Annotated in this window: 52 protein-coding genes and 1 pseudogene; 19 read left to right on the forward strand and 34 right to left on the reverse strand. The window is 40.4% G+C overall.

Annotation, left to right across the window (positions count from 1 at the left end; all coding sequences use genetic code 11):
* The first annotated feature begins 198 nt into the window (after positions 1-198).
* Positions 199-1,515 (forward strand): ABC transporter ATP-binding protein, encoded by a 1,317-nt coding sequence (locus M595_RS17645; protein WP_023067780.1) that lies wholly within the window; start codon positions 199-201, stop codon positions 1,513-1,515.
* Between the two features lie 154 nt (positions 1,516-1,669).
* A complete protein-coding gene (locus M595_RS17650; RefSeq protein ID WP_023067748.1) occupies positions 1,670-1,843 on the forward strand; it encodes a CAB/ELIP/HLIP family chlorophyll-binding protein in 174 nt (57 codons plus the stop codon).
* A 248-nt stretch (positions 1,844-2,091) separates the two neighbouring features.
* Here M595_RS17650 and rpoD read toward each other — a convergent pair whose 3' ends face one another.
* The gene (gene rpoD, locus M595_RS17655; protein ID WP_023067764.1) at positions 2,092-3,267 is read right to left on the reverse strand and encodes an RNA polymerase sigma factor RpoD; all 1,176 of its coding nucleotides are present in this window, start codon (positions 3,265-3,267) and stop codon (positions 2,092-2,094) included.
* A gap of 315 nt (positions 3,268-3,582) precedes the next feature.
* Here rpoD and M595_RS17660 point away from each other — a divergent pair, with 315 nt between their 5' ends.
* Complete coding sequence (locus tag M595_RS17660) at positions 3,583-3,786, forward strand: hypothetical protein (protein WP_023067763.1); 204 nt, start codon at positions 3,583-3,585, stop codon at positions 3,784-3,786.
* Between the two features lie 351 nt (positions 3,787-4,137).
* Here the strand turns inward: M595_RS17660 and M595_RS17665 are convergent, their stop codons facing one another.
* Positions 4,138-5,022, reverse strand: coding sequence for an ABC transporter permease (locus M595_RS17665; RefSeq protein ID WP_023067743.1), 885 nt, complete (start codon positions 5,020-5,022; stop codon positions 4,138-4,140).
* Positions 5,023-5,233: 211 nt separating this feature from the next.
* Between M595_RS17665 and M595_RS17670 the strand changes: the two genes are divergently transcribed.
* Entirely contained in the window at positions 5,234-5,749 is a 516-nt protein-coding gene (locus M595_RS17670) for a type IV pilin-like G/H family protein (RefSeq protein WP_052001803.1), read from the forward strand.
* Here M595_RS17670 and M595_RS17675 read toward each other — a convergent pair.
* The 14 genes from M595_RS17675 to clpS all read right to left on the reverse strand — a co-directional run bounded on the left by M595_RS17675 (position 5,746) and on the right by clpS (position 16,792).
* Complete coding sequence (locus M595_RS17675) at positions 5,746-6,261, reverse strand: hypothetical protein (RefSeq protein ID WP_023067769.1); 516 nt, start codon at positions 6,259-6,261, stop codon at positions 5,746-5,748. The two genes, M595_RS17670 and M595_RS17675, sit on opposite strands and share 4 nt — an antisense overlap.
* 213 nt (positions 6,262-6,474) lie before the next feature.
* Complete coding sequence (locus M595_RS17680) at positions 6,475-6,804, reverse strand: heavy metal-binding domain-containing protein (protein WP_009785946.1); 330 nt, start codon at positions 6,802-6,804, stop codon at positions 6,475-6,477.
* A 92-nt stretch (positions 6,805-6,896) separates the two neighbouring features.
* A complete protein-coding gene (locus M595_RS17685; protein WP_023067737.1) occupies positions 6,897-7,511 on the reverse strand; it encodes a Coq4 family protein in 615 nt (204 codons plus the stop codon).
* Between the two features lie 731 nt (positions 7,512-8,242).
* Positions 8,243-8,473 carry a photosystem II protein, Psb35-related gene (locus M595_RS17690; RefSeq protein ID WP_023067733.1) on the reverse strand — a complete coding sequence of 77 codons (231 nt, stop codon included), beginning with the start codon at positions 8,471-8,473 and terminating at the stop codon, positions 8,243-8,245.
* A gap of 236 nt (positions 8,474-8,709) precedes the next feature.
* A complete protein-coding gene (locus M595_RS17695; RefSeq protein WP_203419104.1) occupies positions 8,710-9,789 on the reverse strand; it encodes a Gfo/Idh/MocA family protein in 1,080 nt (359 codons plus the stop codon).
* A 186-nt stretch (positions 9,790-9,975) separates the two neighbouring features.
* On the reverse strand, positions 9,976-10,326 hold the full coding sequence (locus tag M595_RS17700; protein ID WP_023067734.1) for a phenylpyruvate tautomerase MIF-related protein: 351 nt from the start codon (positions 10,324-10,326) through the stop codon (positions 9,976-9,978).
* Between the two features lie 57 nt (positions 10,327-10,383).
* Positions 10,384-10,863 (reverse strand): flavin reductase family protein, encoded by a 480-nt coding sequence (locus M595_RS17705; RefSeq protein ID WP_023067752.1) that lies wholly within the window; start codon positions 10,861-10,863, stop codon positions 10,384-10,386.
* A 139-nt stretch (positions 10,864-11,002) separates the two neighbouring features.
* The gene (locus M595_RS17710) at positions 11,003-12,145 is read right to left on the reverse strand and encodes a M14 family zinc carboxypeptidase (RefSeq protein WP_023067762.1); all 1,143 of its coding nucleotides are present in this window, start codon (positions 12,143-12,145) and stop codon (positions 11,003-11,005) included.
* Positions 12,146-12,568 carry a hypothetical protein gene (locus M595_RS17715; protein WP_023067758.1) on the reverse strand — a complete coding sequence of 141 codons (423 nt, stop codon included), beginning with the start codon at positions 12,566-12,568 and terminating at the stop codon, positions 12,146-12,148.
* A 40-nt stretch (positions 12,569-12,608) separates the two neighbouring features.
* Positions 12,609-13,013, reverse strand: a complete 405-nt coding sequence (locus M595_RS17720) for an NIL domain-containing protein (RefSeq protein WP_009785955.1) — start codon at positions 13,011-13,013, stop codon at positions 12,609-12,611.
* A 316-nt stretch (positions 13,014-13,329) separates the two neighbouring features.
* Positions 13,330-14,292 (reverse strand): lysylphosphatidylglycerol synthase transmembrane domain-containing protein, encoded by a 963-nt coding sequence (locus M595_RS17725; protein ID WP_040484298.1) that lies wholly within the window; start codon positions 14,290-14,292, stop codon positions 13,330-13,332.
* Between the two features lie 8 nt (positions 14,293-14,300).
* Positions 14,301-15,281, reverse strand: coding sequence for a glycosyltransferase family 2 protein (locus M595_RS17730; protein WP_023067749.1), 981 nt, complete (start codon positions 15,279-15,281; stop codon positions 14,301-14,303).
* A gap of 241 nt (positions 15,282-15,522) precedes the next feature.
* The gene (locus M595_RS17735) at positions 15,523-16,317 is read right to left on the reverse strand and encodes a CPBP family intramembrane glutamic endopeptidase (RefSeq protein ID WP_023067735.1); all 795 of its coding nucleotides are present in this window, start codon (positions 16,315-16,317) and stop codon (positions 15,523-15,525) included.
* A 193-nt stretch (positions 16,318-16,510) separates the two neighbouring features.
* Complete coding sequence (clpS, locus tag M595_RS17740; RefSeq protein WP_040484294.1) at positions 16,511-16,792, reverse strand: ATP-dependent Clp protease adapter ClpS; 282 nt, start codon at positions 16,790-16,792, stop codon at positions 16,511-16,513.
* Between the two features lie 277 nt (positions 16,793-17,069).
* Here clpS and M595_RS17745 point away from each other — a divergent pair, with 277 nt between their 5' ends.
* Positions 17,070-17,594, forward strand: a complete 525-nt coding sequence (locus M595_RS17745) for a DUF3172 domain-containing protein (protein ID WP_023067782.1) — start codon at positions 17,070-17,072, stop codon at positions 17,592-17,594.
* Here M595_RS17745 and M595_RS17750 read toward each other — a convergent pair.
* Positions 17,591-19,021, reverse strand: coding sequence for an AMIN domain-containing protein (locus tag M595_RS17750; RefSeq protein WP_023067775.1), 1,431 nt, complete (start codon positions 19,019-19,021; stop codon positions 17,591-17,593). The two genes, M595_RS17745 and M595_RS17750, sit on opposite strands and share 4 nt — an antisense overlap.
* A gap of 193 nt (positions 19,022-19,214) precedes the next feature.
* Here M595_RS17750 and M595_RS17755 point away from each other — a divergent pair, with 193 nt between their 5' ends.
* The 4 genes from M595_RS17755 (at position 19,215) to M595_RS17770 (ending at position 23,059) form a co-directional block, all read left to right on the forward strand.
* Positions 19,215-19,772 carry an NUDIX hydrolase gene (locus M595_RS17755; protein ID WP_023067784.1) on the forward strand — a complete coding sequence of 186 codons (558 nt, stop codon included), beginning with the start codon at positions 19,215-19,217 and terminating at the stop codon, positions 19,770-19,772.
* A gap of 86 nt (positions 19,773-19,858) precedes the next feature.
* Positions 19,859-20,689: an NAD-dependent epimerase/dehydratase family protein gene (locus M595_RS17760; protein WP_023067742.1), complete on the forward strand. Its 831-nt coding sequence runs from the start codon at positions 19,859-19,861 to the stop codon at positions 20,687-20,689.
* A gap of 36 nt (positions 20,690-20,725) precedes the next feature.
* On the forward strand, positions 20,726-22,231 hold the full coding sequence (locus tag M595_RS17765; protein ID WP_023067783.1) for a hydroxysqualene dehydroxylase: 1,506 nt from the start codon (positions 20,726-20,728) through the stop codon (positions 22,229-22,231).
* A 177-nt stretch (positions 22,232-22,408) separates the two neighbouring features.
* A complete protein-coding gene (locus M595_RS17770) occupies positions 22,409-23,059 on the forward strand; it encodes a Uma2 family endonuclease (RefSeq protein ID WP_023067779.1) in 651 nt (216 codons plus the stop codon).
* Between the two features lie 4 nt (positions 23,060-23,063).
* On the opposite strand, the gene M595_RS17775 is transcribed toward M595_RS17770, so the two are convergent.
* From M595_RS17775 to M595_RS17800, 6 genes are all read right to left on the reverse strand, one after another.
* Complete coding sequence (locus M595_RS17775; RefSeq protein WP_023067756.1) at positions 23,064-23,843, reverse strand: cobalt-precorrin-6A reductase; 780 nt, start codon at positions 23,841-23,843, stop codon at positions 23,064-23,066.
* Between the two features lie 118 nt (positions 23,844-23,961).
* Positions 23,962-24,384, reverse strand: coding sequence for a hypothetical protein (locus M595_RS17780; RefSeq protein WP_023067747.1), 423 nt, complete (start codon positions 24,382-24,384; stop codon positions 23,962-23,964).
* A 75-nt stretch (positions 24,385-24,459) separates the two neighbouring features.
* Positions 24,460-24,885: an HHL1-like protein gene (locus M595_RS17785; protein WP_023067774.1), complete on the reverse strand. Its 426-nt coding sequence runs from the start codon at positions 24,883-24,885 to the stop codon at positions 24,460-24,462.
* 72 nt (positions 24,886-24,957) lie between these two features.
* Complete coding sequence (locus M595_RS17790; RefSeq protein ID WP_023067746.1) at positions 24,958-25,599, reverse strand: Uma2 family endonuclease; 642 nt, start codon at positions 25,597-25,599, stop codon at positions 24,958-24,960.
* Between the two features lie 108 nt (positions 25,600-25,707).
* A complete protein-coding gene (locus M595_RS17795; RefSeq protein ID WP_083492842.1) occupies positions 25,708-27,744 on the reverse strand; it encodes a serine hydrolase domain-containing protein in 2,037 nt (678 codons plus the stop codon).
* Positions 27,745-27,950: 206 nt separating this feature from the next.
* The gene (locus M595_RS17800) at positions 27,951-29,087 is read right to left on the reverse strand and encodes a Tudor-knot domain-containing protein (protein ID WP_023067754.1); all 1,137 of its coding nucleotides are present in this window, start codon (positions 29,085-29,087) and stop codon (positions 27,951-27,953) included.
* Positions 29,088-29,475: 388 nt separating this feature from the next.
* On the opposite strand from M595_RS17800, the gene ilvA reads away from it, so the two are divergent.
* The 3 genes from ilvA to M595_RS17815 all read left to right on the forward strand — a co-directional run bounded on the left by ilvA (position 29,476) and on the right by M595_RS17815 (position 34,151).
* Entirely contained in the window at positions 29,476-30,987 is a 1,512-nt protein-coding gene (ilvA, locus tag M595_RS17805) for a threonine ammonia-lyase, biosynthetic (RefSeq protein ID WP_023067781.1), read from the forward strand.
* Between the two features lie 290 nt (positions 30,988-31,277).
* Entirely contained in the window at positions 31,278-32,621 is a 1,344-nt protein-coding gene (locus M595_RS17810; protein ID WP_338041656.1) for a TMEM143 family protein, read from the forward strand.
* A gap of 447 nt (positions 32,622-33,068) precedes the next feature.
* Positions 33,069-34,151, forward strand: coding sequence for a DUF3474 domain-containing protein (locus M595_RS17815; protein WP_023067766.1), 1,083 nt, complete (start codon positions 33,069-33,071; stop codon positions 34,149-34,151).
* A 297-nt stretch (positions 34,152-34,448) separates the two neighbouring features.
* On the opposite strand, the gene vapB is transcribed toward M595_RS17815, so the two are convergent.
* Positions 34,449-34,685, reverse strand: a complete 237-nt coding sequence (gene vapB, locus M595_RS17820) for a type II toxin-antitoxin system VapB family antitoxin (protein WP_023067738.1) — start codon at positions 34,683-34,685, stop codon at positions 34,449-34,451.
* A gap of 117 nt (positions 34,686-34,802) precedes the next feature.
* Here vapB and M595_RS17825 point away from each other — a divergent pair, with 117 nt between their 5' ends.
* Positions 34,803-36,734 (forward strand): GTPase family protein, encoded by a 1,932-nt coding sequence (locus M595_RS17825; RefSeq protein ID WP_023067777.1) that lies wholly within the window; start codon positions 34,803-34,805, stop codon positions 36,732-36,734.
* Between the two features lie 63 nt (positions 36,735-36,797).
* Here the strand turns inward: M595_RS17825 and M595_RS31570 are convergent, their stop codons facing one another.
* Together M595_RS31570 and M595_RS17835 are read right to left on the reverse strand one after the other, a co-directional pair.
* Positions 36,798-37,022, reverse strand: a complete 225-nt coding sequence (locus tag M595_RS31570; protein ID WP_023067750.1) for a hypothetical protein — start codon at positions 37,020-37,022, stop codon at positions 36,798-36,800.
* A gap of 201 nt (positions 37,023-37,223) precedes the next feature.
* A complete protein-coding gene (locus M595_RS17835; RefSeq protein WP_023067753.1) occupies positions 37,224-38,129 on the reverse strand; it encodes a vitamin K epoxide reductase family protein in 906 nt (301 codons plus the stop codon).
* A gap of 103 nt (positions 38,130-38,232) precedes the next feature.
* On the opposite strand from M595_RS17835, the gene M595_RS17840 reads away from it, so the two are divergent.
* Positions 38,233-38,466 (forward strand): DUF1049 domain-containing protein, encoded by a 234-nt coding sequence (locus tag M595_RS17840; protein ID WP_023067736.1) that lies wholly within the window; start codon positions 38,233-38,235, stop codon positions 38,464-38,466.
* A 60-nt stretch (positions 38,467-38,526) separates the two neighbouring features.
* Here the strand turns inward: M595_RS17840 and M595_RS17845 are convergent, their stop codons facing one another.
* Positions 38,527-39,177, reverse strand: coding sequence for a DUF938 domain-containing protein (locus M595_RS17845; protein ID WP_023067773.1), 651 nt, complete (start codon positions 39,175-39,177; stop codon positions 38,527-38,529).
* Positions 39,178-39,321: 144 nt separating this feature from the next.
* On the opposite strand from M595_RS17845, the gene M595_RS17850 reads away from it, so the two are divergent.
* Both M595_RS17850 and M595_RS17855 read left to right on the forward strand, forming a co-directional pair.
* Positions 39,322-39,609, forward strand: coding sequence for a hypothetical protein (locus tag M595_RS17850; RefSeq protein WP_040484296.1), 288 nt, complete (start codon positions 39,322-39,324; stop codon positions 39,607-39,609).
* Between the two features lie 155 nt (positions 39,610-39,764).
* Positions 39,765-39,992, forward strand: a complete 228-nt coding sequence (locus M595_RS17855; protein ID WP_009787983.1) for a ferredoxin family protein — start codon at positions 39,765-39,767, stop codon at positions 39,990-39,992.
* A gap of 55 nt (positions 39,993-40,047) precedes the next feature.
* Here M595_RS17855 and M595_RS17860 read toward each other — a convergent pair whose 3' ends face one another.
* Entirely contained in the window at positions 40,048-41,745 is a 1,698-nt protein-coding gene (locus M595_RS17860) for a CocE/NonD family hydrolase (RefSeq protein WP_238987093.1), read from the reverse strand.
* A 91-nt stretch (positions 41,746-41,836) separates the two neighbouring features.
* On the opposite strand from M595_RS17860, the gene M595_RS17865 reads away from it, so the two are divergent.
* On the forward strand, positions 41,837-42,655 hold the full coding sequence (locus M595_RS17865) for a calcium-binding protein (protein WP_023067744.1): 819 nt from the start codon (positions 41,837-41,839) through the stop codon (positions 42,653-42,655).
* Here the strand turns inward: M595_RS17865 and M595_RS17870 are convergent.
* Positions 42,652-43,125, reverse strand: a complete 474-nt coding sequence (locus M595_RS17870) for a cupin domain-containing protein (protein WP_023067755.1) — start codon at positions 43,123-43,125, stop codon at positions 42,652-42,654. The two genes, M595_RS17865 and M595_RS17870, sit on opposite strands and share 4 nt — an antisense overlap.
* 254 nt (positions 43,126-43,379) lie before the next feature.
* Here M595_RS17870 and M595_RS17875 point away from each other — a divergent pair, with 254 nt between their 5' ends.
* Together M595_RS17875 and M595_RS17880 are read left to right on the forward strand one after the other, a co-directional pair.
* Positions 43,380-43,850 carry a CHAT domain-containing protein gene (locus tag M595_RS17875; RefSeq protein WP_023067741.1) on the forward strand — a complete coding sequence of 157 codons (471 nt, stop codon included), beginning with the start codon at positions 43,380-43,382 and terminating at the stop codon, positions 43,848-43,850.
* Between the two features lie 262 nt (positions 43,851-44,112).
* Positions 44,113-44,739: a hypothetical protein gene (locus M595_RS17880; RefSeq protein WP_238987094.1), complete on the forward strand. Its 627-nt coding sequence runs from the start codon at positions 44,113-44,115 to the stop codon at positions 44,737-44,739.
* Between the two features lie 21 nt (positions 44,740-44,760).
* Here the strand turns inward: M595_RS17880 and M595_RS17885 are convergent, their stop codons facing one another.
* The 5 genes and pseudogenes from M595_RS17885 to bchL all read right to left on the reverse strand — a co-directional run bounded on the left by M595_RS17885 (position 44,761) and on the right by bchL (position 51,196).
* The gene (locus M595_RS17885) at positions 44,761-45,327 is read right to left on the reverse strand and encodes a Uma2 family endonuclease (RefSeq protein WP_023067776.1); all 567 of its coding nucleotides are present in this window, start codon (positions 45,325-45,327) and stop codon (positions 44,761-44,763) included.
* 12 nt (positions 45,328-45,339) lie between these two features.
* Positions 45,340-46,653 carry a YcjF family protein gene (locus tag M595_RS17890; protein WP_023067770.1) on the reverse strand — a complete coding sequence of 438 codons (1,314 nt, stop codon included), beginning with the start codon at positions 46,651-46,653 and terminating at the stop codon, positions 45,340-45,342.
* Between the two features lie 637 nt (positions 46,654-47,290).
* The gene (locus M595_RS17895) at positions 47,291-48,688 is read right to left on the reverse strand and encodes a ferredoxin:protochlorophyllide reductase (ATP-dependent) subunit N (RefSeq protein WP_023067757.1); all 1,398 of its coding nucleotides are present in this window, start codon (positions 48,686-48,688) and stop codon (positions 47,291-47,293) included.
* A 249-nt stretch (positions 48,689-48,937) separates the two neighbouring features.
* On the reverse strand, positions 48,938-50,290 hold the full coding sequence (locus M595_RS17900; RefSeq protein WP_023067732.1) for a DUF5331 domain-containing protein: 1,353 nt from the start codon (positions 50,288-50,290) through the stop codon (positions 48,938-48,940).
* Between the two features lie 34 nt (positions 50,291-50,324).
* Positions 50,325-51,196: pseudogene (gene bchL / locus M595_RS17905) on the reverse strand (ferredoxin:protochlorophyllide reductase (ATP-dependent) iron-sulfur ATP-binding protein).
* Between the last annotated feature and the right edge of the window lie 454 nt (positions 51,197-51,650).

A 51,650-nucleotide genomic window follows, 5' to 3' on the forward strand; every position in this document is an offset into this window, starting at 1 on the left:
TTATCTGATCACCAGTGAAAATCGTATTGTGCGTTTTGCGGTTGATGAAGTCAAGCTTCAAAATGAGGAGGCTACAGGCAATCGTTTATTTAAACTCAATACGGGAGAAAAAATTATTGGGGTTCGTGATCCGTTATTGCTTCATCATCCTTAGGAACTAATTATTGGGTTGAATTGGGTTAACTAAGTATAGAACTGATGGCTCAGGTTGTCTTAGAAAATATTTATCAAACGTTTTCGTCTTCTATTCGAGTTCAAGCAAACCGTTATCGTCTCGAATCGGATGATCATGAACAGGTTTCGACTTCTGAGGGGTTAATGTCTTCTGGGGCAGTTCTCCGACGGATTAACCTGACGATCAATGATGGCGAATTTATGGTATTAGTCGGGCCGTCTGGGTGTGGGAAAAGTACGTTATTACGGTTAATTGCCGGGTTAGAATCGCTCACGGGTGGCAATATTTGGATTGGGGAAACTTTGGTGAATGGTTTACCCCCAAAAGCCCGAGATATTGCGATGGTTTTTCAAAATTATGCTCTTTATCCCCATCTCAAGGTTTATGATAATTTGGCGTTTGGGTTGCGACGAATGGGGGAAAAGTTAGGGGAAAATCAAGACTTGATCTCGGAGAGTAATCAGGATTTTTCGGTGATGCTCAAACGCTTTGGGGAGGAAGCATTGGGGGTGATGACGCGATCGCTAAAACCCGGTTTGCGTTATCGTTCGGCGCAGGAAAAGGCAATCGCGGCGAGAGTTTTTGCGGTGGCGAGGTTATTACAGATTGAATCGCTTTTGGATCGATATCCTAAGCAACTTTCGGGAGGACAAAAGCAACGGGTGGCTTTGGGACGGGCGATGGCTCGTAATCCCCAGGTTTTTTTGATGGATGAACCTTTATCGAATTTGGATGCGAAATTACGGACAGAAACTCGCGCTCAAATTGTGGAGTTGCAACGTCAATTGGGAACAACGACGATTTATGTGACTCATGATCAAACGGAAGCGATGACGATGGGTTCTCGAATTGCGGTGATGAATCGCGGTCAAATCCAGCAGGTGGCGAAACCCCTAGAGTTATATAATCGTCCGGCGAATCAATTTGTTGCTGAATTTATTGGTTCTCCCCCAATGAATTTTTTAACGGTTCAGTTTTCAGCGCCGTTGTTGATTGTACATCCTTTGTTTCGTATGACTTTACCGGAGCAATGGGGTTTTAATCTTAAGGCTTATCAGGAGCAATCGTTAATTTTGGGCGTGCGACCCGAACATTTAAAAATCAGTTGCGCCGCTCCCAGAAATCTCCCGGTGAAGGTGGAACGAATGGAGAGTTTAGGACATGAAACTCTCTTATCGGTTCGTCCCTATTCCCGCGAGAACGGTGCTTTTTCTTTACTCCAATTACGGGTTCCGGGGGAGGTGTCGGTGAGTCTCGGGGAAAAGATTTGGATGGCGATCGCCATTGACCATATTCACTTATTTGATCCTCAGACAGAACTGGCGATTTTCCCTCGCTAGTTCCCCAGATAGAGAGACTAAACAGATGAGCCTGTTTAATCTGTTCCTTAGGACTTATATATCAGAAAATCGTCTCATTTCCCTTGCACTTTCTTTACAATTTAGTTACATTTATTTACAGAGAGCAATTAGTTTCAAGAAAGGAGATTGCAAAATGGAAACTCAAAATAGTATACCCCAAGGTCAAAATCGTCAACAATGGAACTGGGGCTTCACCGCTGGAGCAGAAACCTGGAATGGTCGCCTGGCGATGATCGGCTTTATCTCTGCCGTAATTATCGAACTGGCTTCCGGACAAGGTGTATTACACTTCTGGGGCTTGATGTAAGCTAGAGCAATGGATAATTTGCATAGAGAGTTGTGCAGTTGTCCATTACACTAGCCTAGATCTTAAGAGAGGCTTTAAGTTAGCTAGATTTAAAGCGTAGAGAGATTTTAACACGACTTGGGGGTTTTATGTAACTCTCAAGTTTTTTATTGACCCAGACTTGAGAATTTCCAGAAAAAATAAGGGCAAAGCGGAAAACTTCGTCCTGGCTTTGCCCATTCACGCCTTAGATAGCCTTAACGAAACTACTAGCGAATGTACTCTTTTAAGATGCTGTTGCGATTAGGATGGCGCAACTTCCGTAAAGCTTTCGCTTCAATTTGACGAATTCGTTCACGAGTAACATTGAAGATTTGACCAATTTCTTCAAGCGTCTTCATGCGACCATCGTCTAAACCGTAGCGCAACCGTAAAACATCACGTTCACGAGGACTCAGCGTATCTAAAACACTTTCGAGATCTTCACGCAGGAGGTTTTTAGAAACCTGATCTTCGGGGGTTTCACCATCCGACTCAATAAAATCACCCAGACGAGAATCTTCTTCTTTACCAATGGGTGTTTCTAGAGAGATGGGCAATTGAGCCGATTTAGCAATAAACCGCAACTTCTCAATCGTCATTTCCATCCGAGTGGCGATTTCCTCTTCCGTGGGTTTGCGACCCATTTCTTGGGAGAGTAATTTCGTTGTCTTTTTGATGCGAGAAATGGTTTCATACAAGTGAACCGGAAGCCGAATTGTCCGAGATTGATCGGCGATCGCTCGGGTAATGGCTTGACGAATCCACCAGGTTGCATAGGTACTGAACTTGTAACCTTTTTCGTGGTCAAACTTCTCAGCCGCCCGAATCAATCCAAGACTTCCTTCTTGAATCAAGTCTTGAAATGACAAGCCTCGGTTCATGTACTTTTTCGCTATCGAAACCACCAAACGCAGGTTTGACTGCACCATCTTATCCTTTGCTCGTCTACCTAAGAAAAGACGGCGACGAAACTCAGGCAATGCCATGTCAACAGCACTCGCCCATTCTCGGTCTTCGGGTTCACAATGGTTATGTTCGACGAGTTTTTCTCGGATGCGCTCTAACTCTAACAAATCTGCAATTCGACGAGCTAATTCAATTTCTTCATCAGCTCGTAACAATCGAATCCGACCTATTTCTTGGAGGTAGAGTCTAATCGAATCCTCCGTATAGTGTTTTTTCTTCGCCTGAGTCCGACGTCGTGACTTAGCAACTCCTTCGGACTTGCTTTCATCTTCTTCATCAGACTGAGATTCAACATAGTCTTCTTCTTGAGAGTCGTCATCTTCAATCAAAAGATCTAGCTCATTTCCCGGTTGGGTTCGGGTTGATTTTTGAAGAAGTTCGATCGGTTCCATCTCCGGCTGAATGGGGGTTGCGAGTCCGTTGTTCGTCTGGATCATGCCGCGTTCCTCATGCTCCTCAATGCAAGAATCAATCACTGTAAACAATTAGTAGTTTGTCTATTTCTAGACAGTTTAGCCAATTCTAACCGCAATTACGGTTTGATGAGAATGTTGCCAATATTTGAGTAAACTCGACTTCACTCAAATTTAGACATTCAGTATTAGACAACACCAATTGGTGTTCGGACAATTGCAGTTAGACCTTTTCGATTGTAGCCTCTCTCATTCAAATTGCACGGCCTCACTACAAGTTCAAGGTTTTTACTGGGATTAAAAGTTGGAAATTCCTCAGATTATGCTTGTTTGGTCTGAGTGTTACACACCTTTAGCATTTTTGGGCTAACCGCTTTCATTAAAGCGGTAGGGGTTGTAATTGCTCAATACCAACTGGCTTTTACCTTTGGTCTGACAAGACAATTTTTCAGATTTTTCCTTTCTCAGGAAATAGCTGAAGCCTCAATGGGCATTTTAGCTGTGATTATTGGTTTGGGAATGTTTGATGATCTTCGACTGTAGATTTTTCAGCCTCCTCCATCATGTTAACCCAACAGAGACAGTTTCTTCAGCTCACCCAGCCTATTGACTGAGGAATGTGAATTGATCTTCACAACTTTTAAAAGAAACCATTTGAACGTAAGTCCTTTTTTGTACGTTAACTCAAATCTCAAAAATTGGAGCCTACTCTAATGTTAAATCAAGTTAAGCTATTGACGCCATCTTCTCATAATTATTGAGCAAGTTGTTATATTGTTTTAATATTCAACTTGTAAATCTAAAGATCACAGAAAATATACATTTCTTTACAGGAAGTCTGCTAGCAATTAAGCTCTTATTCAGGGAAAACACCAACTCTAGACCGCATCACACCTAACGTTGATTTCTCAGTCGGGGGTTAACCCAATCATTCAATCCTTCTCCCACCAACGATAACCCCACAACCATCAATGTCAGGGCTAACCCCGGAAAAAAAGCAGTCCACCAAATCCCCGTGGGCAGTGCCTCCAACGCCAACCGTAAATCATGGCCCCATTCCGGTGTTTCTTCGGGGAGTCCCAACCCCAAAAATCCTAAACTCCCTAAAGTTAAAATCGCATCCGCTGCATTCAACGTAAATAAAACAGGTACACTTTGGATCACATTGAGAAACAGGTAACGCGATAATACCGTCCAAGTATTCGCCCCCATCGCCTGCGCCGCTTCAATAAACAACTCCGTTTTGACACTGGTTGTATGATTGCGAACCACCCGATAATATTGCGGTACATAAGCAATACTCAAAGCAATCGCCGCATTGAATATCCCTCGCCCCACCACAAACGCTAACGTAATCGACAGCAATAGTCCCGGTAAGGTATACACCGCATCCATCAAAAACATTAACCCTCGGTCTAGTTTCCCCCCGAGATAACCACTCACTAACCCCAGAGGTACCCCAATCACCAAACTTAACCCTGTGGCGAGTAACAGCACCTTCCACGCCGCAGCAGCGCCAAATAAAGTTCGAGAAAACACATCATAACCCTGACGATTGGTTCCAAACCAATAGTCTAGTCCTGGAGGTTCGTGAATCGGGTTTGACAAAAACTCTGTTGGACTTTGTATCCATCCCCAAGCCAAAAACACCGGAGACAACAACACAATTAAAATAAAAACCAATGTTATCCCCAAACCCACTAACATCATGCGAGTTGAGAGATTGGGTTGTTTCCAGAGGGTTAGAAATTCTAAAAAACGAGATTTAGCCGCCGTCATTGACTCTAAAACAGATGAGTTCGGATTAATTGTCTCACAAATTCATAAATTTGCAGAAGAACACCGATAGGTAATTAGAAGGGATGGGAGATGGGGAGACAGTGACCCGTTTACTGAACTCTAAAGATCTCAGAAATAAATGTTGAGGAAACTGTAGTGAAATTCAACTCCAGGCTAGAGCTTTTTGTTTAGACTTCTATTTTAACGAACAATGAACAGACTTAAACACCGCTTTGAGTTAATAGACTCAATATCTTCTGTGTGGAAAATATTTATTTTTTCTCCCTTGTTACTAACAGGATGTCAACTGAGTATTTCTATTCCTGAACTAGAAGAAATGTCTCCTTTTGAGAGTAGCAATCAAGCGTCTTTTGTGATGCAAACGATGACGGCCGGACAACAAGCCTATTATGAAGTCAATGGTCAGTTTGCCAGTTCTCTAGACAGTCTTTCTGTTGATCTAAATGTCGAAACGGGAGAATATAGTTATCAACTGGTCACTGTGGGAGACTCTGCTCAAACTGTTGTGATGACAGCCGCCGCCAAAACAGGCGAACTTCCCAGTTATGCAGGCGTGGTTACAGTCGGACAAACGGAAGGGGGAGTTATGGCGTTTGCGAACATCTGTAAAACTGATGAACCGTCAACTGTTCCTCCCCCGCTTTCAACGACACCTATTCCCGGTGAGGGGTTACAATGTCCTCCGGGTTCGAGTCCCGTACATTAAGCTAAAACAAAATCAACTTCATCTGCGCCATCTGTTTCGCCTTGGCCAGATGCGATTTTTTCGCCATTGACTTCAACTGCAAAAGGTGTGTCTTCTAAACCCGGCATATTGTAGTCGGTTTTATCGGGTGTATATCCGACACTCGCAATCATTTTACGGCCGGCATCCGTATATTGAAATGCCATCATTTGGTTTTTATCTTGCTTATTGTCTCGCGCCCAAATGACCATATATTGTCCACCTTGGTAGTCAAAAACTTTAGGTGAACGAGTGGGTACATAACGACCCGGATCACCAAAGCTAGCATCTAAAAATGATTGTACCGAATCATCTTGAACAACAGCATAACTAACTTGCTCAGGGGGAGTTTCGGCTTCATCAACATCTCCTTCACTTTCGTCTGGAGCTTCTTCTTTATTACGGTTTTTGAAGTAATCAACTGCCATTTTTGTTCCAACTGCACCGACGGTAGCAATACCTGCACCAGCAAGAATGTTGCGAAGTCTACTCATAGTCTTTTTCGAGGATGTACAATGATATTGTTGGGATTGATTTCAACCAACTCAAGAATTGTATCAAACTTTGCAGAAAAAATCGCTGTTTTCGTAGACGAGGGCTTTAACTAGAGAGGCTGTTTGCAGTTGTCGAGTGGAGTTTGGTTGTGAACAGTCTGAAATCACTTCCGATCAACTTTTTGTAGGGGTCAGGATTAAATAAATTTGGGCCTATGGATTATATTTGACTGCGGTTCCACTCGCCGCCACCATCAACATACTTCCACCGCCACTGGAGTTAATCGTTTCATAATCTAAATCGATCCCAATAATCGCATTTGCCCCTAATGCGACTGCCGCTTGTTGCATTTCTTTGATAGCGGTTTCTTTGGCTTCACGCAAGGATTTTTCATAACCGGCTGACCGTCCACCCACCACATCTCGAATACTGGCAAAAAAGTCTCGAAAAACATTAGCCCCTAAAATTGCTTCTCCGCTAACAATTCCACAATATTGGGTAATCTCTTTACCTTGGAGTGTGCTGGTTGTCGTTAAAATCATAAGTTTTTTTAAACACCCATTAAATCCTTGTCTTTATTTTAAATTTTGAAGGGGGAGATTGTCAATCGATTCAGGAGAAATGACAAAATGTTTCAACTTAATTTTTTAATTAATCCTAACTCTGCTTTAATTTCAGTTAAGGGTCTTTCCCAGTTTTCCTCGAAGCGATAATTCAATAAAAATTGGGCAAGATTTCCTAATTCTCGACCGCGACGAAGGTTCTGAAAAATTTGCGGAATTTGTTGAGGGGCTAAAATTGGATAAAGTAGTCGCGCTATTCTCAGCGAAAGTTTTAAACTAGGGCTGTAGTTTTGTTCCGCAGCAAACGCTAAAACTCCGATTTCTCCAGCATAACTGGTATCAAAGCCTAGCAATACATGAAAAATATCATGGGTGATGGAATACCGCAGTGAAAAAACATTATTTTCAGCAATTTTGCTGACATATTGACTAATTTCAAAAGGCTGAAGATGGTTAGATTTAATATGTTCAGCGTACTGATAGCCTAAAGTTTGAGGTGGAAGTTGAATCAGTTTTTCTAAGTCAATCTTGGGATGATAACCAACCACAGACTGCATTTTTGATTCAAATTTATGATTGAGTTTTACACCAAACGCTTCTGCTTTGAGAATGGCAACATCTCCTAAGTAATCTGTATTTTTGGCGATTTTAAGAACGTGAATAAACGGTTTAATTTTAATTCTCATTTTGCTCGTCTCCTGTGAATTATAAATTCAATTTAAGTCCAATCCAATTGTTTTCTATTTATTTTACTGTTGAGCTAGAGTAACTGTTTGATCAAATTTGTTTAACAGTCGTTCCGAGAGTTTTTACTGACCGTTAAAAATTTCGTCAGCAATAACAATTTTACTAAATCTCATTAATCAGGATATAATTTCCATCATTTAAGGTCTGAATTTATTGGCTATCATCAATAATGCCGCTCAAATTAGGATTAAATCCGGGAAAATCAGAAAGTTAAGCAGGTATCATTAACTTTAGATTCTCAAGGGTTGGAAATAATTTAGGTCAACATAAAAAGCAGCCTAATAATAGACTGCTAAAGGGAGAGATTTGAAACCGTTGTTGTTTCTAGGAGAGAAGAAACCTATTTCATACCACCGTGAATTAAAACAAGTTTAAAAAAATAATTGAAATTAAAGATTCAAAGCGAAAGAGTTTAAGGTAATTACCGAGCAAGTTTAATACTCTGAAAGTTCCTTTTAACAGGCGACAACAGATGTTTTGACTTGAGGTAAATCTATCTCCAACATAAGTGTACTTCACCCCGTTAGGCTGTGACCTCAGTCTAGATTTGCTGTGATATCCTTCATTCCACCCAATGAGAGATATCACAACCTAGTCTCTAAGACCTTTACTCTATCCTCAGCAGGCTGTAAATGCCGAGATGAGGGGCTACACTTTTGTTGTTGCATTTTTAGAATGTGTTGCTAGCGTAGGCATCTAAAGCATAAGCCGGAACACGTTCGTTATAGTCAATTTCTGCACCTGTTACAGACTGAGCAATTTGTTCAAAGGAATCATTGTCCCAGTTGCGTTGGTGAATGGGCTTGCTTTGTTCGCCTCGGAAGTAAGCCATTGTACCGATAACGGCAGCAGCAGCCCAACCTGCGATAAATAGACCCGCTAATGCGATTAAGTAAATCATGTATGTTAACTCCTTAACTTTTGTTAACTTATGTAAACTAATGTAACAGAGTTTTACCGAGACTGTCAACTCGACTTGGTAGAGAAAACCGAATAATGATGTCGGAAAACCGAAAGATGGCTATTTCTAGTAGACATAAACAACAAAGAGCGGGAACTCTGTCCCGCCCTTGATAAAAACCTTGAGATTACCCTATAGTATTGAAAGATGCTTCTGACTTCTAGTTGCTGCCTTCTTTAATTGACACGAACGGCCGAAGAATTCAAATGATACTCTAGTTCTTCTAAATTCCAAGCTTGACCTTCGAGGGCCATTTGCTCAATTAAACTTGCCAAGCGTAAAGCCTTGAGAGCCTGTTCACCGCCGACAGAGGGTTGATTCCCTCCCCGAACGCAGTGAACAAAATGTTCTAACTCCGCGTGTAAAGGTTCAATATTACTCGTGTGAACTTTCTCAATCAATCCATCCTGACGGTAAAGAACCTGACCATAGTCTGTTACATAATTTGCTGTCGTTTGACGATGAATCAGAATTTCATTATTAAGAAAATCAGCTTCAGTCAGAGAACTTTTACAATGAGCAACAATAGAACGCAACTTACGATGAGTCACTTTACTGGCAATTAATGTAGCAACAATCCCGTTAGCAAAGCCTAGTGTTGCCGTCACATAATCTAAATAACCCGAATCTGCCGCCCGACTCCCACTGGCTGTAAGTCGCACCACAGGAGAAGCGACCAACTCGAGCAACAAGTCGATATCGTGTATCATCAAATCTAAGACCACAGAGACATCGTTAGCGCGATTCGAGTAAGGACTCATCCGATGGGCTTCTAAAGCCAGTAATTCCTCGGTTTTAAGGACTTTACTCAACTCTTGAAACGCCGGGTTAAAGCGTTCGATGTGGCCTACTTGTAAAATCCGTTGATACTTAGCAGCAGCATTGACCAAAGATTCGGCTTCAGCAATACTCGCCGCAATCGGTTTCTCAATTAAAACATGAACCCCCGCTTGTAAACAGGTCATCCCCACAGAGTAATGTAAACGAGTGGGAACCGCGATACAAACGGCATCGACGTGTTCGAGTAAATCCTGATAATCTTCAAAAAAATGAACTCGATACTTGCTAGCAGTATCTAGCCCTCTTTCTACATTGATATCCGCAACACCCACCAACTGGACATCCTTGAGTAAACTCAGAACTCGGGTGTGATGTTGTCCCATATTACCAACCCCAATCACCCCAATTCGTAGGGGGTGTGGCTGGCTATGGTTTCCCCTACCCGTTAAATATCCCTCTGACATCCTATTGAGCATCCCTGGACTCTCCTCCACCACAGGCTATAGGCTTGTATCGCCTACTGAATAAGTCGTGCAAATCCATCCAGATACTATCACAGCCTCTTACTTTGTAAAGAATTTCTAAGCCCGATTGAAGTTCCTCAACAGTCGAAATTTTTGACATCAGAGAGAATTGAGGATTTTTTGTCTTGATTTCTCACCCTAGCCAAAGGTTGTTCCATTCCAGCCCCACAGGGTTCCGGGAGCATTCGCAAATTCAATATAGATGCGATTGACTGGAATATCCAAAGCTTTATTGATGGTTTGACAAAAATCGGCACTCATCGTCTTGGTTTTACTCTCTGGTAAGCCAATACTTTTAATTTCCATGTAACAAACGGGGTCTGTTGTCCCGGCGAAGGTCATGGGAATATTGGGTTCAAAAGCTGTCATCACATAGGATTCGGGTTTTCCTAAATGCTTGGCCAAGGACGCTGAGAGGCTTTTGAGTAGGGTTTCAACTTCCGACTTTTCGGGTGTTGAAACTGAGGTTTGAACTTTGATTAAAGGCATAGTTTAAGTTTTGAGAGGTAGAGAACTCATTTTTGAGGGGTTAGGAATGACTAATTTTTAACCGCCATAGTTCCAGCCTGTACTCTCTAGGGATAGGATTTCTCCGTCTCGATGTACGCCTGCGGCAATAACTTCGCCCACAAAAACGGTATGATCTCCTTGAGGTACGCTACCGACAACCCGACATTCTACATAACCCAAGGAGTCGGAGATGATTGGACAGCCTGTTTCTCCTTCGTAGAATTCTACGTCTTCAAATTTGTTACCGACTCGACGTTGAGGTTTGAAGAATTTTTGAGCCATTTCTTTTTGGCCATCTTCTAGAAAACTCAGAGAAAATACTCCACTGGCTTCTATCATGGCGTGGGATTTTGAGTCTTGTTTGACACAGTTGACGACTAGCGGTGGTTTGAAGGAGGCTTGCATCACCCAACTGGCGGTGAAACCGTTAACTTCTTCGCCGTCTTTGACTCCGCAAATGTACAGGGCGTGAGGAATTTTGCGGAGTATTGTGGTTTTGGCTTGTTCGTCTAGCAAGGGTTTGTCTGTTGTGAGTGGTTTTACACGATTTAGTTTACCAATCTTCTGTACCGCATCGCCGATATCTCTCAATGTTTGTCACCCATCGAAAAATACTGATGAGTAGATACAAGTATGAAGCTATTTTCATCTATCTTTAGGTTGAGACTTGTTCCATAACGGATAATACATAGTCACATTGATTGACGGTGTGATTGGTGGAAACATCAAAAATGACTCCGCTTGATTCGGCTTTGATGTCTATAATTTGCGGTAAGTTTTCGGTTTTGTTAAAGCTGAGAATTTGGTAAAGGGTTTCTCCTGTTTTGACTGAACTTCCAAGTTCAACTCGATTTTGAATCATTCCGCCTGTGGGTGCATAATATCGTTTAGCCTGGCTTTTTAGGGTTAATTTTAAAGGATGATTTGAAGTTGCAGGTAACGGAAATTCATCTAGGTTTAAGAGTTTCTTACAGGCTAGATAGTTTTTGATACCGCGAATTCCTTTCTCGACTGATTCGGGATTCATTTTCATTCCTGAACCGAGTTCTAATGTCCAGGATTCGATCTCAAATTTAACGGTTTTTCCCAGAGAGGATAATTGCTTTTCTAGGGCTAACCAGGGTTTGAGAAAGGCTTCATCGAAAGCATCTCCATCGTAGTTGTTCATTAAGATTCCATAATCTAATAAGAAGGCTTTTGCACTTTCTTCTCGACTCTGAAAACAGTATAAATAATCAATTGCTTGATTGGTAGAACTGTGTAGATCAATCACATAATCTGCATCCAAACAGAGAGATTGTAAAATCGTGCGATAAGATTCTGAATAAGACGTTTGACTTTGATTTTTTGTGGTTTGAATTAAAGTTTGAAACTGTTCTAAGATTTTTTGGCGATAGTTTGTCTGAATTTCTGGTAAACTTAAATTTTGTTGCGATCGCGCAAATTCGGCGATATCGACTTCTGTTTTTTCATAGTCCCAAAAAATACGATTCCAGTCTTTGCCATCATAACTATTGTAGCGGCCAGAGGAGAAATGATGGGCGCGTTGATTGACTCCGAGAGGATTACAAACGGGAACCAGCCAAATTTCACCCATGAGTTGAGTTTCATCTAATTTGATCAAATCTGCAATTAAATGATGAATAACGGCATTTCCGCTAATTTCAGCCCCATGTAAGTTTGACTGGATATAGGCTTTTTTTCCGGGTTTTGCGCCTTGAAACTTGTAAACTTGGAGAGATAAATAATCGCCAGAAGCGAGTTTGATCAGTGGAATTGTTGAAATTTTAGGTTGCATTTAATTTTCAATAAAATAATGAATTCCTAGTCCTAATCCTAAACCCAACAGAGAAGTAATTAACAGTATAAAAAAAGCAGACCAATTTTTAATTCCTAAAGTTTGCAGTTCCATCCTAACTAATGTAGTTGCAGAAAGAATTAACAGAATTTTAGCAAAAGTGTTTAAGTAGGTGGCAATCACAACAATCAGAAAAGAACCTAATAGTATAGAGATAAAAGTCCCAACATCCGTTTTAAACCACTTGACAATAGGCTTTTGCAACTGATTGATCGGAGTGGTAAATAATAAACACAAAATCACAATACTTGTAATAATGGCTCCCAATTCATAGAGATTTATTTCCGCTTCAAACAGCGTCCATCCAAAAGTGATATAAGTTAAAATCAAAAGAAACAAAGAAAACCAAGTCGCCTTTTTCACGTTTCAATTTCCATAATCTCATTGAGAAGATATTTGACGCTTAAAGATTTGTTGAAATTGCCTGTACTGGACAAGCAGAAATACATTGTTCACAAACAATACAGCGTGAGCGAGTAAAGGTTAAATAAAAGGTATCCGAATCAAGGGTTAAAGCTTCAGTCGGACAAACCCCTGTACACAAACCACAATCGACACAAATTTCTTCATCAATGAGAATTTCTCGTCGTTCTAACGAAACCTTAATATTTTTGGATTGCATCCAATCAATAGCCGCTTCAAGTTGATCAATATCTCCGGATAATTCTACAACAAGAGTGCCAATTTGATTCGGTGTAACTTGAGCGCGGATAATATTTGATGCTACATTAAAATCCTTCGCCAGTCGATAGGTGATCGGGACTTGAACGGAAGTTCGAGGAAATGTCAGCGTGACTCGTTTTTTCATCTGATCAATAGGGAAAACATTGCTATGATCATATCATTGACTCCGGAGATTTAGCAGTGGACTCTAGCTCTAATTGTTGGACTATAGAAGAAGCTAAAACATTGTGCTAGCATAGATGCAGCCCTTTCTAAGTGCCAAGCACTTCAGGTCTAATTATGCCTGAGTTTTGAGATCAAATATTCCATATTCAATTTGCCACAAAAGCTGTTGTTTCAGGAAACAGTTTCGCTAACTCGGTCAGGGGAGGATGCCAATAGTAGAATGCGGAGGTTAAAAGCCAAGCAATACGAAGATTTTTCATTACTAAATAACTACATTAATGTCTAAAAAAATTAGATTTAGATCCCTGACGTGCTAGAGTGAGATACTGTCCTAAAAAGGGAAGCCCACCCAGTGCAGGAAGGAAATAACGGGAGGTACAGAGTAAACCCAAAGCTGCGGCTGTTGTAGCATCAAAATAGGGTTGATAAAGTAAGACTAATGCAGTGTCGCGAGTTCCAACTCCAGCAAAGGTTAAGGGTAATAATCCGGCTAAAATTGCTAAGGGAGAAAGGGCTAAATTTACCCAAAATGGAGTCCAAGCATTTAAGGCAAGTATAAAAAACCAGATTTGCAATAAATGGAGAAACCAAATAAAAATAGAAGTTGCACTAATTTTCAACAGTTGACCTTTATCACTCCAAAAATAATCGTGCATCTCTCCCCAAGAAATTTGGAGGCTTTTGAGCTTTTCTCCCATTTTTTTGGATGCCATTTTTCGGCAAAACAAGAAAAAGGAATCAGCAAGTTGACGATATCCTAAAAGTAACACTCCAGCAATCAAGCCCAGACTAACACCGATGGTCATTGTCCAGAATAAGAGATCTTTCTCAGGATAAACGATTAACCCTAGAACACACCATAACAAGAGTGATAACAGATCGCAAGTCTTTTCAAAGACAACGAGAGATAAAGATAATGATCCCTTTAAATGTCCCCGTTGCTGCATGAAGTAAGCCTTGACAATATCCCCCATTTTCGAGGGTAAGATCATATTCAGTACAGAGGCCGCTAAAATTAAACGATTCGCCTCAGTAAATCTCAAACTTGTTCCCTGTGGCATGAGTTGTTGGAGTCGCCAAGCTGTGATCATAGTAATCGGAATTACCATTCCTAAACTAATCACCATCCATTGGCGATCGCAATTTTGAAAGATCTCAACTAAACCAACACGATCAATTTGGGAATAAAGAATAATCAAAATCCCCAAACTGATGACGATAGAAATAAGCCGCTTGATCACTGCAATTAATCCGTATTACTTAGATTTTGTTTAGATTTTGTAAACTTTTCAAACTCAGATCTTCGTAATCGTAACTGCACATCTTCTAAAATTTTTCGGTTAACTGCCATGACATCAGCCACTAAACCAAACATCCAAAGTTGGAAGCCAATGATGATTAAAATTGCCGCTAAAATCAAGCTCGGTGTTCTTGCTCGGGTCATATCTTCAAAGAATAACACGAGCCAACGCACACACAACAAAAATCCTAAAGTAAAAGGAATACTCCCAAAGACCGCAAAAAAACGTAACGGCCTGTAGGTCATAAAAATGCGTAAAATCGTGAAAATTGACTGTTTAATATAAGAGGGAATACTTTTAACTAAACGAGAAGGTCGTAAATCGGGATTAGTCCGAACCGGAACCGAAGTAATTGCAATTCCCTTTTGTCCAGCCTGAATAATTGTTTCTAGGGTATAAGTATATTCATTAAAAACATTAATTTGCATTGCCGCGTTGCGACTAAACGCCCGAAACCCGCTTGGTGCATCAGGAATATTAGTGCTACTGGCTACACGAACCACCCAACTTCCGAGTTGTTGCAAGAACTTTTTACTCGGGGAAAAATGTTTGATTTGGCGAATAGGTCTAGCCCCGACCACAATTTCTGCGTAACCGAGTAAGATTGGCTCAATTAAACGGGGAATATCTTCGGCACAATATTGATTATCGGCATCGGTATTAACAATAATATCAGCACCCGCTTTGAGACTGGCTTCTATTCCGACCATAAATGCTTTTGCCAAGCCTTGATTGTATTCAAAACTGACAATGTGATCAACCCCGCAAGTCCGAGCGACATCGACTGTGCGATCTAGGCTACCATCGTTAATGATTAGCCATTCTACGGTATCAATACCGGGAATTTGACGGGGAAGTTGGGCAAGGGCAATTTCCAGGGTTTCTTCTTCGTTGTAGCAAGGAATCTGGATAATGAGTTTAGGCATTCCTCAGTTTTAAAGAAGGATTGGGTATCGCAGTTGCGATCGCTAAGATACTTTTAACCCTTACTTTCACTTTTGTCTAGCTGCTCGACACCAATGTTCTCAAAAATGATTTGAGCAAAAGCTTCAGCCGAATTCTTCGGGTGAATTTGTAAAGCCTTGATCAAGGCTGTCAGAATTTGGGGATTGCTTTTGGTAGACGGGCGACATAAACAGCCTGCGTTCAGTAGCCCTTTTTGGTGACTTAGAACTTGATGGCGATCGCCAATTTTCTGATGATTGTGGCGATCGCACTTAAAAACACCAATCCCATCAAACCTGCTAACGGATTTTGATCAATCCCGACAACCCAATCGGGAACTCGCCCCGAATATTGTATTTTTCCGCCGACACTGATGATATAATACCCCCAAACCAATCCGCTATGAAGCCCAATCGGTAAACCCAGATTTCCCTGAGTAATGGTTGTTTTTTTAGACCGGGGACTGATCACAGATTTAGCCCAAACGAAGATTAATCCGAGTAAGATTAAACCGGGAAATTGTGGCCAGGTACGGAGAATTTCAGCCAGAGGTTTAATAAAGTGGGCGATCGCATAGATAATACTACATACCCAAGCTGCAATCCCATAGGAATAGTCTCGCTGAAGTTCATCTAGCAGCCATCCCCGGAAGAATAGTTCCTCGGCGAACCCAATCCCCAAAGCGATCGCCAGTCCTTCTAAGATTACTTGGGGAAATTGTGTAACATCAGGATACCACGCTAGCCATCCCAGTTGAGCTTCTAGGGCAAATAAACTGAGTAAACTCAAACAACCCCAACTCAGTCCCGCAATCAATAACCAAGTATTTTCAGGGTTTAGACGTAAGCCGTAGTGTTGGAGAAGTTTGGGTTGATGATCAATCCATTTTCCCCAGAAACGTACTAATACAATAAATTCTACATATAGTAATAGCAGAGTAATAATATTAACGGTATTGGGATCATCCCCAAATAAATAAATGGGAACTGCTAACGGTAGCCACAACCCCAACAACATGAGGATAAACAGAGTCAGTCTTAGGGGAGCCGCAAACGTAGGAATTCGACTAAAATTAAAGTTCAAAGGATGAGAGCAAAATAGCGCAAATTAAGTGAGTCTATATAAATCTATATATCTATATAAATAGAATCACCCGGATCGATTTTCGGGAGTTAAAATGTTTCCGGGTGTTAAATTTGAGGCTGATTGATTATTCATCTGGCTCGATGGTACTGGTCAAGCCATGATTTTTCAGCGTTTCACAGTAGAACTCTGCGTGTTCTTGAGCGCAAGTAATCACTAAAGCCAGACCATTGGTATGAGCTTCCATCATAATGCTGACGGCTTGGGGTTGAGTTAAACTCGGTACAGTCTGGAGCAAGACCTGTACCACATACTCCATTCCATTAAACTCATCATTATGAAGCAATACGCGGTAACGCGGTGCGAGCTTACGGACTGTTGAACGCTTCTCAAGTGTTTCCACAGACACGGCTCTATCTCCTTATCTTGGGTTCCTAGTTCAAACTTTGTGTTTCACTTTACATAGTTTAATGAATCCTGGCAATCCCGACAAGGTGTTTACAGTTATTCAGTGACGAGCGAGATGCTTACACTCCCGACGTCGGGAGTCCCTATTTAGGGGTTGACGCACAGTTGAGTCAGCACTTGTTAAAATGACGGTAGGAGAGTCAATGGAACGTTAAGCCCAAAAGATAAGACTTTGTATTTGTTGTTCTTGATCAATTTTTTTCTGCTTAATAGCTGATATGAAACGTAAAACCCGCACATCCCCGGCTCGATCAACTTTTAACTATACGGCTTTAGCCGTGATTGGTGGTGTATTAATATTAGGGATTGGGATTGGAATTGCGATTAGTTCAACAACGACCTTTAGTCCTGAAAACGTCGCCTCTAGCCAATTTATTGATCGCAGCGCACCGAGTACCGAAACTTGTATTAAATTTGGGGCGAGTGCGATGGTTACAGATATGCGGGTTTTTGTGACGTTGAACCCGTTTAATGTTTACATCTCCCAACCCCGAATGCAGCCCGGTTGTGTTTTGCGGACGAGTAACTGGACTATTCTCAAAAAAAATAATCTGATTTCTTCTGAACAAGAACGGGACTGTAAACAACGGATGAACACGTTTGGGTATACGGGTGAGTTGGAGAGTAGTCCTGAAATTAGCTGTATCTATCAAAATAATAGTGCTGAGAACTTGTTCCTGTCTCAACCTGGAGGAGGAGGAATGACTCCTGCACGTCCTAGAGCAGAATCTGATCGGTTCTAGTCTTCCCGAATATAGACAAATTGCGATTGACGTAAATCTTCGCTCAGGCGCACTTCAATCACTTGATCCGGTTGTAACGTTGTCGGTTGGGGAGAGGTGGCTAAACCAACAGCCGCACCCCCAAGCGCACCCACCAACAAACCAACACCTGTAAAGCCTGTCAGCAAAAATAGCCCTAACCCGCCAATTCCGGTATCACGAAGAACGTTTTTGGGTTCGGGATCTAATCGACCGGGAATCCAACCGGATTCGGCTTGAATGGGAATGCTACGCCCTTCTAAATTAATGGCTTCGACTTGAAATCGACTCCCTTTGGAACTGGTTTCAAAGTATCCGACAATCGGCGTATCGGGCGGAATGATATAGTTTCCTTCCTGATCAACAATTCCACCTTGCAAGATTAAAACATCTTGTCGTTCCGGTTTATCTTTTAAGCGCACTTCATTGGGATTGGGATAACGAAGCGTCAGTTGAGTTCCCGCCGGAAGCAGGACACTGGGAGGACGTTGATCGATGGTTCTCGAAGAAATCGTGCTTTGAGGTTGGGAAGTTCTGGGTAACGGTTGACCGAAGGGAATGGTGCCTTCTGCGGGTGGAAGTGGATTGGGTTGAGCTTGAGTGGTGATAGTTGGAGGCGGAGGGGGGGGTTGAAATAACGGGTCGGTGAAAAATTCAACTTGATTTGTCCCTCCCAACGGAATTCGCACCGCTTCTATATCCGATGAGGGTACGGGTTGGGGATTGGGAATAAAGGTTTGATCGACGGTTTGAGGGGAACGAAAGCCGGGAGGTGGAGAAGTTGGCGTTTGAGGTGTTTCTTGGGTTTCGGTGAGTTCTAAATCTGCGGCTGAGTCGGAAGTGGTTTGATCAACTTGATCAACGCTGTCAACTGTAGCGGGGGTTGTTGTGGCTTGGGCGGTGGGGAATGTCGGTGCAGGTTGAGGACGATCTATAATTGTTGGACGTAATACCCACAGGTTTTCGACTCCAATCGGACGAAAATCGATTTCTTGTTCATCCAAAACCACACCTGGAGCAAAATTAATCGTTATTTGAGCGAGTTCGGGTTCGCTTTGGGTAAAACTAACTTGGCTGATGACTCCAGACTCAAAGCGCTCGGTGAGGTTAATTCCAATTTCGGTGTTGGGTAAATCGACAACTAAACGCGGAGGTTCTGTCCCCACCGACAAACGAGGTCGCACCCCTTCGGGAAGCAATACTTCTACAATACCTGTACTGGGGTCAATTTTCCAGTCTTCTAAAATCGCACCATAAACAGGTAAACTCAGGGTTGAGCTAGAGACCATAGCGGCTAGGGCAATTGTGCCGGATGTTCTTATTAACAGGCTACCATACAACACAGATACAACAGATGCGAAGCTGGAGTTGATTTGCTGAATTTTCTGTTTTTGTTTTCGGGTTTGCATGGTTCCTGTGTAAGGGTTAAAGGTTGAGCGATTTTTGATGAGTCATTCTGAGCATTTCTTATCATGTTTGAGGGCAAAATGCAAGCCAATCAAGGGGGTTTTATTCCGGTTGTAAACACCCCGAACAAACAGTTATCAGTGACCCGTAACAAGTGAATAGTTATTAATGTCATCCCCAACCCAATATTTAACGATGAAAAAAATCGCTAAGTGGAAACAATTAGAGTCTAAGCTGATAATCAACCATCAATGGTGTCGAGTCAGACAGGATACGGTTGAGTTACCCAATGGAATTATTATTGATGATTTTTTTGTAAATGTTCGCCCGGATATTGCTCTAGTTTTACCGATAACTCCTCAGAATGAAATTGTTTTTGTTTGTCAATATCGCCATGGAGTGGGTGAGGTTTTATTAGAGTTACCTGCGGGGAGTTTTGATCCCACAAAAGAAAGTGCAGAATCTGCGGCTACTCGCGAACTGACTGAAGAAACGGGATATATTGCCGAATCTATGGTCAAGTTAACCACATTATATGATAATCCGGTTAAAGATACCAATTCAGTTCATTTATTTTTGGCTTATAATGTTAAACAGGTACAAGAACGGCAGTTGGATATTACAGAAGATATTGAAGTTGTTTTAGTTCCTGTTCATCAAGTGATGGAATTTATTAATCAAGGTAAGGTTTGTGTTGCCGGAACGGTAGCCGCCTTGTTTTTAGGGTTAAACAAGTTAGGAATTTTACAATAGAAAAATCGAGGTTACAAATTAGATTCTGAAAAATACTCTCAAGCTTGCTATCATTAATAAAGTCTTTTAAGCAAGTGCTACTCTGTATGAATGTTGCGATTATTGGCTGTGGTTATGTTGGGAGTTCAGTTTCTCGCTATTGGAGTCAGACGCTTGGGTTAACGGTAACGGCGACAACAACGACTCCGCAACGGGTGGAAAATTTAGAAAAAATTGCTAACCGAGTGATGGTCGTAAATGGGAATGATCCAGAGGCATTAAAGTCAGTTTTGCATGGTCAAAATACTGTTTTATTGAGTGTCGGTTCCAAGGGTAGAGATCCGCAAGCCTATCAACAAGCTTACCAGAAAACAGCCCAAACCTTAGCAACAGTTTTACCTCAAGTTCCCGAAGTTAAACAGTTAATTTATACCGGAAGTTTTGGCTTATACGGCGATCAAAATGGTGCGACTGTTGATGAAAGTTCGCCCGTAAAACCCAGCAGCAAAAATCACGAAATTCTGTACAAAGCCGAACAAATATTACTCGAATCAGCCTCGGAAAATCTCAAAGTTTGTATTCTGCGACTAGGTGGAATTTATGGGCCAGGTCGAGAAATTGTCAAGATTTTTAGTCGAATGTTCGGGACAACTCAACCGGGAAATGGACGTTATCCGACGGCTTGGATACATCTAGATGATATTGTCGGCGCAATTGAGTTTGTTCGTCAAAATCAGTTAGAAGGAATCTACAATCTAGTCGATAATTCTAATCTCACTCGACGAGAGTTGATTGATTTAATCTGTGAAAAACATGATGTTCCTAACGTTACTTGGGATGTCTCACAACCGAATAATCGACCTTACAATGTGCGAGTTTCTAATCAAAAAATTAAAGAGGCTGGATATCAGTTTATTCATTCGCAAACTCTTGTTTAACTTTATAGAATCTGATCTCTACAATACTGATAAAATATGTCTGAAATACAATCTCCAAAAGTTATCGTTGTCGGTGCGGGTTGGGCAGGTTTAGGCGCAACTTATCATCTCGCAAAACAAGGTTATGATGTAACTTTATTAGAGGCGAGTTCCCATGCAGGGGGTCTAGTTGCGGGTTGGAAAACTCCGGGTGGACGTTCAGTTGAAGCGGGAATACATGGGTTTTGGTATCCTTATAAAAACATCTTTTCTCTAGTCGATGAACTAGGCTTAAAACCGTTTACCCCTTGGACAAGATCCGCCCAATATTCTCCGGCTGGACTCGAAGTTGAATCACCGATTTTTCAAGATTTACCGTACCTTCCAACTCCACTCGGAACGTTTATTTATACTCAATTTCAACGCCTACCGTTAAGTGATCGTCTATCTGCTTTACCGCTGCTTTATGCAGTTGTTGATTTTGATAATTCCGATCAAGCTTGGCGACGATATGATTGTATTACAGCCCGCGAACTTTTTAAACAATATGGTGTTTCAGCACGACTTTATAATGATGCGTTTAACCCGATGTTATTAGTGGGATTATTTGCGCCAGGTGAACAATGTTCTGCTGCTGCTGCATTAGGAATGTTGTATTATTTTATTTTAGCACATCAACCAGATTTTGATGTTGTTTGGTGTCGGGGAACGGTTGGTGATCGTATTTTTTCACCTTGGATAAAACAGATTGAACAATTAGGGGGAAAAGTCTTAACAAATCAACGGGTTACTGACTTAAGAGTTGATGAATTGGGTCAAGCTAAAGCAGTGGTTTGTGGGGAAGAAATCTTTACCGCAGATGCGGTTATTTTTGCAGTGGGAATTACGGGAATGAAGAAAATATTAGCTGGAAGTTCGGCTTTACAAAATCGCCCAGAGTTCCGAAATCTTAATAATTTGAATGCGGTAGATGTGTTATCAACTCGACTTTGGTTTGACCGAAAAGTTAATATTCCTCGCGCTTCAAATGCTTGTTTTGGGTTCGATACGACAACAGGTTGGACGTTTTTTGATTTGAACGCCTTACATGATGAATTTAAAGACGAACCGGGAACTGTTGTCGAAGCGGATTTTTATCACGCCAATCAATTTTTACCCCTCAGCGACGATGAAATTATCAAAATTGTTCAAGGTTATCTTACGACTTGTATTCCTGCATTTGGAGAAGCAAAAATCATCGATAAAAGTGTAGTCAGGTTACGACAAGCGGTAACACATTTCTTCCCCGGAAGTTATCAATATTTACTCTCTGCTAAAACCAGTTTTAAGAATGTGTTTATGAGTGGAGATTGGGTAATTAATCGTCATGGATATTGGTCACAGGAAAAAGCCTATGTTACGGGTTTAGAAGCTGCAAATTTAATCATTGATCAGTTTAAATTGGGTGAGAAAGCATCTATTATTCCGGTTCAAGCTGACGAAGAACACATTCAAGTTTTGCGACAAATGAACAAATCTGTTCGACAGGTTAGCCAATCCTTTTTCCCGAATCTTTGGCTGTAATTATAGAGAAACCGGGTTTCTAATAGATAATCAAGTTAATAAAATAACAATCCGATTCCATCGAGATAAATTTTAGAGGATAAATTATGTTTGAACTCGCAGAACGATTAAACCGACTCCAAAAACTGATTGATAAGCCAGAATTACAGGCTCTTCCGATCTGATCAAATCTTAATTATGGATGGCGTGAACTGGCAAATTTATGAAGGATTGTTGGAAACTTTACAAGATAGTTCTGAATTTCGAGTGACGTATTTAGAAGGAACTTTAGAAATTATGTCGCCCAGTCGCCGCCACGAGTCAGAAAAAAAGCGAATTGCATTGTTGCTAGAAACCTATTTTATGGAAACGGAGGTTGACTTTTATCCTCTCGGTTCAACGACATTTCGAGAACAGTCTATTTCAAGAGGAATTGAACCCGATGAATGTTACTGTATTAACTCAGAAAAATCGGTTCCCGATATTGCGATTGAAGTCGTTATTACTAGCGGTGCGATCCCGCGCCACCTGCGGGCGCTAGCGCAAACTCGCGACTTGGCGGTTTCCGTCGAGAGCGAAGTTTGCAAGAGAGGGAATGCGCACCAAGAGAGCGGGGGAATCAATTCTTTAGAAATTTATCAGGGGTTAAAAGTTCCCGAAGTTTGGTTTTGGCAAAAGGGGAAATTTTCACTATATTCCCTGCGAGAGAATGGCTATGAGGAAATTTATCGCAGTCAATTTTTACCCGAGTTAGATTTTGAACTTTTAGCAAGTTATATTCGGTCATCTGCAAAACCAAAGGATATTTTGTTAGAGTTTCGTCAGAGACTCAAAAATAGTAAAATATAATAAACTACTCAAACTGATTGCAACAGAAATCAATCGCAGCATCTAAATCACTTGTTTGTTGAGGATAATTTAGCTGGGGACGGTCAATAATAATCAACGAAATTCCCAATTCTGACGCAACTTTTTGTTTAGTTTCTTCTCCACCCGCAACACCAGATGCTTTGGTTACAACTAATGAAATATTCCACTGTTTCCAAAGTGCTTTTTCAAGTTCTGGTGAAATTGGCGGACGCAATGCAATAATATGATTAGGCGTAAAACCTGCGTCTAATGCGGCTTTTAACGAAACTTCAGACGGAAGTATTCGTACAAATAGGGTCGAACGTTCTTGCCAACTTTTAAAAGGTGCTAAATTACGATATCCTAAAGTTAACATTACTCGTTGTTGGGTAAGATAATCTCCCGTTAATAGGGTTTTAAAGCTATCTAAATGAATAGTTTGAGAGTCTTTAGCTTGATAACAGGGTCGTTCGTAGCGCAAATAAGGAATATGATATTGTATAGAAGTAGCGATCGCTAACTTGGAGATTTCGACGGCGTAGGGATGAGACGCATCTAAAATAGCGGCGATGTTTTGCTGTTGAATAAATGAATAAATTTGAACGTTATCTAGTTTTCCCACCCAAATTTTCAGCGACGAAGATTCAGAATCATAAAGGTTTTTAGCGCTATCAGTCGTTACGCTAACTATACAGGGAATTTGGGCTGAAGTGATTATATTTGCTAAAGTTGCACTTTCACTGGTTCCTCCAATTAACCATATTTTTCGTTTAGAAGTTAACATTTATTCTGTGAGTTTATTTGAGTTCAATAAATTATATATCTAAGTTTTTTATAGATAAATTTCTGATAACTTCTTGACTGTAGATTGGATTAACACGGGCTAACCCAACCCTGATATTTTAAGCCGAAGTAGTTTCAGTAGAAGTTGATTTTTGGATATCCTGTTCAATGGCTTCTAAGGTTTGAATGACTAACCGTTTTGCTTCCAACTTCCAACCGATTTGTTGAATTTTTATGGCTGCATAACCCCCGACAACAGTAGCAATTAAATCTAATGGTTGTAGAAAGGAAATGCCAAAAAGTAAACCCAATCCAGCAATTCCCCAAAAGGGTAACGCAACAGTTTGACGCTGTTTTTCGATTAACTCACTAATTTTATCAGTGGGCATTTCTTCTAACAGCGCAGCTTTAACTTTTCGTTGTTCTTCTAAGGGAACAGATATCCCTATTTTGCGGCGCAATCTTTGAATTTTACGACCATCTGTGCTATAGTTAGTTAACTCATCTTCTGCCATTAATACAAGACGTTCTAACTGTCCCATTTTTAAATTCCTATTCTTTTATTTCTGATTTTGGACATAAAAAATGAGGTAGGAATTAACCCACCCCATCAGAAATTAACCTTTTTTTAAAAGGGATGAAACTCGATCTTTGATAGATGCGATTGCAGCTTGCAAACCGTTAGAACGAGATTTAGGGGGAACCGCTACTTGGATGGGTTCATCTTTAAATTCTTTGAGACGATAGCCAAATTCGAGTTGATTTTGGTGTTTCCGCAAACGAGGGAATAGTCGAAACGCACCTTGTAGCAAATCTTCCTGACTTCCGAAAATGGCTTGATTGATCTGACTCGAACGTTTGACGGCGACTACACCGACGGGATACCAGTTTTTCTGTCCCTGAACACGAATATAAATCTCATAGTCTGGAGTACCATCAGACTTCATTTTCTCATATTCCTTAGCCGCTTTGTTGCGTTCAACGGTGCGTTTGGAGGGTTTGGCTTGAGTTTGAGTTTTTCCGAATCCTTGTTTTGTCGCCATGGTTGTTAAACGTAAAATCTTATACTTTAAATAAAAGTTTACAACCTTTTCAGAAATTTGTCTTCTTTCCCCTCAAGCTTGAAACTGAGACAGCAGCCAAGCACTGACTTTACCGTGATTCATTTGGCGACTACGGCGTAATGCTTCTTCTAAGAGTGCAATTTCCAAATCTGCAAAAACTTGAGACTGTTCAATTCGATAACTTCCTCGGTTCTCAATTTTAAAGGCAATAATTTGAGCGGCTTTTACATCAATAATCCAATATTCTCTGACTCCCAAAGATTCATAAAGTAGACGTTTTTCTCCTTTATCATCAGACAGGGAAGAATAGGCAACTTCTATGACTAAATCCGGCGCAGGATAGGTATTAAGATCGATAATTGTTGCTTCCCAAGGCACAATTTCAGCTTTGGAACCGACATAAAAAGAAACATCCGGTTGTGCTTCTTCATAGCCAACTTTGCGATAAGTACAGTTATCGTGAACATCTAAGTCAATCTCTCGAAGTCCAGCATACAAATAGAGAAAGCCAATAACTGCTGCATGGTCACGAGAATGGGGATTTCCAAGGGGAGACATTTCTAACCTCATGCATCCATTAAAATAATAACCTTTAGCCTGTTTATAGTCTGATTTTTCGAGAGTTGAAAGGTATTCTTCCCAGGTAGCATTCATCCAGACATCGGTCAAAAATTGAGTTTTTAGCTGAGTCATAACAGCACAAGTGGAAGCAATTAATCTTATTATAACTGATGATGAATTTTTCTGTAAATATTAAGTAGAGATGTCCGACACACCTCTACAATTAATTTGGGTTGGAGACTAGAAGCTTATCGGTGACATTACATTCCAATACAAAAGTACAGGAATAAATAATAAAGCCGCCAAAGTTGTTAAGCTATAGTGCCATTTTCCGAAGTTTGACCACTCTTTAGTTTGGCAAACTTTGAGAGTAAAAAAGGGTAAACCTAGCGATAAAATAGCTGCAATTGCTGGGATAAATAACAAGGCTTTAATGATGATCGGTGTACCGTAAGCCAGTTTCCAGGGTGCAATTAACCAAAAGGCTAAACCAAAACCAACTAAAAAGATAATGTACAATAAACTTACCGCCATTGCTAATCCTGAAGCGGGTGAAAGTTTACCTTTAATTACGGTTCGGAGTCCCACTAAAACCGCCGATAAAAAGATTAACACACAAATTCCTGCCATCCAAAGTTGAAATACAATTGTTGCGGATGAAGAAACTTTTTTAAATGCACCAATTTTTGTTCCGATGGGATTAAAAAGGTAAGTAATTTTTCCCTGTTCATCTTCCCCAAACGCTGAATATCCATCACTATCGGCGCGTTTAAAGAGTAGGGGTTCAACGGGAATTAACTCTTTTGCTAAAACCTTTCCGGGAAAAAATAAACCCGGTGTTTCGATTCTCAAGCTGTTATTTTCATTCACCTTAACATGAACGTGTCCGAATGGTGCTGTTAGTTTGGCAAAGGTATCACGGGGATATTCAACATCTCGATAGGTTCCGGCAAAGCGTTCAATATCATCTCCTAAATCTATTTTTTCCGGGTTAACTGAGGCGTTGGAATTGGGGAAATAACGCTTCAAAAATTGTTCTACAATTTTTCCGGGTGCGACGGGAGAATATTTATTAAAGGCAATAAACAAACCGACATTTTCCTCTGGAATTAAACTTAAATTGCTGGAAGATCCAATCATATTTCCCGCGTGTCCAATTACCCGTAAATTATTAGTGACTCGTTCGTGAAAACCATAGCCAGTCCCCGGTAATTTGGGATGATGAGTAAACTGTTGCTGGTGCATCAACTCAACGGTTTCTGGCTCTAAAATTCGAGTATTTTCGTAGCGGCCATTTTGCAGGTGAGCAATCATAAAATGTGCCATATCGGTGGCTGTTGCGGACAAAGCTGCTGCTGGCGCGATATTAAGATACAAAAAAGGTAGGGGTTTAAATTCTCCCTTTTTGTATTGATAACTTACGGCTAAGTTAGGTGCTAAGTTTTCGGGTAAAGGTTGCTGAAAACTACTATTTGGCATCGATAGCGGTTGCAGAATATTTTGATCAATATATTCAGTAAAGGGAACACCTGAAACACTTTCAACAATATAACCCGCCAGAGAAATTCCCATATTAGAATAAGTATAAAGTTCTCCGGGGGGCCAAACAAACGGAGGCATTCGTTGGGGAAGAAATTCTTCTAGCGGTAACATTTTTTCGGGACTGTTTGCGGCGATTCCTAGCAGTCTTTGGCTGGTGCCATCCGTTTGGGTCATTAAATTGGATAAGGTGACGGGTTCTTCAAAATTTGAGTCGATTTGAAACGTTTTTAAGTATTGATTAACATCAACATCTAACTCAAGTGAACCCTGTTCATAGAGTTGCAAAACTGCGGTATCGGTGAACAGTTTGGATAGGGAAGCAACCCGAAATAAAGTTTGATCTGCTTGTACCGGAATTTCTTCTTCTACGTTGGCGTAACCGTAGCCTTTTTCAAATATAATTGAGCCATCTTTCACTAACGAAACAACACCCCCAGGAATGTGTTGTTTATCCATTTGTTCATTGAAGCGTTCATCAAAAAAGTTGGCGATTTCTTCGGGGTTTGTCAGGGTATTAGAAGTAGGAGGAACGGTTTGAGGTTTAGGCGTGGATTTCTGAGGTTCTGGTGATAAAAGTGGAACTTGATTTTGAGAATTTTGTGCGATAGGAATGGCTGCGAGTACACTAGAATAGGATAAAACCAGAATTAATGCTGTTACTGCACAGACGAGAAACCGAGTCAACCGTCTCCAGTGTTTAGCGTAAAAAAGACGCTTGAGCTTGAAATTGTTCATAGATATCTGGATGAATTTAACCGAATGGTTTAACTTTAGAGAAAAAATCAGAGCTAGTCTTCCTACTGAGGTGAGAGAATTCCCTACACAGAGGTTAGATTTTTTCAAGATGTGTTTTTTTGTCAAAATTGAACGTCTGATTTTTCGGTCTAATTCATCCAGATGTCCGTTAACGTTTAATCGCTAATTCAACCCTTTATCTGCGGTTAGCGAGAACGAATATTTTTTTCTTTTACCCATTCATCCTCATCTGAATCATACCCAATATAATGGACAAAATATTTAGTTTTCTCTTTTTTAACTTTGATATCTTGAATGGTGGATTCATACCATTCGCCTTCGTCTTTATCCCAAACTTCTACCGTTTCACCGACGGAAAATCGACTGTTACTCGCCGTTGCTGCGGGTGAAAAACTGGGAGTGAAATTACCCGAAGCTGCGGGAAGTTCGGCTTGAATAGAAGCATAAGCATCGAGAATGAGTTTGCGGGTTACGGTTTGAATTCCGGTATGTTCATAATAGTTGGTGGTTTGGTCGAGAAATGCCGCCACAAAGTCCAAGTTATCATCGGCAATTTGAATAAAACTTCCCACCTGGTCGAGAACAGACTGAGGTGTTACCCCGGTTTTTTGAACTAAGTTATCCATCCAGCCTTGTATGGCGTTGAACCCTTGTTTGATAAACCCAAATTTATCTGAAGCATTGTTACCGGGAATGACACCACTCACGGAATTGAAGACTTGATTTTGAGCGATAACACTACTGTCAGCACCATCAATCATCCCGTGAATTTTACCAATAAAATCGGGGCCTAACGGTAAAATTGCATCAATACAAACTAAGGCTTCCATCCGCATTAACGCCGCATCTTGATAGTTATTGGCTAACACCGTTGCAAACATTTGCGGGTTCGCTTGGGGAATGCCGTTTAACTTACAAAAGGCGATAATTTCAACCGTTATTTTGAGTAATAAATCAATCGTTTGGGTGAAATCCGCTTTTGGAGTAAAATTGCTTAAAAAGGAGAGAAAGCTAATTTTTTCACCAATTTTATTCGCCAAAGCTGCCGTTGCCATTATCGTATCGGCTGTATCGATAGTTTGATAAAGTTTAATCGCCGTTTGATAACCCTGTTGCGGATCGTGATATAATGCGACTGCGCGATCGCGAATTCTTTGAATCCGTTGGCTATCTGTTTCTCCAGTAATGCTGCGAATACTGTTATCAAATCCGACTAAATTATTCCACTGACCGGGCATGATATAATCAAGCGCCTTTAACACTTTGACCGTAATATTATCGGTGGGAAGTGCGTCAGCTAACTGAATAATAGATTTATCCATGAGTCATTCCTCCAAAAAAACGTTCTAAAAATTACTAAGTTTTCACCCACATGAGGCGATGACAGCCAAGTTTTCTCTCTCTTAAAACACAACTCTATTTTGCTCCCGAATGGTGAGTCGATGTTGAACCCAGAACGGTTTAATTGAGAGAAAAGTACGGTTTGAAAAGATTGACGATAGGCTGCACGCAAATCCTAATCTTCTCTACAATACATTTTAAACGATCGCTTGAGGAAATTGTAAATTTTATTTAAACTATAACAAGATTAAATCTGTATTCTCATTATAACATCAATCTGTAAAACGATTAACCTTAAATTTAACTGATAGAAAAGTAACAAAAATCCTGTAAAATTACCCCATCTGTTCTTCTCACTCACTCAACCCCATGAACTGCAACTACCTAGAACGAATTCTCACCGCTCGTGTCTATGATGTCGCTCAAGAAACACCGTTAGACATCGCTCCCAATCTCTCTAACCGACTCAAAAATAAACTCCTTCTCAAACGAGAAGATATGCAGTCTGTTTTCTCCTTTAAACTGCGAGGAGCCTACAATAAAATGGCACAACTTCCCCCTGACTTACTCGCCGTTGGTGTAATCGCTGCATCGGCTGGAAACCACGCTCAAGGTGTTGCTTTGGCGGCGAGTCGTTTGGGAACAAAAGCGATTATTGTGATGCCTGTAACGACTCCTAAAGTAAAAGTTGATGCCGTTAAAACGAGAGGTGGCGAGGTGATGTTATATGGAGAAACCTTTGATGAAGCTTATGCTTATGCGCGTCAATTAGAAGCAGAAAAAGGATTAACCTTTATTCATCCTTTTAATGATCCCGATGTGATTGCTGGACAGGGAACAATTGGCATGGAAATTTTGCGACAATATCAACAACCGATTCATGCAATTTTTGTGGCAATTGGCGGCGGAGGATTGATTTCAGGAATTGCGGCTTATGTCAAACGATTGCGTCCAGAAATCAAAATTATTGGGGTTGAACCTATCGATGCGGATGCAATGTCACAGTCATTAAAAGCCGGACATCGGGTGAAGTTATCCCAAGTCGGACTGTTTGCAGATGGCGTGGCTGTGCGTGAAGTTGGAGATGAAACATTTCGTCTTTGTCAACAATATGTAGATGAAATAATTTTAGTAGGAACTGATGATACTTGTGCCGCAATTAAAGATGTTTTTGAAGATACTCGTTCGATTTTAGAACCTGCTGGGGCCTTGGCAATTGCGGGAGCAAAAGCATATGTTGAACGAGAACAAATTCAAGATAAAACGTTAGTTGCCGTCGCCTGTGGTGCGAATATGAATTTTGACCGTTTGCGGTTTGTTGCTGAACGTGCTGAATTAGGAGAACGTCGAGAAGCCATTTTTGCGGTGACAATTCCTGAAAAACCGGGAAGTCTTCGTCAGTTTTGTGACTGTTTAGGAAAACGTAGTTTAACCGAGTTTAACTATCGAATTGCTGATGAAAAAGAAGCCCATATTTTTGTTGGTGTTCAAATCAAAAACCGTGCTGATGCAGCCCAATTAATGGAAACATTTGAAGCACAGGATTTAAAAACATTAGACTTAACCGATAATGAACTGGTAAAATTACATTTGCGTCACATGGTTGGTGGACGTTCTCCTTTAGCTCATCATGAATTATTGTATCGCTTTGAATTTCCCGAACGTCCTGGCGCTTTAATGAAGTTTGTTGCATCTATAAGTCCGAATTGGAATATTAGTCTATTTCACTATCGAAATAATGGTTCAGACTATGGCAGAATTGTGGTGGGAATGCAAGTTCCGCCTCAAGAAATGGAACAATGGCAAGCGTTTCTAGATACTCTCGGTTATCGCTACTGGGATGAAAATAAAAATCCCGCTTATCAACTGTTTTTGGGGTAAGATAATCTCATTACCTGCTGAACTGAACATTATTTAAGGTTAGAATTTCAATGAACAACCCGAACAACTCGCAATGGGAATATCAACTCTTAGAAAGCTTTATGGAAATGACAAAAGCTTCCTACGGTGACTTTGATGCTATCTGAAACCTGAGTAAAGCCACCAGTGACGCTGAAAGTTTTCAAAAAATTCTTAAACATCCCTGAAACAAAATTTTTGGTTGTCACTATCAGCTTTAATATGATCTGTTTTAACTTGATAAGTTCTGTAAAAATTTTCCGAGATTGTGAATGATGACTGATAACAAAAAACTAGAAGCCTATATTCCCTATCGTCGCAGCGATATTATCGAACTTTGTCTAAAAGATGGTAAGTTAAGCCGGGAGGATACTCAAACCTTTAAAGAGTTTTGTCAAATTTTGTCGGCTTTTTATCACTTTCGTTTTCATAAAACCCTAGAAATTATCAAAGAGAACTACGCCGTTTTTAACCCCAATACTGATGTTGAACCCTTAGAAGAACCCAATTTAGATCAATATAACCAAATGCAATCTAAAGTGGTTGAGGCGTTTAACCATATTTTAGAACGAGCGAATTATGTTCGCCTGTCAAAATCAATCGTTGATAAAGCTTTGGGACAAAAGTCTTTGATTAACTTGCAAACTCATGTTGATTTTAATGACTTCGATCAATTTCTCTGCTATTATCGGGGTGATACCACAACCACAACTAAAATTAAAAAGTTATTTTTTTGGGAGGAAGAAAAAACAATTGAGATGTTTGAACGGGTTGTTTTATTAATAAAATTCAAAGGAAAAGGATATTTTCGCCGCAAAGAGTCCAACTCAAAAGCGTTAGATGAACTTAAATTTACCCCCGGAAAAATGTATGCTTACTTTTATAAAAATATTCCCAAGTTTGATATTGACTTACTGTTTCCCAATATTAAAACCAGTATGACTTGGAAAGATAGATTATTGTTTGGAGTTCCCGCAGTTGGAGCAGCAATTCCTCTCATTTTAAGAACTTTACCCAATATTTTATTACTTATTGCTGCAATTTTATTAGTTTTCAATGCTAGAGATTTAATTCAGACTTTAAATGTTGAACAAGATCAACTTCAAGATATCATGCCTGTTTTAGTGGCAACGTTATCTTTAGCCATAGCACTCGGTGGTTTTGCTTTCAAACAATATAATAATTACAAAAGCAAGAAAATCCAATTTCAAAAAGATGTCACCGATACCCTGTTTTTTAAAAACTTAGCCAATAATGATAGTGTCTTTCAGCGATTAATTGATATTGCCGAAGAAGAAGAATGCAAAGAAATTATTTTAGTTTATTATCATCTATTAACGAGTCCAAATCCTTTAAATCCAGAACAGTTGGATGCTAAAATTGAAAATTGGATGCAAGAAAAATTAGGAATTGGGATTAACTTCGACATTAATGGCCCGTTAAATAATATGCAAGAAATTCGAGGAAAAATAGAAGATAATGCGAATGAACCGGAAGTGCCATTATTGTCCTATAATCAACAAGGCTATTGTCACGTTATCCCTTTAAAACAAGCAAGAATTGTGATTGATTGGGTGTGGGATAATGCCTTTCAATATAACGGAAAAGCCTTGTAGACAAAAGACGAAACACGCATCAGGATGCCAAACGAGTATCCCAAACCGTCTCAAAAATGGGACTCATTTGTGAAAAAGTTGGGAAGTAAGAGCGTTGAATCCGAAGAAATCCTGGAATTTTGAATAATTTACCTAATTTCAAGCGTTTTCAGTCCATTTTTGTCCAAACGACAACCATCTCAGGGTAGAATATACATCGTTTATGAATTGCATTTTGCGGTTTAGCCTAGCACAGAGGACATTTTGATGCAGCAACGGAGTCACACCCCTCTTTACAAACTGGGTATTCAATCAGCCAGTTTTGAAGAAAATCACAAGCTGAAGGTTCGTCGGTATTTACTGCTTAGACCCCCTTGCTGATTCAAAATTGCAGCTAACACAGGCTGAAGCTGTCAGGTTAAACCTAACAATGTAGATTCTTTTTACTCAAGTAAAATCGGAAATTTCGTGCAATCAAATACTGTTAGTCAGGCGACTCTTACCGCCTCATCTCCCTCTACAACAGAGTTACCTTTTACTCTGCAAGATGTAAAGGCGGCTATTCCCGCCCATTGTTTTGAACCCTCAGTCTGGAAATCTTTGAGTTATTTCTTTCTCGATATTTCCATTATTGCCGGGTTGTACGTGGTCGCTTATACCCTTGATTCGTGGTTCTTTTTTCCGATTTTTTGGCTAATGCAAGGAACCATGTTTTGGGCGTTATTTGTGGTCGGACACGATTGTGGTCACGGTTCTTTTTCTAAGCAAAAATGGTTGAATAATTTGATTGGACATTTATCTCATACTCCCATTCTTGTCCCTTTTCACGCTTGGCGAATTAGTCACAGAACCCATCACGCTAATACCGGAAACATTGATAAAGATGAAAGCTGGTATCCGGTTCCTGAAAGTCAATATGATCAGATGCCTTGGTATGAAAAGCTATTGCGCTACTATATCCCATTATTGGCTTATCCGATTTATCTCTTTCATCCGGCAAATTCTCATCTTTCTCCGAATACTCGCCTATTCCGCCCCACTGAAAAATGGGATATTATCACCAGTTCAACTTGCTGGTTTTTAATGGTGGGTTTTCTCGGTTTTTTAACCTATGAATTTGGCGGGTTATTTCTGCTGAAATATTATCTCGTTCCCTATATCATCTTTGTGATGTGGTTAGATTTGGTGACTTATTTACATCACACCGAACCCGATATTCCTTGGTATCGGAACGAAGATTGGTATTTCTTGAAAGGGGCATTATCGACAATTGATCGCGACTATGGTTTTATCAATTCCATTCATCACGATATTGGTACTCATGTCGCCCATCACATTTTCTTGAATATGCCTCACTACCATTTGAAAACCGCAACCGAGGCAATTAAACCCATTTTGGGTGAATATTATCACAAGTCTGACGAATCTATTTGGAAGGGTTTTATCAACTCTTATCTGACTTGTCATTTTGTCCCGAATACGGGAAGTCCGATTTTCTATCAGTCTGGTTGGAAGTCGAAAGATTCCACAAAAACAAACAAACCTGACTAACTCTAACGTCTGATTTTTTTTCGGGGTGGGTATTAATTGCCCACCCTATTATTTTGAAAATATTTTAGGGTAAAACAAGACCATATAGTTATCTGAATTATTACCCTAAAGTGAAACGATAAGTTTTATATTCTGTCTAATCATCACTTCAAGAAGGAAGTTGATTAGGGGTTGCTGGATCACCTGGTTGATAGAATTGCGATGCAGGAAAATCTTGCACAGGCTGAGGTCAATTAATATTATTGATTGAAACTGCTAACTTCTCTGATAGCATGAGTGTCTAAAAGAAGTTTCATACTACATATATTCCTTTAAATCTTCCAAAGGTTGATCGAAATCATCCGACATAATAATTTTTCCAGCCCAACTTCCATAGCCATGATGCTTTTCAGTTTTTTCTTCCACGACTTCGGGTTGAGGTTGTGATGCTGTTTTTGCATATTTCTCTAACAAAAAGTCTATATAGTGAACAACTTCGGTTTTCAGCGAGTCGGGAAGGGCTGCAAATTTCTCTAAAATTGTTGGTTCTATCATCGGTGTAACCCTGTCAGTGTCGAAGAACTTTTAAAGATTATCATAACAACCCATTCAAACGATTTAACTTGAATACGCTAAACTTTATACAAACAGTTAGCAACCGAGGATAATATTATGGTGCGATTAAAACCTTGGCAATGGGTGATTCTAGCCTTACCTATTGCTTCTATCGTCATCTTTATCATGGTGGCTGCGGGATATCAAATTAACCAATGGGGAATTAACTGGATCTGGGGAATTGTTACCCTGATTTTTGTCGGTTGGCGCTGGTTACTGGTTCGATGGACAAAACCTGAGATCGCTCAAATCGAAGCAGTAATGGCAAAAGTTAATCAAGATCTCGAAGTCAGTTTAGATGATGCAGAAACGCCCTTAGCGGGAGATGAAGCGACCCAAAAAATTGAAACTAAATTACAAGAAATTATTGAACAAACTCGCAACGATGAACCAGTTTGGGCAGATTGGGTAACATTTTGGCAACGGTGTCAGGATGTTGTAATTACCGTTGCCAATACTTACCATCCCGAGGTTAAATATCCTCTCCTTAATATCTACATTCCGCAAGCTTATGGACTGATTCGCGGTACTGTTGATGATATGGATCGGTGGATGCAACAGTTATCTCCTGCCCTCAATCAAGTCACAGTTGGGCAAGCGTTTCAAGCCTATGAAGTTTACCAAAAATTAGAACCTTCTGCCCGCAAACTTTGGCAGGTTTGGAATTGGGCAATGTGGATTATTAATCCTGCTGCTGCTGCTGCAAAAGTTGCCAGTAAACGCTATAGCGATCAAGCTAATCAACAATTACTTGGAAACTTGGGTCAAATGTTACGAGAAGTGGCATTAAGAAACCTCTGTCGTCAAGCCATTACCCTTTATTCAGGAACTCAACTTCCGGCTGATGTTTTTGCAACAAAAACCTCAACTTTACCCCAAGCTAAAACTCAAACGATCAGAGATATTCTCGAACAAGCAGAACCGACGGAGAAAGTTGAACAAAAACCTGTTAATATTTTACTGGCTGGACGTACAGGGGCCGGAAAAAGTAGTTTAATTAATACATTATTTAAAGCCGAAAAAGCCGAAGTTGATGTTTTACCGAGTACCGATAAAATTCAAAACTATCAGTGGGAAACACCCACAGGTGAAACGTTAATTTTGTGGGATACTCCTGGGTATGAACAAATTAACCGTTCTGATTTGCGAGATTTAGTGTTAGATTTTATTAGCAAAACAGATTTATTACTGTTAGTAACCCCTGCACTTGATCCCGCCTTACAAATGGATGTAGACTTTTTGCAGGATATGAAAGCAGAAGTTGAAGATTTACGGGCGATGGTTATTGTGACGCAAGTGGATCGGTTACGCCCGGTTAGAGAATGGGAACCGCCCTATGATTGGATATTCGGAAATCGCCTAAAAGAAGTGGTAATTCGAGAAGCAACACAATACCGAAGTGAACGGTTAGGAGAAGTTTGTGATCGCGTTTTACCTGTCGTTACTGGGGATATAAACAGTAATCGCAAGGAGTGGGGAATTGATGCTTTATCAATCGCTTTAGTGGAATTAATTTCCCCCACTAAACAACTGCGATTAGCCCGATTTTTACGCAATTTAGAAGCTCGTACAGTTGCAGCTGCTCAGATTATAGATCGCTATACACTCCAGATGACAACGACTCAAGGCTTGACAGCATTAGTAAAAAGTCCGATTCTCAAATATATTGCCACAATATCAACCGGTTCCCCGGCTTTGGCTTATTTACTCGCTGAACAGATTCCGATAGAACAGTTACCTGTGGTGATTGGTAAACTGCAAATGGGATATGATTTGTTTTCTGTGTTAAATCCGGGTGAAGGTAAGAATCGTCGAAATTTTGACTTACTGACATTATGGCCGTTATTATTAGAAAATCCGGGTTCACCCGATCAAAATGCTTGGGCATTTGGTCATGGGTTGGTTGAATATTGGACTAAAGATTTAACGATTGAACAATTGCGAGAACGATTTGAGGATTATCTTCAGCAAGCACAGAGTAAAGCTTAATTTTTCTTTCCCCCTAGCAAAAAGGTGAAATTCCTAGCTGCTAGGGAGGTTGATGATCTTCCATTAACTCGTGACTTCAAAATTTGCTTCAATCACTTCATCGATTTCGTGTAACTCAGGTTCTTTATTTTCCCCAGAAAATTTAAAGGGAAGAATTGCACAACTGCAAGATTTCCACTGACTCTGAACCGGGACTTGAAACAATTGACAGAAGCCACCACGCCGCCCTTCGGGTTTATAGGCTCGGCAATTTTTACAAGTTGAAGGAAGAATTTTGGGTCTTTTCATTCAAGATCTCCGCAGAGTTTATAATTAGATTGTTTATCAAAACTTGACTCTGGCTTTGTTGCAGAATTTACAGCTTTACAATTATTGAGATATCGGGATTTTAATCTAGAATCAAAGAAAAAGTTCAGAAAAAACTAGACAAGGATAAAAAACGAACGCATCAACGGATTATCCTTGCCTCAGTCATTCAGCCTTCAAAAGTTAGGGATTGCCAAAATTTTGTGAGCCACTATAACCCGACAACTGAGCTAATTTATCTAATCGTTGCACTCCCGGATATAGTTGACCGTTCACTTCCCAGGTGGGATAACTTTCAATCTTGGCCGCTTGGCACAACTCAGGTTGAGGATTTTTTCCCTTTGGATCACACTCAATATAAGTCAGTTTTGTAACCGCTTCCTTTCCGAATAATTGCTTTTGAGTTTTACAATGACTGCACCAAAACGCCCCATACATTTTTGCTCCCGCTTGAGTTAGATGTTCAGCTAAAGCGATATTAGCGGGATTAGATGCTGTGGTCACGCCGTAAGTTTCTTGTGATCCGGCTTGAGGATTATTTAGAGGAGCATAAACCGCTAAAGTACCAATTATCGTAATCATCCCAACAATTACGCCTGTAAAGATAAGCTGACCAATATCTTCCCAAGAATGACCAACAATGGTTAACAGAAATAAACTGAGCGAACAAACCGCAGATGCGATACAATACAAACAGAGAGATTGAATTTTAAACGCCATTAGATAAATCAAATAGCTACTAAATAGCATCATGGCGACTCCCCCCATAAACATCAGCAACCAAGTCCACTGTTCAGCTTTTTGACGGAGTTCTTTTTGTGAGTCAGGATTGATTAACCAAGGTGCAACAGCCATTGTTCCCATGCCGCTATAGGCTAAAAACCCAAACAGAGCTAAAGGTAAACCAAACACGACTGCATAGGGACTCGACAGCACCTTGTCACAACCTGTTACGGGACAAGCAGCAGTTCCTCCCGTCAACTTAACAATCGTCAGATAAGCGGTAACAACAGCCCCGAAAGCGGCAATCGTGGCGATTATAAAACGAGATTTGCGTTGAATCCAAGGGGTAGAACGTTTACGAAACATAATTTGAGTTTCCTATCCTTTATTGAGCAGTGTTTTCTATTTTGATATGGTATACTGGTGATCGCTAGACTGATTAGCTGTGCTATTAGATAACAGCTTTCCTATGAAAATCATATCCCCAATTTTAACCGGTCTGATTTTAGCGATTGTCATTAGTGCGATCGCAATTATCTCAGTACAAAATGCTACTCCTATCTCCATTCAGTTTCTAACATTCCAATCCGTAAAAATTCCGGTTGGAGTTGTTTTGGCTTTTGGTGTAGCTTTCGGGTTGATTTTCACTTCTATTTTAATTCCGATCTGTCAACGAGTCAGCTTAACAGGTGAGGAAGAATAAAGATAATTGATGTCTTCCCCTAAACAACCCAACTCAAAACGCCCTGACATCGAATATTTGTCAGTGATGCTGAAAGACAACCGATAAATTATTCGCAGGCATTGATATCGTTTCGATATGCTCGAGAGCGTGAGTTTTCGCTACAGTGGTTACTTCTTCTAAGTCTCGAACTCCCCATTCAGGATGTGAGGCGCGTAGGGATTCATCGAACATGATATTACTTTCTGAAGTGTGTTTTCCACCTTGTTTGAAGGGGCCATATAGATATAAAATTCCTCCCTGGGGTAAAATTCGCCCTGCTCCAGCCATCAGTCCTAAACACGCTGACCAAGGCGCAATATGAATCATATTAATACAAACAATAGCCGTAATTGGATTATTTTCTAATTCTATTCCATCCAATTCTAGAGAGGATTCAACTGGCCAAACAGAGTCTCGCACATCTAACGCTAACGGGGGATAAAGATTCTCAGAGGGAAAATAACTTTGCCAAGCCTGAATACTTGCTCGATGGCTACTCTCAACGTCAGAAGGCAACCATTGATGGGTCTGAAGACGAGGCGCTAGAAAAATGGCGTGTTCACCCGTTCCGCTGGCAATTTCCAAGATTATACCCTTTGCAGGTAAAACTCGTTGTAACACTTCTAAAATCGGCTGACGGTTGCGTTCCGTTGCGGGTGCGTATTGTCGGACATCTGGAGATTGATTCATAAGTGAGACTCAACAAAATGTACTTAATGCAAAAGAGGGACTAACAAACTTCTGATGTAGTAGATAGAGTAGGAACAAAGTTACGTCGAGTCAAGTTGGCGAGCATTTTTGAAGTATACCTCTTATTGCTATAATTCTTTTGTAATGATGATCATTGTTCTTTCTGGTTTGAGTCTTTATACAATCATTGCCTTTGTTATCGGATTAACTTTGCTGAGGATGTTTATTCAAGATTCTACAGCTTCAATGACTGATAAAGCCTGTTGGATAGTATTAATTGGAACAGCTCTATTTTGGCTAATTGTATTGCCGATTTCGGCTAGAGAACGAATGGCAAAACAAAGCCTTAATTATTCTCACAATCCGCAGAATTTACGAAAGGATAGAATCTCTGATCAACAGCCTTGTCAGTTAGAAACACCAAAAGCTTGAAATTATTGTCATAATCAATAGAGGTTTGAAATTTCACCCGATTCTCAATTAATTTAAAGATGAGGGTGAACCGTAATCACAAACTTGTGAAAGGATATGTATAGGGGGTCATACCTGCCGTTTGATCCAAACAGGGAGAACACACCAAACAAACCATGCCACATACCATAGTTACCGATGTCTGCGAAGGCGTTGCAGATTGTGTCGCCGCTTGTCCAGTCGCTTGTATTCACGATGGCCCAGGCAAAAATGCTAAGGGTACGGACTGGTACTGGATTGATTTTGATACCTGCATAGACTGCGGGATTTGCCTAACAGTTTGCCCGGTTGAGGGTGCAATTCTCCCAGAAGAACAACCTGGGTTGCAGAAAACACCCAACTAATTGGCAATCTTAATTCACTGTATTAATTAATGGTAGGGGCGTAAACTTTGCGCCCTTATTTCATGGGTAAACTGACAACAGGTAAAACAACTTTCGAGGGAAAATTCCCCCCGCAGCGTAGAGTTAACGTGATAATTTGTGCATCCATTAAACGAGTTTGACTCGGAGGTTGACCTGTTCCTGGGTTAACGGGATAAGCCGGAAAACAAGCCCCACTTAAACTTAAACGAATAGAATTGAATTGAGAGATTTTAATACAAGTTGCTTGTAATTTAATCCTTACCGGATTTTCCAAAGCTTCAACCCGAATATAACCCTGAGAGAAGTTATAAACACAGCCATCTGTTCTGACTTCCGAAAGAACCGCACAAAGATCAAAACTGGGTGTATCCGCTTCACAATAAACCTCGACAAAAATATCACCAGCTAGATGTAAATCTGTTTCTAAAGGCGCGGAAGTATAGGTTAAAATATCACTGCGACAATCTAAAGCCGAACGTTCAAAAGCACCAGGCGGAAATGTTGCATGACCCCCCAATGTTGGAACAGGTCGCCAAGGATCGTGAATGATAATATCAAAAGCTTCGGATTGAGTAATATCCTGTTCTTCTAAGTCAAATTCTGAGATATCTTCGAGTTCTAATGAGTTAGAAACTGATAAATTATCATAGATTGGAGTTGAATCTTCCTCTACAGGTTCCATCAAAATTCCAGCATCTTCTCTAATACTCGCGAGTCCGGTACTCATCAGAAAATAGGATTGATTTTGATTAGGCCAGGAGTAAAATTCACGCCATTGATTGCTTCCCATTTCAAATAAAGCGATGGGAGATTCCTCTAAAATTTCCGTGTCTATCCCTTTTAAAAAATAATCAAACCACCGAATTTGTAACTCATCAATTGGGTTGTTTGCTTCTATTCCATAATCAATTTCACCGACTTTTCTTCCCCAGGGAAGATGCGCCCACGGCCCAATAATTAAATGCTGAGGATGTTGACTCTGATTGACTCTTTCTTGATAAAAATTCAAAGTTCCGCGAAGATAAGTGTCAAACCAACCCCCAATATGTAGCATAGGTAAGTCAACATTATCAAGATTTGGAGAGAGATTTTTCCAGAAATAATCAGCTTGGTTATGTTCAATCCAATCGTGATAAAATGAATCGGGAGCTAACTGTTTTAAAATCTCAGGACTAGCGGGGACTTGATCAAACAAGGGTAAGTTTCGAGACGCTTTAAAAAGTCTTTGATAAGCCGTTTCATCTCCTTTAATTCGAGCAGTTTCTGTGGCTAACTGTATCGCCCATCCTAAATTTGCTTGTAAACAAAATGCTCCCCCTTCATAAGCCCAGTCTGCATATAAATCATAACCAATCATCGCCGGACAAATTGTTTTTAAAGCAGTTGGACGGGTAGAAGCTGCATAAATTTGAGTCATTCCTTGATAAGAAAACCCATACATTCCGACATTTCCTGAACTTCCTGGTAAATTCGCCGCCCAATTTACACTATCTTCTCCGTCTGCAATTTCCGCAGAAAAAAGGTTAAATTCTCCTTGAGAAGTTCCCCGTCCGCGTACATCTTGAATAACAACAATATAACCCTGTTGAGCGTACCACGTTGGGTGAGCATAAACAACCGTTGAAGCAATCGTTTTTCCATAGGGTTGTCGCATTAATAAAACGGGAAATTCTCCCGGCTGTTCGGGGCGATAAATATCCGCATCCAAACGCACTCCATCCCGAGTTGTCATTGATTGAGTTTGTTTAATTATTCTCATTCAGATAAAATTGAAGTATACTAGAAAAAATGATACTGTTTAAACATAGAACATACTGATTATTATGGTACTTAATCCCGGTTTATTAGACTCTCTCCCTGCTTGGTTTGCAACGAATAATCCTGATAATGACACCCTTACAACTGAACAAGCTTCCTCCTCTACAACCGTATTAGCTTTTCAAGGCAATGATACCATTACTGGATCACAAAATGCAGATGTTGTTTATGGAGGTCAACAAAATGATGAATTATTTGGACAAGCAGGTGGGGATAGTTTATTCGGAAATAAAGATACTGATTTATTAGATGGAGGGTTGGGTGATGATGTATTATTTGGAGGAAGTGGATCGGATTTAATTGTTGGAGGAGAAGGCGTTGATATTTTAATTGGCGATCGCGATGTTGATATTTATAAAGGAGGAGAAGGTGCAGATATTTTTGTCTTGCGAACCGATCAAGCTGGACAAACTCAAGAGGTAGATTCCTTTGTCTCCTTACTCCCTGGAATTCCCGATGAAGTTGAACTTCCTGATGCAATTCTGACTGATTTTGATTCTGCAAACGATCAGATTGCACTCACAGAAGGATTAACAAAACAGGATATTACTTTTGAAACCTTTAACAGTCAAGAAACTTTTGGAGTCACTATTGACTTGATTCTTCCGATTGTTTTATCTTCCGTACCTGAAGGAGTTGAGTTTTTAGAAAAAGGAGGTATATCTTCAGAAGATCTTGATCCCGATGGGGATGGAGTTCTGACGGGAACCGCAATCAGAATTGCTGACAATAATCAGTTATTAGGATATGTTTTGAATGTAGAACCAGAAGTTTTAGGGAATTTACCGAGTGATCGGTTTGTGTCATCAGAGGGGCTGTTTTAAGCAGAAGATAAATGAATCATTGAAGTCGTAAACCCATCCACCCGAGTCAATACTTTTAGATCTTCTTCGTCTAATTCTACAGGTGTTCCCCGACGAATTAATTCTGCAAAATCTTCATTCGGAACCATAATACAGAGGGCGTATAATCGAGTTGAACCTGTATTTTCTATCATGTGTGTTCCGGTTGGGGGAACTAAAATACTATTCCCGGCTTGAATTTTGACTTGTTTTCCATCGCAACTAACAACTCCTTCTCCTTTGAGAATAAAAAACATCTCAACGGCGAGTTGATGTCGGTTGGGTGGAGTTTTTCCACCAATATCGAATATTTCTATACAAACGGTTATCGAAGCGTTAGCGACATCAGGATCGAAAACCAACGCCAAACGGTTTGTATCGTGAGGACTAATGCGATAAGCTTGATAATCGTTCGGAGATTTGACAATGGGAATCATACAGCGATCGCTCATGTTTTGTTATCCTCATCGGAGTCTGTTTCCATTGCTATTTTGACTCATTTTTTGAAAATGCGTCGCGTAGCGTGCCGTTAGGCGTATCGGCTAAATTCACTTTTTGTCTACGTTTGTCAAGATAAGTTTAGTTAACGATTCTACAAGTGACAAACTAATTCTCTATTCTTTAAGCAGAGAAAATCAAAAGTTAGAGTAATAAATGCTATACTTGCTAAATAGTAAAAATGTTCTGTCTGAATTGCTTAGGCAAAATGACTTTAAATAAATCTCCTAAAAAAATTTTACTGTTATCAGCGAATCCAAGGGATACCATTAGGCTGCGAGTAGATCAAGAATTGCGTGAAATTGAAGAAGTCTTACAGAACTCTATAAACAGAGATCGCTTTCAGCTTATCCCAAAAACAGCAGTTCGTACAAGAGATCTTCAACAGATAATGCTGCATAATCAACCACATATTGTTCACTTTTCTGGACATGGTCAGGGAAATCAAGGTTTAGTATTTGAAGATATTCAAGGAATAACAAAGATAGTCTCTACAAAAGCACTTGCAGATCTGTTTGGGTTATTTGTAAGCTCTGTAGAATGTGTAGTGCTTAATGCTTGCTATTCAGTAGAGCAAGCTAGAGCAATAGCTGACCATGTTGACTATGTAGTTGGTATGAAGCAAGAGCTTGGTGATCAAGCTGCTATTGCGTATTCACAGGGTTTTTATCGTGCTTGATTTTACGATCAGTCTTATGAGATGGCACATCAGTTTGGTCGTAACGCCATTGATATAGAGAATCTTGATGACGAAAAGACGCCAATTATAAAAAAAAAGAATTTACCTATTTAAACAAGTTAGAGCGAATCTCAGTGGAAAAACCTCAAAGTATCCATTAATTTTAACAAAACTGTTTAATAAACTACCACGACGGCTTCAGAAGTTCATAGTTATAACTGTTATTGCACTTAAGGGTATTCAAGAAATCTTACGATTTGCCTTGGTTGTCTTTTTACTATGTCTTTGTGGTTATATAACTCCAAAGCAACTTCTATTAATCTATCTTGTTCTTATTGTTGGAATTATACTATCTGCAATAAAACCCGCTATTTCATCTATCTATACAGTACCTTCCGATCGGACTGGCTTGAAGCCAGCAATGATTCTGTTCAAAAAGATTTCACAAGAAAACTTGGGAAAAGTAGAGAGTTCACCAGATGAGTCTGAATTTAATAAATTAGTAGAAACTTATAAAAAAGCATCAAAAATAATTGCCGATCAATTCTCCGATCATCCAGAAATGCTAGAGAAGTATCCAGAAATTAGTGCGGCATTTCAAATGATGAATATAGGTCTTGAAAAAGTTAATGATTATTGGCAATTTGTTGAACAAGAGCGAAAAAAGCGTAATTTGAAGAATGGTGTACCTCCTATTAACTCAACTAATTGTCCACCCAAATATCCTATTCGAGCAACCGATCATATGAAAAATGCAGAATTTAACGGTAGATACTATTTTCCAGATGAACGGCGAGGATTAAAAGAGGTTTACTGGTGCTTCGCGAGTCCTCAAGAAGCCGAAAATGATAAATTTAAACGTCCAGATAAAAAACCACCAAAACAATAACCGAGCAGTTGAGTTAAAAATTTACCGTAAAGAAACATCTTCATAAACAGCAGCAAGAGAACAAGAGAAATTAATGCTCGTTAACTCCAATTCTTGATCACCTCGATAACTATAAAGCTCCCATCTTCCTTGTATATTACGTCGAAAACAATCAACACGCTGACGATTTTGACTAATTAAAACATATTCTTGTAGAGTTTCCAATTCTTGATAATCACTAAATTTATCACCTCGATCAAAGCCTTCTGTAGAAACTGAAAGAACTTCAATAATCAAACAAGGATAACGTTTGAAGTATTCAAAATTTGCATCTCTCGGATCGCAAGTCACCATCAAATCTGGATAATAGAAAATATTTAGAGTTTCAATGCGGGCTTTCATATCCGCAATATAAACCCGACATCCACTTCCGCGAATATGATTTCTTAATAAAGTCAGTAAATTTGCAGTAATCGTAACGTGGGCATCACTCGCCCCCGCCATTGCATAAATTTTTCCTTGAATATATTCATGTTTTATCGGGCTACTTTTTTCAGTTTCTAGGTATTCTTCGGGTGAAAAATAGGGATGAGATTGGCTAAAATTCATAATAATTATCTGTTAACTCTGAATCCCTTTAAACCGCTCTTTTGCTTCCTTAAACGCCTCATTCATCACCGACTGAATCTTCTGCGGATCGGGTTTCTTTCCCCCCATTAAATCCCCAAAATAAACACAAGCCCCTTCACCCAACGCCCAAGTATAAGCCGCCGCCCAAGACGCCGCAATCACACTCCCAAAACCGGGTATAAATTTCACCAACTCCCGCCCCACCGCTTGGGCGAGAAAACCGCCTGCGATCGCACTGACAACGCCCCCCGCCTGGGAAGGATTGAGGGTTTGCCCGTATAACTGCCCTAATAACCCCACCATTGACACTTGTAACGTCGTTAACACAGGCATTGTCGCAAAGGGTAGGGGAACCGCAGCCACCGTTGCTGTAATCACTGTAAACGCCAAAATATAACGCCGCCCGACATCCCGATAGAGGTTTCCCAGTTGTTGACTGGCTTGTTCATCGAGTAACTGATGAATGGTGCGGGCTTCGGCTTCGGGGAGTAAATCAGCTAAAGTATCTCTAAACGCTTCTAAACCATAAAATACAGGGTTGTAACCGTCTTCTTCTAAGGTAAAATCAATCATCACCGCGCGATCGCATAACCCTTTAAACCCCTCTTCTATCGCCTCAAAAGCCCGATTAACGGCTTCAAAATCGGGGGGATAGTCTGGATGATCTTCAACCTCTGGCGGATAAATTTCATGTAGACAAGTTACCACTAATAAGCAAGGAAGATGCGGATATTCTTGACGGAGTTGAGTTGCAATGGTTTTCAGTGTATCTGTCGCAAAATCATTAATCTTAACAGTCCAAATCAAAACTCTAGCACGATTATTCTCTATTTTTAAATCACCGACTAACTCTGCAATAATTTTCTCTGTTTCTTGGTTAACATCCCCCAAACCGACTGTATCGGTAAAAATCAATAACGGTAAATCATCTGAGGGATAGGCGTAACGTTCTGTGTGTTGCGTATGAGGGCGAAATCCCTGTCCAATAATTTCTGCTGAAACGCCTGTTAATCCCCGTACAATTGAACTTTTTCCCGCTTGCGGTTTTCCAATTAATAATGCTTCAGTTGTGGGAAGTTCGGCGCGAACCTGTTCTAAAATTGTAGCAACTTCTGATTCGGGAACCGTTAACCATCCAATCGCCGTTTTTTTAACTTGTTCTATTCCGGTTGTCGTATTCTTCCAAATATCCGCAATCAGATTTTTCCTAACATTTTTTTCCGTCTCAGTCGTCTTCCCTGGGGAGGATTCGTTAGACTGCTGAGAATTGGGGGACGGGGTGTTAGTATCCTGTGGCTCAGTCATTGGGAGCAAAATAGTAGAGGGTTAAAATTTAGAATACACAGATATTATCAAGAGGGTAAGATTCAGAAGACTTACTTATTATACAGCAGTTTGAGATCAGTTGAAACTCTGCTGAGGTTAACAACCTGTTTAATTCATCCTGGTTTCGTTACAGAATTTAAGACTAAAAACGCTAAAAAATTGATATAAATTTATAATTTCTCCTCAATCTAAAAATTCCGTCTTCTTTCTGAATATCACTTTATTTTAAAGACAATAAATTTTTTCAAAGATTCCGTAACCTTACTGAGGTCAAAGTCTTGTTTAGAGTTTAATATTGTATTATAGTTACACCTTTCAGGAGGTCAACATGACTGGCTTAGAATTGGGTATCTTTGTGATTAGTCCTCTAGTTTTCCTGGGATTAGCGATTTTATTTGCGTCTTAATCTAAAAAGATGTAAAACAAGCGATCACAAATTTTTTGATCATCCTATCGTTAATTGCATCCGATACAAACAGAGGAGGGTTCGCTGATTATAGGGGTTTTCAGTTAGATAAAATACTGTTTTTGAGAATAAAAGCCCGATTTCCTTGAGAAACACCGGGCTTTAAAAATGAAGCCTAATTTTGACTTTTAGAGACAAAGTTTAAAAAACTTAAACCTGCGCTTCTTCGGCGACTAACTTATCCCAACCCAAATCTTTGAGGTTGTTATTACGGCGTAGAGGACGAGTCACTAACTCTAGAATATCTCGCGCATTAGTAAAGCCATGAATTTGAGCAAAAGTAAACTCAACAGACCATTTTGTATTAATTCCTCGGGCTTCTAAAGGATTCGCATGAGCCATCCCTGTAATTACTAAATCCGGTTTAATTTCATGGATGCGTTGAAGTTGGTTGTAATTATCGGGTTTTTCAATAATTCTCGGAACAGAAACCCCCATTTCATGGCAAGTCTTTTCTAAGAAATCCAACTCCGCTTTTTGATAGCGCTTATCCATGTAAGGAATGCCAATTTCAGGACAAGTCATTCCGCAGCGAATTAGGAAACGCGCCAGAGAAATTTCTAACAAATTATCTCCCATGAAGAACACAGACTTACCGCGAATAAGCTGAAGATAATCTTCAAGATTTTGCCAAATTTGGGCTTCTCGTTCATCTAAACCTTTGGGTTCAATTCCAAATACAGAGCAAATTTTTTCAATCCAAGCGCGAGTTCCATCGGGGCCAATTGGGAACGGTGCGCCAATTAATTTACATTTGCGACGCCGCATTAATGCGCTTGCGGTGCGAGAGAGAAAAGGATTAACGCCACTAACATAATATCCTTCTTCTAAAATCGGAAGTTCAGTATAACGTTTAGCCGGAAGCCAACCCGAAACTTGAATTCCTTGTTTTTTCAATTCAAGGGTTAGATTTGTCACCACCGGATCGGGGAGAGAACCAAACAAAACTAAAGGCGGATGATCCACAAATACCGACTCAGCTTGATCCGTGTCCTCTTTTTTCTGACCAAAATTAAGCAGTTTTTGAATTGGGTTACGTTCGTCTTTTTCAGATTCAATTATCTTATTTGGACAACGAGCCGCCATCGCTGCTAAGACGGTATCTTCCCCTTGAGTAAACGCATAATCTAAGCCATTTGCACGAGCGACAACAATCGGAATGCCGATTTCTCCTTCTAATTTTGGGGCTAACCCTTCCAAATCCATTTTAATAATTTCAGTGGTACAGGTGCCGATCCAAACGATCACACTGGGGTTACGATCGCGTTTAATTTGTAAGCATAACCGCTTCAATTCTTCATAGTCATTGAGTTGGGCAGAAATATCCCCTTCCTCTAATTCTGCCATTGCATAACGAGGTTCTGCAAAAATCATCACCCCCATTGCATTTTGCAGAAAATAACCACAGGTTTTTGTTCCAATGACTAAGAAGAAACTATCTTCAATTTTTTGATACAGCCAAGCAACACAACTAATCGGACAAAAAGTGTGATAATTGCCAGTTTCGCATTCAAAGGTTAAAGCTTCAGGTTGTTCAGCAACAGTCATAAATTTTCCTCTCAATTCTTACAATTTTGCAAATACTTTTGGTGTGCTTTCGGTCGAAAGTTCAAATATTCAACGACATCGTATCGGACTTAAATCTTAGTCTGAACTTTAGGCTATTCAGGATAATTTTGCATAAACTATCCTCTGATCTTGGAACCCGTTGATCCAAAACCTCAAGTTTTATTTCAATCCGTTTTCAGGGTAGGTAGAGACGCACCCATCGCACATCTCTACATCTAGATGGGAAGATTATTTAAAGTCAGACAGAGCAATATCATCATCCTCATCCGACTCTGTTAGCCCTTCTAGATCAAGATCATCAAAATCTCCATCGCCAGAAGTCACTTCTCCCAAATCATCCAAACTGAGATCATCTAAATCACCCGAGTCTGACAAACTCCCAAACTCATCATCATCGCCGAGATCATCGAGTCCCAAATCATCCATGTCATCAGAAGAAAAGTCACCTTCAGCGAGTTCGTTGTCTGTTCCGAGATCACCGAGTTCAAGATCTCCCATATCGTCGGTTGAGGTATCGATTTGTAGATCGTCCTCTCCCAAATCATCCAGTCCGAGATCGCCTAACTCATCATCTGACTCTAGAGAGACTTCCTGATCTAAACCGAGATCCTGATCAGCATCCATATCCAAGCCCAGATCGTCATCGGTAGACAATTCATTATCCGACTCTAGATCCATGTCCATGTTTCCCAGACCTAGTTCAACGTCTGACTCTAGACTAATGTCTACTTCCTCCTCTAAACCGAGATCGTCATCGGAGTCCATATCCAAACCCAGATCGTCATCGGAGTCCATGTCCAAACCCAGATCGTCATCGGTAGACAATTCATTATCCGATTCTAGATCCATGTCCATGTCTCCTAGACCCAGTTCAACGCCTGACTCTAAACTGACTTCCATCTCCTCCTCTAGACTGATGTCTTCATCAGTCCCCATTTCTAGACTAATGTCTTCATCGTCTCCCATATCAAAACTGAGAGCTTCATTAGAACCCAGATCTTGATCGGAGTCGAGATCAATATCCATATCCATCTCTGAGACGGCTTCTGTGTCATCCCAAGCATCGGCGATCGCCATACCTGCGCCCATTGCGGCGGCTGTACCTGCGGCGGCGGCAGCCATTCCCCCGAAATTAGACTGGGACTCCTCAGCAGGGGGAGAATCGATTTCTGGGGCGGTTTGAAACTCAGTTGGATCTTCGACTGGGGAGGGTGGATGATATCCCGGTGCAGACTCGACAGGAGGTTGCTGATAACTCGGTGCAGCCTGTACAGGTGCGGTTTCCCCGACAGGTTGGTCACTCAAACCCAAAGCCAGATCAGGATCGAAATTTAACCCCAACACTTGGATTAATTTCTCGGGATCGGGATTGAGTGTGGAAAAAGGTAGCATAAACTGCGATACCTCTGGATCAAGAGCATTAATTACTCCTAAAATGAGGCTAGAGGGAGGTCTTCGACCGCCATCTGGAGTTTTCACTGAACTGAGTTGCATTTGTAAGAGTAACCAGTCTCTATTGGTTTGATAATAATGCAACCATTTATCTCGGAGATTAGCAGTAAAATCTTTAAAGAAAGCCATAACCTCTATTCCTCATCCTGAGCCGCTAGACTTATTAAACCATCATAAGATCTAGCTCCAATTCCTTATTTTGCACAGGGGGTTGGCTCGGATTCAGGTAAAAATCAGAAAGTAATGAAAATAATTCCCGATCGGGTACGTCTTGGGGAACAACGCCTTCGGGTTCGGAGAGAATCTGGTCGGCGATGTTCAGGTAATAATCGCACACATAGCTGAGAGTTGGATCGGTTTCTGCCATTTCAAATAGGGTTTTTCCTTTAACCCGAGAGACTCGAATATCTTCAATTAAAGGCAAGATTTCTAATACAGGCATGGGAACCGAGTCAATATACTTATCAATAAGATCCCGTTTGGAAGTGCGGTTGCCAATTAATCCAGCTAGACGTAGGGGGTGAGTCCGTGCTTTTTCCCGTACAGAAGCCGCAATGCGGTTCGCTGCAAATAAGGCATCAAAGCCGTTATCTGTGACTATCATACAATAATCTGAGTAGTTCAGCGGTGCTGCAAAACCTCCACAAACCACGTCACCGAGAACGTCAAACAGAATGACATCGTATTCGTCGAAGGCGTTGAGTTCTTTTAGCAGTTTAACGGTTTCACCCACTACATAACCGCCACAGCCTGCACCCGCCGGAGGGCCACCTGCTTCTACGCAGTCCACTCCGCCATAGCCTTTGTCAGACGTCAGCTCTTCCGATCTCAGATGTCTTCATAGTGATAGTCCTTTTCTTGCAGGGTATCAATAATTGTCGGAATTAAAAATCCGGTTAGGGTGAAGGTGCTGTCGTGTTTGGGGTCACAACCAATTTGCAACACTTTCTTTCCCCGTTTGGCAAGCGCAACCGAAATATTACAGCTTGTTGTTGATTTTCCAATTCCACCCTTTCCATATACTGACAGTTTCACGCTGGTTCTCCTTTATCAAGTGTTTATCAAAAATAATGGCGATCGCTTTTGGCGGCGATGGGGGATAAGTTCCCTTCAGTTCTTTTCCGTGATTGCACTCATTATTGTCTAACTCTTACACAAAAGAAAGGGCGGGCAATGATGAATCACGCTGTAATTTTATCTCACAGCTTTTATAAAGTTCCTAAATCTTTGCCATTCCTTCTCATCGATTCCTAATCTGATATTCCAGTTTTTAGTAAAATTTATGGTTTTTTATAATAAAAAGAGTTACAATAAACAAAAATAGGGATTTGAAGTCGATCCAAACCGATAACCCAACCAACTGACCCACCGGTTTGTCAGTGATAACACTGCGATCGCAGGTTGTTAAAGTCCCGGAAAATCAAGTATTGAGGATTCTTCGCCTCCCCAAATCAACATCTCGGACAATTTTGTTAACTTTAATGAATTT

It is taken from the genome of Lyngbya aestuarii BL J (genome assembly GCF_000478195.2).
Taxonomy (GTDB): Bacteria; Cyanobacteriota; Cyanobacteriia; order Cyanobacteriales; family Microcoleaceae; genus Capilliphycus; species Capilliphycus aestuarii.

Excerpts from the sequence above, each read along its gene's own strand:
- M595_RS17795 (WP_083492842.1), bottom strand. The coding sequence starts at position 27,744 with ATGAACAATTTCAAGCTCAAGCGTCTTTTTTACGCTAAACACTGGAGA.
- M595_RS31570 (WP_023067750.1), bottom strand. The coding sequence starts at position 37,022 with ATGAAAAGACCCAAAATTCTTCCTTCAACTTGTAAAAATTGCCGAGCC.
- M595_RS17900 (WP_023067732.1), bottom strand. The coding sequence starts at position 50,290 with ATGGCTTTCTTTAAAGATTTTACTGCTAATCTCCGAGATAAATGGTTG.
- M595_RS17690 (WP_023067733.1), bottom strand. The coding sequence starts at position 8,473 with ATGATTTACTTAATCGCATTAGCGGGTCTATTTATCGCAGGTTGGGCT.
- M595_RS17765 (WP_023067783.1), top strand. The coding sequence starts at position 20,726 with ATGTCTGAAATACAATCTCCAAAAGTTATCGTTGTCGGTGCGGGTTGG.
- M595_RS17875 (WP_023067741.1), top strand. The coding sequence starts at position 43,380 with ATGACTTTAAATAAATCTCCTAAAAAAATTTTACTGTTATCAGCGAAT.
- M595_RS17685 (WP_023067737.1), bottom strand. The coding sequence starts at position 7,511 with ATGAGAATTAAAATTAAACCGTTTATTCACGTTCTTAAAATCGCCAAA.
- M595_RS17850 (WP_040484296.1), top strand. The coding sequence starts at position 39,322 with ATGATGATCATTGTTCTTTCTGGTTTGAGTCTTTATACAATCATTGCC.
- M595_RS17775 (WP_023067756.1), bottom strand. The coding sequence starts at position 23,843 with ATGTTAACTTCTAAACGAAAAATATGGTTAATTGGAGGAACCAGTGAA.
- M595_RS17670 (WP_052001803.1), top strand. The coding sequence starts at position 5,234 with ATGAACAGACTTAAACACCGCTTTGAGTTAATAGACTCAATATCTTCT.
- M595_RS17785 (WP_023067774.1), bottom strand. The coding sequence starts at position 24,885 with ATGGCGACAAAACAAGGATTCGGAAAAACTCAAACTCAAGCCAAACCC.
- M595_RS17695 (WP_203419104.1), bottom strand. The coding sequence starts at position 9,789 with ATGCTCAATAGGATGTCAGAGGGATATTTAACGGGTAGGGGAAACCAT.
- M595_RS17700 (WP_023067734.1), bottom strand. The coding sequence starts at position 10,326 with ATGCCTTTAATCAAAGTTCAAACCTCAGTTTCAACACCCGAAAAGTCG.
- M595_RS17730 (WP_023067749.1), bottom strand. The coding sequence starts at position 15,281 with ATGCCTAAACTCATTATCCAGATTCCTTGCTACAACGAAGAAGAAACC.
- M595_RS17895 (WP_023067757.1), bottom strand. The coding sequence starts at position 48,688 with ATGACTGTTGCTGAACAACCTGAAGCTTTAACCTTTGAATGCGAAACT.
- M595_RS17810 (WP_338041656.1), top strand. The coding sequence starts at position 31,278 with ATGATGACTGATAACAAAAAACTAGAAGCCTATATTCCCTATCGTCGC.
- vapB (WP_023067738.1), bottom strand. The coding sequence starts at position 34,685 with ATGATAGAACCAACAATTTTAGAGAAATTTGCAGCCCTTCCCGACTCG.
- M595_RS17645 (WP_023067780.1), top strand. The coding sequence starts at position 199 with ATGGCTCAGGTTGTCTTAGAAAATATTTATCAAACGTTTTCGTCTTCT.
- rpoD (WP_023067764.1), bottom strand. The coding sequence starts at position 3,267 with ATGATCCAGACGAACAACGGACTCGCAACCCCCATTCAGCCGGAGATG.
- M595_RS17770 (WP_023067779.1), top strand. The coding sequence starts at position 22,409 with ATGGATGGCGTGAACTGGCAAATTTATGAAGGATTGTTGGAAACTTTA.
- M595_RS17870 (WP_023067755.1), bottom strand. The coding sequence starts at position 43,125 with ATGAGCGATCGCTGTATGATTCCCATTGTCAAATCTCCGAACGATTAT.
- M595_RS17760 (WP_023067742.1), top strand. The coding sequence starts at position 19,859 with ATGAATGTTGCGATTATTGGCTGTGGTTATGTTGGGAGTTCAGTTTCT.
- M595_RS17790 (WP_023067746.1), bottom strand. The coding sequence starts at position 25,599 with ATGACTCAGCTAAAAACTCAATTTTTGACCGATGTCTGGATGAATGCT.
- M595_RS17840 (WP_023067736.1), top strand. The coding sequence starts at position 38,233 with ATGAAAATCATATCCCCAATTTTAACCGGTCTGATTTTAGCGATTGTC.
- M595_RS17720 (WP_009785955.1), bottom strand. The coding sequence starts at position 13,013 with ATGAAAAAACGAGTCACGCTGACATTTCCTCGAACTTCCGTTCAAGTC.
- M595_RS17650 (WP_023067748.1), top strand. The coding sequence starts at position 1,670 with ATGGAAACTCAAAATAGTATACCCCAAGGTCAAAATCGTCAACAATGG.
- M595_RS17675 (WP_023067769.1), bottom strand. The coding sequence starts at position 6,261 with ATGAGTAGACTTCGCAACATTCTTGCTGGTGCAGGTATTGCTACCGTC.
- M595_RS17860 (WP_238987093.1), bottom strand. The coding sequence starts at position 41,745 with ATGACAACTCGGGATGGAGTGCGTTTGGATGCGGATATTTATCGCCCC.
- M595_RS17890 (WP_023067770.1), bottom strand. The coding sequence starts at position 46,653 with ATGACTGAGCCACAGGATACTAACACCCCGTCCCCCAATTCTCAGCAG.
- M595_RS17680 (WP_009785946.1), bottom strand. The coding sequence starts at position 6,804 with ATGATTTTAACGACAACCAGCACACTCCAAGGTAAAGAGATTACCCAA.
- M595_RS17845 (WP_023067773.1), bottom strand. The coding sequence starts at position 39,177 with ATGAATCAATCTCCAGATGTCCGACAATACGCACCCGCAACGGAACGC.
- M595_RS17710 (WP_023067762.1), bottom strand. The coding sequence starts at position 12,145 with ATGCAACCTAAAATTTCAACAATTCCACTGATCAAACTCGCTTCTGGC.
- M595_RS17735 (WP_023067735.1), bottom strand. The coding sequence starts at position 16,317 with ATGTTGTTGGGGTTGTGGCTACCGTTAGCAGTTCCCATTTATTTATTT.
- M595_RS17750 (WP_023067775.1), bottom strand. The coding sequence starts at position 19,021 with ATGCAAACCCGAAAACAAAAACAGAAAATTCAGCAAATCAACTCCAGC.
- M595_RS17665 (WP_023067743.1), bottom strand. The coding sequence starts at position 5,022 with ATGACGGCGGCTAAATCTCGTTTTTTAGAATTTCTAACCCTCTGGAAA.
- M595_RS17885 (WP_023067776.1), bottom strand. The coding sequence starts at position 45,327 with ATGAATTTTAGCCAATCTCATCCCTATTTTTCACCCGAAGAATACCTA.
- M595_RS17825 (WP_023067777.1), top strand. The coding sequence starts at position 34,803 with ATGGTGCGATTAAAACCTTGGCAATGGGTGATTCTAGCCTTACCTATT.
- ilvA (WP_023067781.1), top strand. The coding sequence starts at position 29,476 with ATGAACTGCAACTACCTAGAACGAATTCTCACCGCTCGTGTCTATGAT.
- M595_RS17745 (WP_023067782.1), top strand. The coding sequence starts at position 17,070 with ATGAAACGTAAAACCCGCACATCCCCGGCTCGATCAACTTTTAACTAT.
- M595_RS17800 (WP_023067754.1), bottom strand. The coding sequence starts at position 29,087 with ATGGATAAATCTATTATTCAGTTAGCTGACGCACTTCCCACCGATAAT.
- M595_RS17755 (WP_023067784.1), top strand. The coding sequence starts at position 19,215 with ATGAAAAAAATCGCTAAGTGGAAACAATTAGAGTCTAAGCTGATAATC.
- M595_RS17835 (WP_023067753.1), bottom strand. The coding sequence starts at position 38,129 with ATGTTTCGTAAACGTTCTACCCCTTGGATTCAACGCAAATCTCGTTTT.
- M595_RS17865 (WP_023067744.1), top strand. The coding sequence starts at position 41,837 with ATGGTACTTAATCCCGGTTTATTAGACTCTCTCCCTGCTTGGTTTGCA.
- M595_RS17780 (WP_023067747.1), bottom strand. The coding sequence starts at position 24,384 with ATGGGACAGTTAGAACGTCTTGTATTAATGGCAGAAGATGAGTTAACT.
- M595_RS17855 (WP_009787983.1), top strand. The coding sequence starts at position 39,765 with ATGCCACATACCATAGTTACCGATGTCTGCGAAGGCGTTGCAGATTGT.